This window comes from Neorhizobium galegae (assembly GCF_017877135.1).
Lineage (GTDB): Bacteria > Pseudomonadota > Alphaproteobacteria > Rhizobiales > Rhizobiaceae > Neorhizobium > Neorhizobium galegae_A.
In genome coordinates this window covers 1-57,671 of sequence record NZ_JAGIPH010000010.1, presented here as the reverse complement: position 1 = coordinate 57,671, position 57,671 = coordinate 1, and the positions used below count along the sequence as shown (strand labels likewise).

The 57,671-nt window shown below is 60.7% G+C and carries 44 protein-coding genes and 6 pseudogenes (1 of these 50 running past the window's edge); 21 read left to right on the top strand and 29 right to left on the bottom strand.

Annotation, left to right across the window (positions count from 1 at the left end; all coding sequences use genetic code 11):
- Nucleotides 1–914: the 5' portion of a TRAP transporter substrate-binding protein gene (locus J2858_RS21680; protein ID WP_210106955.1), read on the bottom strand. The gene continues 97 nt to the left of window position 1, outside the view; the window shows 914 of its 1,011 coding nt (coding positions 1–914); the start codon lies at nucleotides 912–914; the stop codon falls past the left edge of the window.
- 192 nt (nucleotides 915–1,106) lie between these two features.
- Nucleotides 1,107–2,174 (bottom strand): LLM class flavin-dependent oxidoreductase, encoded by a 1,068-nt coding sequence (locus J2858_RS21675; protein ID WP_210106954.1) that lies wholly within the window; start codon nucleotides 2,172–2,174, stop codon nucleotides 1,107–1,109.
- A 282-nt stretch (nucleotides 2,175–2,456) separates the two neighbouring features.
- On the opposite strand from J2858_RS21675, the gene J2858_RS21670 reads away from it, so the two are divergent.
- From J2858_RS21670 to J2858_RS21645, 6 genes are all read left to right on the top strand, one after another.
- Complete coding sequence (locus tag J2858_RS21670) at nucleotides 2,457–3,578, top strand: sugar ABC transporter substrate-binding protein (RefSeq protein ID WP_210106953.1); 1,122 nt, start codon at nucleotides 2,457–2,459, stop codon at nucleotides 3,576–3,578.
- 5 nt (nucleotides 3,579–3,583) lie between these two features.
- Nucleotides 3,584–5,158, top strand: coding sequence for a sugar ABC transporter ATP-binding protein (locus J2858_RS21665; RefSeq protein ID WP_210106952.1), 1,575 nt, complete (start codon nucleotides 3,584–3,586; stop codon nucleotides 5,156–5,158).
- Nucleotides 5,159–5,165: 7 nt separating this feature from the next.
- Nucleotides 5,166–6,140, top strand: a complete 975-nt coding sequence (locus J2858_RS21660; RefSeq protein ID WP_210106951.1) for an ABC transporter permease — start codon at nucleotides 5,166–5,168, stop codon at nucleotides 6,138–6,140.
- Nucleotides 6,141–6,148: 8 nt separating this feature from the next.
- On the top strand, nucleotides 6,149–7,072 hold the full coding sequence (locus J2858_RS21655; protein ID WP_210106950.1) for an NAD-dependent epimerase/dehydratase family protein: 924 nt from the start codon (nucleotides 6,149–6,151) through the stop codon (nucleotides 7,070–7,072).
- Between the two features lie 10 nt (nucleotides 7,073–7,082).
- Entirely contained in the window at nucleotides 7,083–7,814 is a 732-nt protein-coding gene (locus J2858_RS21650; protein ID WP_210106949.1) for an SDR family NAD(P)-dependent oxidoreductase, read from the top strand.
- A 273-nt stretch (nucleotides 7,815–8,087) separates the two neighbouring features.
- A complete protein-coding gene (locus J2858_RS21645) occupies nucleotides 8,088–9,116 on the top strand; it encodes a LacI family DNA-binding transcriptional regulator (RefSeq protein WP_210106948.1) in 1,029 nt (342 codons plus the stop codon).
- Nucleotides 9,117–9,193: 77 nt separating this feature from the next.
- Here J2858_RS21645 and J2858_RS21640 read toward each other — a convergent pair whose 3' ends face one another.
- The 5 genes from J2858_RS21640 to J2858_RS21620 all read right to left on the bottom strand — a co-directional run bounded on the left by J2858_RS21640 (nucleotide 9,194) and on the right by J2858_RS21620 (nucleotide 16,191).
- A complete protein-coding gene (locus tag J2858_RS21640) occupies nucleotides 9,194–10,126 on the bottom strand; it encodes a 3-hydroxyacyl-CoA dehydrogenase (RefSeq protein ID WP_210106947.1) in 933 nt (310 codons plus the stop codon).
- A 19-nt stretch (nucleotides 10,127–10,145) separates the two neighbouring features.
- Nucleotides 10,146–10,910 carry an SDR family NAD(P)-dependent oxidoreductase gene (locus tag J2858_RS21635; protein WP_210106946.1) on the bottom strand — a complete coding sequence of 255 codons (765 nt, stop codon included), beginning with the start codon at nucleotides 10,908–10,910 and terminating at the stop codon, nucleotides 10,146–10,148.
- 4 nt (nucleotides 10,911–10,914) lie between these two features.
- A complete protein-coding gene (gene hisD / locus J2858_RS21630; protein WP_210106945.1) occupies nucleotides 10,915–12,225 on the bottom strand; it encodes a histidinol dehydrogenase in 1,311 nt (436 codons plus the stop codon).
- 143 nt (nucleotides 12,226–12,368) lie between these two features.
- Nucleotides 12,369–14,135 (bottom strand): hydantoinase B/oxoprolinase family protein, encoded by a 1,767-nt coding sequence (locus J2858_RS21625; RefSeq protein WP_210106944.1) that lies wholly within the window; start codon nucleotides 14,133–14,135, stop codon nucleotides 12,369–12,371.
- A 1-nt stretch (nucleotide 14,136) separates the two neighbouring features.
- Nucleotides 14,137–16,191, bottom strand: coding sequence for a hydantoinase/oxoprolinase family protein (locus J2858_RS21620; protein WP_210106943.1), 2,055 nt, complete (start codon nucleotides 16,189–16,191; stop codon nucleotides 14,137–14,139).
- 599 nt (nucleotides 16,192–16,790) lie between these two features.
- Between J2858_RS21620 and J2858_RS21615 the strand changes: the two are divergent.
- Nucleotides 16,791–17,369 (top strand): annotated as a pseudogene (locus J2858_RS21615) (cysteine hydrolase family protein).
- A 44-nt stretch (nucleotides 17,370–17,413) separates the two neighbouring features.
- On the opposite strand, the gene J2858_RS21610 reads toward J2858_RS21615, so the two are convergent.
- The gene (locus J2858_RS21610) at nucleotides 17,414–20,800 is read right to left on the bottom strand and encodes a DEAD/DEAH box helicase (RefSeq protein ID WP_245366986.1); all 3,387 of its coding nucleotides are present in this window, start codon (nucleotides 20,798–20,800) and stop codon (nucleotides 17,414–17,416) included.
- 252 nt (nucleotides 20,801–21,052) lie between these two features.
- Complete coding sequence (locus J2858_RS21605) at nucleotides 21,053–21,949, bottom strand: LysR family transcriptional regulator (RefSeq protein WP_210106942.1); 897 nt, start codon at nucleotides 21,947–21,949, stop codon at nucleotides 21,053–21,055.
- 106 nt (nucleotides 21,950–22,055) lie between these two features.
- Between J2858_RS21605 and J2858_RS21600 the strand changes: the two genes are divergently transcribed.
- The 5 genes from J2858_RS21600 to J2858_RS21580 all read left to right on the top strand — a co-directional run bounded on the left by J2858_RS21600 (nucleotide 22,056) and on the right by J2858_RS21580 (nucleotide 26,946).
- Entirely contained in the window at nucleotides 22,056–23,138 is a 1,083-nt protein-coding gene (locus J2858_RS21600; protein ID WP_210106941.1) for a 4-oxalomesaconate tautomerase, read from the top strand.
- 44 nt (nucleotides 23,139–23,182) lie between these two features.
- A complete protein-coding gene (locus J2858_RS21595) occupies nucleotides 23,183–24,184 on the top strand; it encodes an ABC transporter substrate-binding protein (protein ID WP_210106940.1) in 1,002 nt (333 codons plus the stop codon).
- 63 nt (nucleotides 24,185–24,247) lie between these two features.
- On the top strand, nucleotides 24,248–25,015 hold the full coding sequence (locus tag J2858_RS21590; RefSeq protein WP_432443391.1) for an ABC transporter ATP-binding protein: 768 nt from the start codon (nucleotides 24,248–24,250) through the stop codon (nucleotides 25,013–25,015).
- Complete coding sequence (locus J2858_RS21585) at nucleotides 25,002–25,778, top strand: ABC transporter permease (protein ID WP_210106938.1); 777 nt, start codon at nucleotides 25,002–25,004, stop codon at nucleotides 25,776–25,778. The genes J2858_RS21590 and J2858_RS21585 overlap by 14 nt, the downstream gene beginning before the upstream one ends.
- Nucleotides 25,779–25,995: 217 nt before the next feature.
- Complete coding sequence (locus J2858_RS21580; protein WP_210106937.1) at nucleotides 25,996–26,946, top strand: LysR family transcriptional regulator; 951 nt, start codon at nucleotides 25,996–25,998, stop codon at nucleotides 26,944–26,946.
- Nucleotides 26,947–26,970: 24 nt separating this feature from the next.
- Here J2858_RS21580 and J2858_RS21575 read toward each other — a convergent pair whose 3' ends face one another.
- The 9 genes from J2858_RS21575 to J2858_RS21535 all read right to left on the bottom strand — a co-directional run bounded on the left by J2858_RS21575 (nucleotide 26,971) and on the right by J2858_RS21535 (nucleotide 38,315).
- The gene (locus J2858_RS21575) at nucleotides 26,971–28,050 is read right to left on the bottom strand and encodes a serine hydrolase domain-containing protein (RefSeq protein WP_210106936.1); all 1,080 of its coding nucleotides are present in this window, start codon (nucleotides 28,048–28,050) and stop codon (nucleotides 26,971–26,973) included.
- 39 nt (nucleotides 28,051–28,089) lie between these two features.
- Nucleotides 28,090–29,079, bottom strand: a complete 990-nt coding sequence (locus J2858_RS21570; RefSeq protein WP_210106935.1) for an ABC transporter ATP-binding protein — start codon at nucleotides 29,077–29,079, stop codon at nucleotides 28,090–28,092.
- Nucleotides 29,076–30,050 (bottom strand): ABC transporter ATP-binding protein, encoded by a 975-nt coding sequence (locus J2858_RS21565; RefSeq protein WP_210106934.1) that lies wholly within the window; start codon nucleotides 30,048–30,050, stop codon nucleotides 29,076–29,078. Before J2858_RS21565 ends, J2858_RS21570 begins: the two co-directional genes overlap by 4 nt.
- Nucleotides 30,047–30,946 carry an ABC transporter permease gene (locus J2858_RS21560; protein WP_210106933.1) on the bottom strand — a complete coding sequence of 300 codons (900 nt, stop codon included), beginning with the start codon at nucleotides 30,944–30,946 and terminating at the stop codon, nucleotides 30,047–30,049. Before J2858_RS21560 ends, J2858_RS21565 begins: the two co-directional genes overlap by 4 nt.
- A gap of 1 nt (nucleotide 30,947) precedes the next feature.
- Nucleotides 30,948–31,919, bottom strand: coding sequence for an ABC transporter permease (locus tag J2858_RS21555; RefSeq protein WP_210106932.1), 972 nt, complete (start codon nucleotides 31,917–31,919; stop codon nucleotides 30,948–30,950).
- Between the two features lie 164 nt (nucleotides 31,920–32,083).
- A complete protein-coding gene (locus J2858_RS21550; RefSeq protein WP_210106931.1) occupies nucleotides 32,084–33,646 on the bottom strand; it encodes an ABC transporter substrate-binding protein in 1,563 nt (520 codons plus the stop codon).
- A gap of 399 nt (nucleotides 33,647–34,045) precedes the next feature.
- The gene (locus J2858_RS21545; protein WP_210106930.1) at nucleotides 34,046–35,173 is read right to left on the bottom strand and encodes a serine hydrolase domain-containing protein; all 1,128 of its coding nucleotides are present in this window, start codon (nucleotides 35,171–35,173) and stop codon (nucleotides 34,046–34,048) included.
- Nucleotides 35,174–35,216: 43 nt separating this feature from the next.
- Nucleotides 35,217–36,866, bottom strand: coding sequence for a tannase/feruloyl esterase family alpha/beta hydrolase (locus tag J2858_RS21540; RefSeq protein ID WP_210106929.1), 1,650 nt, complete (start codon nucleotides 36,864–36,866; stop codon nucleotides 35,217–35,219).
- Between the two features lie 549 nt (nucleotides 36,867–37,415).
- A complete protein-coding gene (locus J2858_RS21535; protein WP_210106928.1) occupies nucleotides 37,416–38,315 on the bottom strand; it encodes a LysR family transcriptional regulator in 900 nt (299 codons plus the stop codon).
- A 90-nt stretch (nucleotides 38,316–38,405) separates the two neighbouring features.
- On the opposite strand from J2858_RS21535, the gene J2858_RS21530 reads away from it, so the two are divergent.
- A complete protein-coding gene (locus J2858_RS21530) occupies nucleotides 38,406–39,167 on the top strand; it encodes an SDR family NAD(P)-dependent oxidoreductase (protein WP_210106927.1) in 762 nt (253 codons plus the stop codon).
- Nucleotides 39,168–39,964: 797 nt separating this feature from the next.
- On the opposite strand, the pseudogene J2858_RS24175 reads toward J2858_RS21530, so the two are convergent.
- Nucleotides 39,965–40,258: pseudogene (locus tag J2858_RS24175) on the bottom strand (hypothetical protein); the annotation flags it as partial.
- Between the two features lie 384 nt (nucleotides 40,259–40,642).
- On the opposite strand from J2858_RS24175, the gene J2858_RS21525 reads away from it, so the two are divergent.
- The gene (locus tag J2858_RS21525; protein ID WP_210106926.1) at nucleotides 40,643–41,233 is read left to right on the top strand and encodes a molybdopterin cofactor-binding domain-containing protein; all 591 of its coding nucleotides are present in this window, start codon (nucleotides 40,643–40,645) and stop codon (nucleotides 41,231–41,233) included.
- Between the two features lie 733 nt (nucleotides 41,234–41,966).
- Here the strand turns inward: J2858_RS21525 and J2858_RS24165 are convergent.
- The 8 genes and pseudogenes from J2858_RS24165 to J2858_RS21485 all read right to left on the bottom strand — a co-directional run.
- Nucleotides 41,967–42,194 (bottom strand): annotated as a pseudogene (locus tag J2858_RS24165) (IS6 family transposase); the annotation flags it as partial.
- Nucleotides 42,195–42,322: 128 nt separating this feature from the next.
- Entirely contained in the window at nucleotides 42,323–44,047 is a 1,725-nt protein-coding gene (locus tag J2858_RS21520; RefSeq protein WP_210106925.1) for an ABC transporter substrate-binding protein, read from the bottom strand.
- Between the two features lie 84 nt (nucleotides 44,048–44,131).
- The gene (locus J2858_RS21515; protein WP_210106924.1) at nucleotides 44,132–44,413 is read right to left on the bottom strand and encodes a DUF2160 domain-containing protein; all 282 of its coding nucleotides are present in this window, start codon (nucleotides 44,411–44,413) and stop codon (nucleotides 44,132–44,134) included.
- Between the two features lie 12 nt (nucleotides 44,414–44,425).
- On the bottom strand, nucleotides 44,426–45,238 hold the full coding sequence (locus J2858_RS21510) for a carbohydrate ABC transporter permease (protein ID WP_210106923.1): 813 nt from the start codon (nucleotides 45,236–45,238) through the stop codon (nucleotides 44,426–44,428).
- Between the two features lie 3 nt (nucleotides 45,239–45,241).
- Nucleotides 45,242–46,129 (bottom strand): carbohydrate ABC transporter permease, encoded by an 888-nt coding sequence (locus J2858_RS21505; protein ID WP_210106922.1) that lies wholly within the window; start codon nucleotides 46,127–46,129, stop codon nucleotides 45,242–45,244.
- Nucleotides 46,130–46,132: 3 nt separating this feature from the next.
- Nucleotides 46,133–47,215 (bottom strand): ABC transporter ATP-binding protein, encoded by a 1,083-nt coding sequence (locus J2858_RS21500; RefSeq protein WP_210106921.1) that lies wholly within the window; start codon nucleotides 47,213–47,215, stop codon nucleotides 46,133–46,135.
- Complete coding sequence (locus tag J2858_RS21495; RefSeq protein ID WP_210106920.1) at nucleotides 47,216–48,286, bottom strand: ABC transporter ATP-binding protein; 1,071 nt, start codon at nucleotides 48,284–48,286, stop codon at nucleotides 47,216–47,218.
- A 524-nt stretch (nucleotides 48,287–48,810) separates the two neighbouring features.
- Nucleotides 48,811–49,572 (bottom strand): GntR family transcriptional regulator, encoded by a 762-nt coding sequence (locus J2858_RS21485; RefSeq protein WP_210106918.1) that lies wholly within the window; start codon nucleotides 49,570–49,572, stop codon nucleotides 48,811–48,813.
- Nucleotides 49,573–49,754: 182 nt separating this feature from the next.
- Here J2858_RS21485 and J2858_RS21480 point away from each other — a divergent pair, with 182 nt between their 5' ends.
- From J2858_RS21480 to J2858_RS21455, 6 genes are all read left to right on the top strand, one after another.
- Complete coding sequence (locus J2858_RS21480) at nucleotides 49,755–51,335, top strand: ABC transporter substrate-binding protein (protein WP_210106917.1); 1,581 nt, start codon at nucleotides 49,755–49,757, stop codon at nucleotides 51,333–51,335.
- Nucleotides 51,336–51,339: 4 nt separating this feature from the next.
- Complete coding sequence (locus tag J2858_RS21475) at nucleotides 51,340–52,350, top strand: ABC transporter ATP-binding protein (RefSeq protein WP_210106916.1); 1,011 nt, start codon at nucleotides 51,340–51,342, stop codon at nucleotides 52,348–52,350.
- Nucleotides 52,347–53,363, top strand: coding sequence for an ABC transporter ATP-binding protein (locus J2858_RS21470; protein WP_210106915.1), 1,017 nt, complete (start codon nucleotides 52,347–52,349; stop codon nucleotides 53,361–53,363). The genes J2858_RS21475 and J2858_RS21470 overlap by 4 nt, the downstream gene beginning before the upstream one ends.
- 1 nt (nucleotide 53,364) lies before the next feature.
- Entirely contained in the window at nucleotides 53,365–54,300 is a 936-nt protein-coding gene (locus J2858_RS21465) for an ABC transporter permease (RefSeq protein WP_210106914.1), read from the top strand.
- 131 nt (nucleotides 54,301–54,431) lie between these two features.
- Complete coding sequence (locus tag J2858_RS21460) at nucleotides 54,432–55,247, top strand: ABC transporter permease (protein ID WP_432443390.1); 816 nt, start codon at nucleotides 54,432–54,434, stop codon at nucleotides 55,245–55,247.
- A 48-nt stretch (nucleotides 55,248–55,295) separates the two neighbouring features.
- Nucleotides 55,296–56,114 carry a sugar phosphate isomerase/epimerase family protein gene (locus J2858_RS21455; RefSeq protein ID WP_210106913.1) on the top strand — a complete coding sequence of 273 codons (819 nt, stop codon included), beginning with the start codon at nucleotides 55,296–55,298 and terminating at the stop codon, nucleotides 56,112–56,114.
- A 148-nt stretch (nucleotides 56,115–56,262) separates the two neighbouring features.
- Here the strand turns inward: J2858_RS21455 and J2858_RS21450 are convergent.
- Nucleotides 56,263–56,571, bottom strand: a pseudogene (locus J2858_RS21450) (tyrosine-type recombinase/integrase); the annotation flags it as partial.
- Nucleotides 56,572–56,613: 42 nt separating this feature from the next.
- A pseudogene (locus tag J2858_RS24160) lies at nucleotides 56,614–56,811 on the bottom strand (IS30 family transposase); the annotation flags it as partial.
- Between the two features lie 58 nt (nucleotides 56,812–56,869).
- Here J2858_RS24160 and J2858_RS21445 point away from each other — a divergent pair.
- Nucleotides 56,870–57,581: pseudogene (locus J2858_RS21445) on the top strand (IS3 family transposase); the annotation flags it as partial.
- Between the last annotated feature and the right edge of the window lie 90 nt (nucleotides 57,582–57,671).

Sequence of the window (57,671 nt, the reverse complement as noted above, 5' to 3'; positions counted from 1 at the left end):
CGGAACTTGGCTCTCTGGTCGTCGGTGAGTTCGGTGAATTCGACCTGATGGGTAAGAATCTGCTTCAGATTGTCGGCATCCATCTGGGCGGCAAGGCGACGCTGCTCGGCGGTTGCCAGTCTTGCGGCTTCGCGAACGGCTGCCTGGTCGGCCGGCGACATGCGCTCCAGCGCCGACTTGCTGACGGCAAAGACGATGACGTCGAAGAAATGACCGGTGTTGGTCATGAATTTCTGCTTGGCATCATAGAGCTGAAAGCTGTTGATGACGGCATAGGGATTTTCCTGGCCGTCGGCGACGCCCTGGCTCAGAGCCGAATACATCTCGCTGGCATCGATGGATGTCGGGCTTGCACCGAGCAACTGGAACGTCGCGATATGGACGGGATTGTTCTGCAGGCGAATCTTGAGGCCGGCGAGATCCTTCGGTTCCTTGATGGCGTGTTTGCTGTTGGTGATGTTGCGGAAACCGAGCTCCATGACGCCGAGGACGGAGAGGCCCTTGGCATCGAACAGGGCGGTGATCTTCTGCCCGACAGGGCCATCGATGACCTTGAAGGCGGTCTCCCGATCGGGAAACAGGAACGGCAGATTGGTGACGCCGATCTGCGGCACTTGTGCGTTGAAGAAGGCGGAAGAGACGTAGACGCCGAAATTGATGCCGCTCTGGGCCTGGTTGATCATTTCGGACGCCTGCCCGAGTTCGCTGTTGGCGAAGATCTTGACAGCGTAACGTCCCTCGGTCCGCTTCTCGACCTCCGGTCCGAAGACGTCACGAAGGGCAATGGTCGAGGAGTGCTTGTCGCCGAACCCGGAGCCAAGGCGCAACGTGGCCGCCTGCAGAGCGGATGCCGAGAGCGCCGTCGCCAGCGCCGCCGCAAGCACTGCCCTCGCTACCTTAAGACTAATTTTCATGCTGCTTTCCCTTTTTGTTGAATGCGACTTCATCTTTTGATTGAAGACGCAGGTTCCCCATATTCTTTTGATAGTTTCCGCTATTTGACAGGCTGGCGCAGGCGCTTTGCATGCCTATGCAAAAAATAATCTGCCATAGTGCTGCTGTCTTTTTCCGGTCCACCGCTTCCCCATGGGCGATCGGTTAAAGACCTATGCCGCGCGCTGGCGGGACTTCATCAATGGCATGACATTGGCGATGAAATCCGGCACGTCCGACGCGAAGTCTGGGAAGGCGAGGCAGACGCCGGTTATGCCATTGACCGCCAGCGCATCCAGATGGGCTGCCACCTTCTCATAGGAGCCAACGATATAGGGCACCGACATGAAGGTCGCGGGTTCCGGATCGAGGTGCAGATAGTCGATGCGGTTCTTGTCCATTCCCGACACGCGCATCCATTCCTTGATCGCCACCTCGTCGCGGTTCTCCAGGTAGAAGGCTTTCTCGGCCTGCGCCTCGGCATCCGTTGGAGCGGCGATGACGTTGAGGAGCGTGAGCGAGTGCACGCTGCGGCCATGAGGCTCAGCCAGCTTCGAAATCTTGGCAGCGACCTGACCCAGCTGTTCCGCGCTGTCGTTCATCCGCCCGATAAAGGAATAGTCGGCCTCCTTGGCCACGAAGGCGAGCGCCCCTTCCGACTGCCCGGCACAGACGATTTCCGGCATCTGCCGTGGCTTCGGAAAGGACCTGCAGTCTTCCAGCTGGAAGTGTTTCCCCTTGAACGTGACGCTTTCTTCCGACCACAGCCGCTTCAGGATGTGCAGGAACTCGTCGGCATATTCATAGCGGTTCAGATAGTAATCGTCGTCGCTCCACAGACCCATCTGGGCATATTCGAACTTGTTCCAGCCGGCGACGATGTTCACGACGAAGCGCCCGGCGCTGACGTCACTCACGGTCGCCGCCATCTTGGCGACCACCGCCGGGTTCATTGTTCGCACTGCGACGGAACCGATGAGCTTGATCCGGCTGGTGACCGCAGCAATGGCGGCCATCAGGGTGAAGGATTCCAGCGCGCCATCCCAGTGACCGGATTCGCCGCCGTAACCGCGCCACTTCACCTGGGACAGCAGGAATTCCATACCGGCCGCCTCGGCGGCGAGGCTGACATCACGATTTAACTCCCAGGTGGCTTCGCTCTGCGGCGGCGTGCCCTTGGCAATGATGAGGCTGCCGGTCGTACTGGGCATGAAAAGGCCGAGCTGCAGGTAATTGCCCATAACGATCCTCCAGGAAAAGAATACGTATTCATGGTTTCTCGATTGGCCCTGTCTGTCAACCCGTACCAGCTCCCCATGCGATAAATTTCGAGGGCAGTACATCGCAATCGAGGGTGGTTTTGTTGCCAGCCTATTGTTTTCGTTGGGATTAGCGGCGCAATTCGGGAACTTGACGAATCGTAAACAGCCCATTGACAAATTCACGAAGCGGCAGAAAGATGAAATGAATACGCATGCGAAAACGCAGCTACTCACATCCATAAGCATTGAAGGGGAACGTCGATGCGCGCATTTTTCAAGTCCAGCACCATCCTAGCTGCTGCCTCCTGGGCAGCGTTTATCGGCGGGCAGGCGCATGCCGACCAGGCTTCTGAGGGCCTCGCCCGCGCCACCGAAATCGTTGAGCAGCATCGCAAGGCACCGCAATACAAGCCCGCCGGCGAGGCTTTCGACATTCAGGCCGTCGCCAAGGGCAAGAAGATGCTCTCCATCCCGAACACCAGTTCCAATCAGTTCTTGAAGGGTATCATCGCCCGCGAGATTGCGGTCGGTAAGGAAATCGGCCTTGAGGTTCGCGAATGGGAAAACCAGGGGCAGCCGTCCCAGTGGGTGCAGGGCATCGAATATGCCATCCAGAACAAGTTCGATATCGTTGACCTGATTTCCGGCGTGAACCCCGCCGTGGTCGAGCCGCAGCTGCAGGCCGCCAAGGATGCCGGCGTCAAGGTGTTTACCTCGCACTTCTACGATCCGTCGCAGCCGGCCAACAAGCTGCTGGAAGGCGACCTGCCGGTCAGCTTCTATGGACAGGGCTGGCTGCTCGGCAACTGGATGATCTACAAGACCGGTGGCAACGCCCATGCGATCGTGGTGAAATCCGACGAAGTGCCGCCGACCGCCCCGCTGGTGCAGGGCATTCGGGACGCGCTGCAGAAGAACTGCCCGAAATGCACGATCCAGCAGGAAATCAATGTCGGCATCACCGAATGGGGCACCAAGATCCAGCCCTCCGTGCAGTCGGCGCTGATCTCCAAGCCCACCGCAAACTACGTTATTCCGATCTATGACAGCATGAGTCAGTTCGTGGTTCCGGCCGTGGAACTGACCGGCAAGAGCGACACGGTGAAGATCGCCACGTCGAACGGCACGCCGTTCGTGCTCGATTTCATCCGCGACGGCAAGGTCGAGATGGACATCGGCGAAAGCCTCGACTGGATTGCCCGCTCGACCATCGACGGATACATGCGCAAGCTCGCCGGTCTGCCGATGCCCAAGGATATCGGCGTTCCCTACTACATCTTCGACCAGTCCAACGTGAAGACCGCCGGCGTCCCGGCCGAGCCCAACAAAGGCTACGGCGAGGACTATGTGAAGGGCTTCCGCGAAACCTGGATGGTGAAGTAAGCGGCATGATCGGCTACGTCCCTCCCGGGCGTGGCGACCCTGCAGCGTCGGCGGTTCCGGCGCTGCAGGTCTCGCAGATCGCCAAGACGTTCGGCGGAGCCCGGGCGCTGAAAGGAATAGACTTCACGGTATCGGCCGGGGAGGTTCATGGTCTGCTCGGTCAGAACGGGTCGGGCAAATCCACCTTCGTAAAGATCATGTCCGGTTTTCATGCGCCGGACCCGGGCGGCTCCATTTCGGTCTACGGCCGGCAGCTGGACCTTCCGATGAAGGCGGGCGCCTTCCGCGATTACCGGATGGCCTTCGTGCACCAGCATCTCGGGCTTGTCCCGTCCCTGTCGGTACTCGAAAACCTGAGAGTCGCGTCGATCACGGCGCGCAAAAGCAGGATCGACTGGCGCGCCGAGCGGGTTGCCGCCCAGCAGGCCCTGGATCGCTTCGGCATCCAGCTCGACCTTGACGCACGCACCGGAGCCATATCCCAGATCGAGCGCGCGCTGCTGGCGATCGTCCGGGCGTCGGATGACCTGCGCGCAACCGGCAGCGACCATGGCGGCGGCATTCTCATTCTGGATGAGCCGACGCCCTTCCTGCCGCGCGAGGGGGTCGACCGCCTGTTCGAACTCGTGCGCCGCGTGGCGGCCCAGGGAGACAGCGTCATCTTCATCTCCCACGATATCGATGAAGTCCGTGAAATCACCGATCGGGCGACGATACTGCGCGACGGGCTCGTCTCGGGTTCGCTCGTGACCCGCGAGGCCTCCCATGACGATTTCGTCGAAGGCATCATCGGACGGCGCATCACCCGCACGACTTCCACCCGTCCGGACGTAACCTCCCTTGAGCCGCGTGCGATTGTCACGAACATCTCCGAACCGGGCATTTCCGTCGAGGAGATCACGGTGGCGAAAGGCGAAATTCTCGGCCTTTCGGGCCTGATCGGCTCCGGCTACGAGAAGGTGCCCTATATCGTGTTTGGCGCCACCGCGACCAGTTCGGGCACGCTGGTCCTCGACGATGAAAAGATCGACCTTGCGACCAGCACACCGAAGCGATCGGTGAAGCGCAATATTGCTCTCCTGCCTGCCGACCGGCCGAAGGCAAGCGGTATTGCCAGCCTCAGTGTCGCGGAGAACATGCTGATCCTCGACCTTAAGAAATTCATGGGGCGCTTCGGCCTGAAGCGGGCAGAGATTGCCCGGCGGGCCACCGAACTTGCCCATGAATACGAGGTGCGGCCGAACGATGTCAGCCTGAAGCTGGGCTCGCTTAGCGGCGGCAATGCCCAGAAGGTGCTGCTCGCGAAGTGGCTGATCCGCGAACCGAAGCTGCTGATGCTCGACGAGCCGACGCAAGGCGTCGATGTCGGAACGCGCCAACAGGTGTTCCAGGTCATCCGCAAGGCGGCGTCCGAGGGGGCCGCGGTAATCTGCGCCAGCTCGGATTTCGAACAGCTTGCCGACCTGTGCACGCGCGTCCTTGTCTTCGCCCGCGGGCGTGTGGTGCGCGAACTCGTCGGTGACGACATCACCAAAGATCATATTGCGGAGGCTTGCTATGGCCACTCACAGCACAACTGAGGCTGACATGCCACTCTGGAACAAGCAGAAGCTGGGACGTCGCATCGAGCGCTTCGCACTGGTCGGCGTATGGCTTCTCACCATTGCCTTCTTCAGCTTCGCGCTCCCCGGCATCTTTCTCAGCTGGACGAATTTCTCGATCCTCTTCGCCACCCAGGCGCCCGGCGCCGTGCTGGCGCTTGCGCTGATCATTCCGCTGACGGCCGGGGATTACGACCTGTCGGTCGGCGCCAATCTCACGCTTTCGGCCGTCACGATCGGCGTCCTGAATGCCGTCTACCAGATTCCGATCGGCTTCGTGATCCCGATCGCCTTGCTTGCCGGTGTCCTGGTCGGATTGGTGAATTCGTTCTTCATCGTCTACGTCCGCATCCCCTCGCTGGTGGTCACGCTCGGTACGACCTCGATCATCACCGGCCTCGTGCAGTGGATGACGAACTCCTCGACGATCGGCGGCATCTCGCCGATCCTGATCAATCTCGTCTCGCGCGGGCGCCTGTTCGGCATTTCCTATGCCTTCTATTACGTGATCCTGCTGGCGATCATCATCTGGCTCATTTTCGAGTTCACGCCGCTCGGTCGCCGCATCCTTTTCGTCGGACGCAGCCGTGAGGTTGCCCGCCTCTCCGGCATCGACGTCGGGCGTGTCCGCGTCGGCTGCCTGATTTCGTCGGGCTTCCTCGCCGCGCTTGGCGGCGTGGTCTATGCCGGCCTTTTGGGCGCGGCCGATCCGTTCTCTGGCCTGAACTACCTGTTGCCGGCCTTCGCTGCCGCCTATCTGGGCGCGACGTCGATCATTCCGGGACGGTTCAATCCCTGGGGCGCGGTTATTGCGGTCTACTTCCTCGCCACCGGCATCACGGGCCTTACCATGCTTGGCATTCCGCTCTGGGTGACATCCGTCTTCAATGGCGCCGCCCTGGTTCTGGCCGTCACCGTGTCGCAGTTTGCCCGCGGACGCGAAGAAACCGATATCGGCTGAGGAAACCCATGGCTCCAAAGAGTAAAGCCGTCTTCGTGACGGGAGCGACAGGTTTCATCGGCCGTCGCGTAGTTGCCGCGCTGCTGAAGGCCGGCCGGAAGGTCATTGCAACGGATGTCGTCTCGCCGCGGGGCAGCGACTTGGGTTGCCCGTTTTACGTGGCGGATGTCCGCGATATCACGCGCCACGCTCCTGTGGTGGCGGAAGGCTGCGAGAGCATTGTGCATTGCGGCGGTATCTCCGGACCGATGCTGCTGCAGGACAATGCCGCTGAAGTCATCGACATCAATGTGCGGGGAACCGCGCAGCTGCTCTCGCTGGCCTCCGATCTCAAGCTGCGCCGGTTCGTCAGTCTGTCCTCGGTATCCGCCTATGGCGATACCCCGGAATTCGAACTGGTGGACGAAAACGTGCGCCTTTCGGCCTCAACCTTCTACGGCACCAGCAAGGCGGCCTCTGATCTGGTGCTGCAAAGCTTCGTACGCGAACGTGGGCTCAGCGCCATCGCTTTGAGGATCGGCTGGGTCTACGGTCCCGGCCGCGTCACCGATGCAATCATCCAGCCGCTGGTGCGGTCTGCCAAAGGCGAGCCGTTGCAATTGGAAGCGGGCGCGCAGCAGCGCCTGCAGTTCGTGCATGTCGATGACGTCGTCTCGGCGATTCATGCGGCGCTCGATGCGGTGGCCCCAACCGTCGCCGCCTACAATATCAACGGCAGCGAAACCGTCACGGTCGGCGATATTTTTGATCTCGTCGCACGCCAGTTGCCGACGATCCGGGCGCAGATCGGCCCGGGCCTCCTGCCTGGTGCCGACCAGCAGGGAAAGATGCTGTTGAACGCCGCCGCCCGCGATCTCGGCTGGAAACCTGAAATATCCTTCCCAGAAGGGCTTCGCGCTTATGTTTCCTGGCTTCAGGAAAACCCTTACTGAGGTGTCGCCGATGAACATTTTTGCAGGTCGTACAATCATGGTCACCGGCGCCGGAAGCGGATTGGGCCTTGCGACCGCAAACGCATTGGCAGCACGCGGGGCCACGGTGATCGGCGTTGATCTATCCTTTTCCGATGCGCTCGATCCCCGTGTTGCCCGTCACTCCGGCGACGTCCGGGATGGCAGCCGCCTTGTGGCCATCAGGGATGAGGTCAGCCGCGCCGGGCTGCGGTTCGACGGACTGGCCACCTTCGCCGGCATCGAGTTGATTGGCCGCATCGATGCAGTCGAGAGCCATGACTGGGAAAGGGTGCTGGCGATCAACGTCATCGGCACCGCCAATGCCGTGAAAGCCCTGCTGCCCGATCTGCAGCAGGCCGAAGGTGCCTCCGTCGTGCTCTGCTCCTCGCAGCTTTCGCTCTCCGGCGGTCGTGGCTGCATTGCCTATGCGACCTCCAAGGGCGCGATCAATTCCATGTGCCGCAGCCTTGCCATCGATCATGCGGGCGATGGGATCCGGGTCAATGCCGTGGCGCCCGGTGCGATAGAGACGCCGATGATGGAGCGCGCCTTTGCCTCCGCAAGCAGTGCGGAGCGGGAAAAATCACGGCTGCGGCATGCGATGGAACGGTTCGGACGTCCGGATGAGGTTGCCGATGTCGTCTGCTTCCTCCTGAGCGACGCGGCTCGCTTCGTGACCGGCACGGTCTTGCCGGTCGACGGCGGCTGGACAGCCGCCTGAGGCCGTTCGGCCCCGCCGTCACCGGCCGAACGTGACCGAATCTGCCGGTTGCTCGGGTTTCACCAATCCGGTCGCGCTGCGTGCTTCCATCGGCGAGAACGGCATCGCCTGCATAAACATTCAGCCATCGGCAGGGTCTACCGGGATTATGCCTGTAACAAGAGTGTCAGCACGCCGCGATATGCTGCTGTGGAGGACGGTTGCCGGGAAAATTGCAGTTCCTTTAATATTAGGATAGCAACAGGGTCTGAATACGAATGCGGGGACAACGCAATGGCGGAAGAGACGATCCGGGCGACATCTTTTGATGTCGCAGCACTGGCTGGTGTTTCCCAGTCGGCGGTGTCTCGCGCCTTTACACCGGGATCCAGCATCCGCGAGAGCACCCGACTGAAGATCATCGAGGCCGCGCGCAAGCTGAATTACGTTCCCAATTCGATTGCCAGCAGCCTGACGAAGAACCGTTCGAAGATCGTCGCGGTCATCCTGGGGACGCTGGCGAACCCCTTTTACGTGCGCACGCTGCATACCTTCAGCCAGGAACTCCAGAAGCGCGGGCGCCAGACGCTGACCTTCACGCTTTCGGAGGACATGCACACCGATGAAGCGATCATGCGGGTTCTGCAGTATCAGGTCGAGGCGGTGATCCTGACATCCGCGCAGCTGTCCACGCGCATGATCAACCTGTGCCACGATCGTGGCATTCCCGTCGTGCTGTTCAACCGCTACGTTCCCCATAGCGGCGTCTATGGCGTGCGTTGTGACAATGTCGCCGGCGGGCGGATGATCGCCGAGGTCTTGCTCCAGGCGGGCGCCAAGTCCTTCATGATGGTGACCGGCGATCCGAACGGCTCCACCAGTCAGGACCGCGTGCGCGGCTTCCTCGAACGGTTGCTGGAAGCGGGCATCCGGCGGGACGCCATCGTTGAATGCCCCGGCGGCTCGAGCTACGAAGGCGGCATGGCCGCCATCGACGCACATATGGCAACCGGAAAGCCGATGCCCGACGCCGTGTTCGGCATCGCCGATATCATGGCGATGGGGGCGATCGATGCGCTGCGCGGCCATCACGGCCTGCGCGTGCCCGAAGATGTCATGGTCGCAGGCTTTGACGGCATTCCGGAAGCGGGTCGCGAACCCTACAAGCTCACCACGGTGCAGCAGCCGCTTGCCGAAATGGTGCAGGAAACCTTGAGCCTCCTGCATCTCGATGAACCGCGCCGGCCCCACGAACTCGGCCGCGACTTGCCGCTGGCCGGTCAACTGGTCTGGCGATCCACGGTTCCGGAAGCTGCGTCCTGATTGAGGCCGGGCTGCAGCGTGGCGGCGGAACCCGGCTCAACATAAGAACTTGACGCCGAGCCGAGCGGCCGAGGGATTCAGGATTCCAGCTTTTTCTGGCTTGCCACCAGTGCCATCAGCCTTTCGTCACGCCAGGCGCGGCGTGCATCGATCTGATCCTGCGGCAGCCTTGCGCGGCGCTCCTCCGTTGCTCGACGCACGGCATCGTCGCTCCAGGGACCGGCCGGACGGCGGCCGCCTGCCAGTTCCACATACATGGGACCAAGCCGGCGCGCGTAATCGTCGATGCCCGCGGGCGCGTTCAGATCGATGGTTTCGAACGGTCCCATGAAGGACCAGCGCAGCCCCAGCCCATGCTTGATCGTCTTGTCGATGTCCTCTGCCGTCGCATAGCCCTGATCGAACAGCGACCACGCCTCGTCCAGCAGGGCACCCTGCAGGCGGTTCAGGATGAAGCCGGGAATTTCGCGGGTGACGACGACCGGCGCCTGCCCGACCGACTGCATCAGGTCGCGCGTCTTTTCCACGGTCGCAGGCGCGGTCCAGGGCGCCGGGCAGATCTCCACCACCGGGACGAGATGCGGCGGATTGACCGGATGGGCGACCACAAAGCGCTCGCGGTTGCGGCAGTCCTCGGTGAAGGACGAGGCCGGCAGTCCGGAGGTGGAACTGCCCACCACGGCGGTCTGCGCGAGGTGGCGGTCGATTTCAGCGGACACCTCCCGCTTCAGGTCCACGCGCTCGATCACCGATTCCTGAACATAGTCCGCGCCGGTGACGGCATCGGCCAGACTGGCGCAGACCGTGATGCGATGCATGATGTCATCGACGCCGGATACGAGACCATACGCCGCCATCGCCTCCAGCGCCGCCTTCAGATGATCCGGCAGGCGCGAGCGAATGGCCTCGCTGGTGTCGAACACTTTGACCTGATGACCGCTTCGCGCAAAGACGATGGCCCAGCCCGCGCCGACAAGCCCGGCTCCGACGATTGCTATATGTCCGCTCATTGTCATTTCACCTCCCATATCAGTCCGCAGTCCAGCCACCGTCCACCATCAACGCCGAGCCGGTGATCATTGCGGCCGCATCCGATGCGAGAAAGACGACGGGACCCATGATGTCCTCGACCTCACCGATACGGCCGAGCTTGATCTTTTCCTCGATCCACGCCACCCTGTCCGGATTGGAGAAGGTCTGCTCCGTCAGTGGTGTGCGGATGAATGTCGGGCAGATTGTATTGACCCGGATGCCATGCTTGCCCCACTCGATCGCCATGGATTTGGTAAAACCCTCCACGGCATGCTTCGTCGCGCTGTAGACGGCCCGGTCAATGCCACCGACATGGGCCATCTGCGAGGAGATATTGATCAGCGATCCCGGCCTTTCCGCCGCAACCAGGCTGCGCGCCACCGCGCGGGTGAGGAAGTAGGCGCCGCGCAGATTGAGGCCGACAACGGCATCGAAGTCCTCAGGCGTGGTATCGAGGGCAGGGCCGTGCCGTGCAAGCCCTGCGCTGTTGACCAGGATGTCGAACGGCACATGGCTGGCGATCGTGGTCTCGATGGCCTCGACGTCCTTTACATCAAAGACCAGCGCCTCGCCCGAAAGGCCGGCACGGGTCAGAGTGTCGACCGTCGCTGAAAGCCTGTCGGCGGAGCGGGCTGCGAGCGCCACATGCGCGCCCGCTTGCGCAAGCGCGACCGCCGCAGCCAGGCCTATGCCGGAAGAGGCGCCGGCCACCAGCGCGCGCTTGCCATCCAGCCGGAAGGAGGGCGGGCGGGGAAGCTCCATCGCCTTACTCTGCCGCCTCACCATAGGGAATGTTGCGGCCGCCATAGCGGCGGACACGGACATTGGCCTGTTCGGCATGACCGACAAAGCCTTCGAGGATGCAAAGTCGCGAGCAATATTCGCCGATGCTGGCGGCGGCCTCGTCGGTGAGCACCTTCTGGTAGGAATGCGTCTTGAGATACTTTCCGACCCACAGCCCGCCGGTATAGCGTCCGGCCTTCTTGGTGGGCAGGGTATGGTTGGTGCCGATCACCTTGTCGCCATTGGCCACATTCGTCCGCGGCCCGAGGAAGAGCGCCCCGTAGGAATGCATCTTCTCCAGGAACCAGTCGTCCCGGTCGGTCATGACCTGGACATGTTCGGACGCGATGTCATTGGCGACATCCAGCATTTCCTCATAGGTATAGCAGACGATGACCTCGCCGTAATCCGCCCAGCTTTTCGATGCCGTGTCGGCCGTGGGCAGGATGGTCAGCAGCCGGTCTATTTCGGCAAGCGTCTCGGTAGCGAGCTTGCGCGAATTGGTGATAAGGACGGCCGGAGAATTATATCCGTGTTCGGCCTGCCCCAGCAGGTCCGTCGCGCACATTTCCGCATCGACGGTTTCGTCGGCAATCACCATCGTCTCCGTCGGGCCGGCGAAAAGGTCGATGCCGACGCGACCGTAGAGCTGCCGCTTGGCTTCGGCGACGAAGGCATTGCCCGGGCCGACCAGCATGTGAACGGGCTTGATGGTCTCGGTCCCGATTGCCATGGCACCGATTGCCTGGATGCCGCCCAGCACATAGATCTCGTGCGCGCCGCCGAGATGCATGGCGGCAATCACGGCCGGGTTTGGCTCTCCCTTGAAGGCCGGGGTTGCCGCCGCAATACGCGGCACGCCCGCGACGGACGCCGTCGCGACCGACATATGGGCCGATGCCACCATCGGGAACTTTCCGCCGGGAATGTAGCAACCGACCGACTGCACCGGGATGTTCTTATGTCCCAGAATAACGCCCGGCAGCGTCTCGACCTCTATATCGAGCATTGAATCGCGCTGAGCCTGCGCAAAGTTGCGCACCTGCGCCTGGGCGAACTTGATGTCCTCCATGTCGCGGGGCGAGACCTTGTTCATCAGGGCCTCGATCTCGCTCTTGGACAGCCTGAAGGACGGCGGAGCGTATTTGTCGAATTTTTCCGAGAGTTCGCGGACCGCGGCGTCGCCCCGCGCCTCGATATCCTTCAGGATTTCCTCCACGACGCTGCGCACCTTGTGGTCGTCCTCGGACCGCTGGGCTTCGGGCTTTCCGCGCTTCAAATAGTCAACGGCCATGACTGGGCTCTCTCCGGGCTGCGATGATTTTATGCTGTGGGGGGCGGGCAGGCAGAAGGCGGGCCTCAGCCCGGCTTCCACGCCCGTTCCTGGGAAGGTCCCCATCGAAGTCCGTCGAAGGGGACCCTGTTTGCGCTTTCCTGTTATTCCGCGGCTTCGGGCAAGTATCCGAAGTTGAAGGGCTTCGGTTCACCCCTGTCGCGCTTCATGTCGGCGCGCAGCGCTGCGGTTGCGGTTTCATCCACGGTGCCGGCGGCACTCAAGACGACGCCATAGTCATTGCGCGCCTTTTCTGCCGAGACGAGGTCGTAGCGGACATCGCGCGCCACACTTTCCGGCGGACGATCCAGCGGATCGCCCCACCCGCCGGACCCAGCGGTATTGAACACGATCACATCGCCTTCATTGACCGCAAGATTGTCGATCTTGGAGGGAATGCGCTCGGGCGTCTCGCTGCCCTTGCGCAGCAGCCATTTGCTGGAGGTGCCGCCGAACAGGCCGCCATTGATGCCCCAAGGCGGCACCACCTCGCGGTCGTCGTGGATGGAAACCTTGCCGGATTCCAGGAGGCGATAGGTCTTGGCAATGCCGGCGCCGCCACGGTTGAGGCCTGCACCGCCGGAATCCCGGATCGGCCGATAGCTCTCGACGAGAACCGGATAATAGTTCTCGATGTATTCGATCGGCGTTGCCGAAAAGAGCGGCCACCAGGCATGCCCGTCAAGACCATCGCCGCGAGGACGTCCCGGCACGCCGCCGAACAGAAGCTCCATCAACTGGAAGTACTTGTTGTCCTTGTCATGGCCCGTGAAGATGAAGTGCGGGCTGGTGCCGTAACCGGCGGCCATGGAGAGATGCGGCGCACGCTGCCCGAGAGCGCCGGCCTGGCAATCGAAGAACCGCGTATGGGTGTTGAGGCGGTTCGAAAGGGCTGCCGGGAAGCGCGGATTGAGCAGGCTTCCCTCCGGAAGCACCACCTCGAACAGATCGTAGAACCCCTCGTTGAACAGGATCGACGGGTCGAAGGCCATGATCATGTACACGCCGAAGAACAGCTTGCAGAGACCTTCGTGGATATGGAAATTGATCGGACCTTCCGCCTGGTCGTCCGTTCCCGTCCAGTCGAAGACGGCCTTGTCGCTCTTCCGGTAGATCGAAAGCGTCATTTTAAACGGCCCGTTGCCGACGCCATCGTCATCGACATAGTCGGTGAAGGACACCGGCTCTTCCGAAATATACTTGTCGATCAACACCTTCATGGCTTCGCGGGTCCGATCGAGCAGCATGTCGCATGCCGACATGTAGGTCTCGCGGCCGAAGCGGTCGCACAGCTCGCGCACGCGGGTGGCGGCCGTGCGGCAGCCGGCGATCAGCGCCATGAGGTCGGCCCGGTTCATGTCGGGCGTGCGGGTGTTGTTGAGCATGATGCTCAGCACGCCCTCGTTCAGCTTGCCCTTGTCGTAGATGCGCACCGGCGGAATGCGCAGGCCTTCCTCCCAGATGGTGCGCGCGTCGAACGGCATGGAGCCCGGCACCTTGCCGCCGACATCGACCATATGGCCGAAGATCGACGAAAAGCCCACGAGGACGCCCTCGTGGAAGATCGGCATCATCACGCACCAGTCATTGTTGTGCGAAATCGAGCCCTTGCAGGCATAGGGGTCGTTCCAGACGAAGACGTCGCCTTCGTTCAGGTCGCCTTCGAACTGCTCCACGATCGCCGGGATATAGGAGCCGAACTGGCCGACGACCATGCGGCCCCGGGCGTCGCAGATCATCGGGAATTCGTCGTGCTGCTCGCGAATGACGGGCGACAGCGCAATGCGCACGACGACTCCGTCCATCTCGAAGCGGGCGTTCTTCAGAGCGTTCTCGATGATATCGAGGGTGATGGGATCAACTTTGCTCATCTCAGTTTCCCTTCGCGTTCGGCCAGATCAGGAGGTTGCCGTGCGGGTCGACCTCGGCATAGTGGTCGGGCAGCAGCACGGTCGTCGTATCGTATTGACGGATGATCGCCGGCCCCGGGATTTTTTCGCCCATGGTCAGCTTGGAGCGATCATAGTTCGGCGTGTCGATCCACTGGCCCTTGAAATAGCTGGGCCGTGTCTCGATCAGCGCCCCGCCATCCGCACTGGCAGCGGCCGGCGCGGTTTCCTCGACCGGAAGTGTCGCCCCGGTCGCCACGACGCGAAGCGCGACCAGTTCAACCGGGACATGGAAGCGAACGCCATAGAGCCGTTCATGCGTTTCATGGAATTTATCGAAGACCGGCTTGAGGGCGCCCTTGCTGGCAAGAGTGTCGCCGTCGATATCGATGGTGACTTCGAAACCCTGCTGTTCGTAACGCAGGTCAACCGAGAAGGTCAGCTTGCGATCGGACGCCGGCACATGCTCTTCGTCAAGCCAGGCCTTGGCCTTGCCCTCCAGCTGTTCGAAGCGCGACCAGACGTCATTGGCATCGAGTTCGCGGGTCGAGCGGATGAAGGTCTGCACGAATTCATTCTTGAACTCGGATTCGAGGAAGCCGAGGGCCGAAAGAACCCCAGGGTTGCCGGGAATGACCACCGGATAGCATCCGAGCAGTTCAGCCATGGCATTGGCATGCAGGGGGCCTGCGCCGCCGAAGCCGAGGATGCCGAAATCGCGGGGATCGAGCCCGCGCTGAACGGTGATGACGCGCAGCGCCCCCAGCATCACCTCGTTGGCGATATCGATGATGCCCTGGGCGGCATCTTCGGGGGAAAGGCCGATCCTGTCGCCGATCTTCGCGACCGATGCACGCGCGCCTTCGACGTCGAGCTTCATGTCCCCGCCGAGCAGCACCGGCGGCAGATAGCCGAGAACGACATTGGCGTCGCTGACCGTCGGTTCCGTGCCGCCACGGCTGTAAGCGACCGGACCCGGGCGGGCGCCGGCGCTGCGCGGTCCGACCCGCAGCGATTTGGTCAGTTCGGAGACTTCGGCGATCGATCCGCCGCCTGCACCGACCGAGCGGACGTCGAGCGTCGGGACCTTGGCCGGGAACGAGCCGACCTCTGTCGAGCGGGAAATCGTCGGCTGGCCATCGAGGATCACGGCAACGTCGGTCGACGTGCCACCCATGTCGAAGGCCAGCAGCTTGCGGATGCCGGAGCGGCGCGACACCATCACGGTCGAGGTGACGCCGCCTGCCGGACCGGAGAGTACGGTATGGACTGGCCGATCGGAGGCCGCCTGGGCACTCATCAGGCCGCCATCGGATCGAACGATGTGAAGGCGTGCAGTGACGCCGATATCCTTCAGGCGCGCCTCGATCTGCGACAGATAGCGCTTCATGATCGGGCGCACGTAGTCGTTCATCACCGTGGTGATGGCACGGTCATATTCGCGGAACTCGGGCAGGATATCGGACGATACCGAAACGGGAATATCGGGATAGCGCTCGCGCACGATGGCGGCAAGGATTCGCTCATGTTCCGCGTTTGCATACGAATGCATAAGAGAGATCGTGAGTGCCTCGATGCCCGACGAGCAGAGGTCATCGATGAGAGCTGTGGCCTTCTCGCGATCGAGCGGCCGAACCACTTCGCCCTGGGCATTCATCCGCTCTGGAATGCCGCGCGTGTCGGCAAGCGAGGCCAGCGGATCGGGCTTGTCCATGACGATCCAGCCGAACAGCGGACCCGGCGTCCAGGACTTTGCCAGATGCAGCGTGTATTCGAAGCCCTCGGTGACCAGCAGGCCAACACGGGCGCCTTTTCCTTCGAGAACAGCGTTGGTTGCGACGGTGGTGCCGTGGAGGATGAGCGAAAGGTCGGCGGGAGAAATGCCCGCCTTCTCGCAGATCAGCTTCACGCCGGCGGCAACACCGATCGACTGGTCCTCGGGCGTGGAGGGCGTCTTGGCCTGATAGGTGCGGCGGGTGGCATCATCGTGAAGAAGAAGATCCGTAAAGGTTCCTCCGACATCGACTCCCAGTCTCATGATTTACCCCTTCTTGTTGATGGCATGCGAAGCGAGACAAAATGAATGCGCATGCAAGGAGACTATAAGAGGGCATCGGACGAAGGCGCAAGAATTTTTATCGGCGATGGCGCCGATTTTCTTTTGAGCATTTCCCGGGGGGCAGGTGGCCTCGTGCACCAAACAGTCAGGATTTTTGCCGGACGACGTTCTGTCTAAGATCGGGACGCAAAAGCAGAAGGCGCTGATGAGCGCGTGAAGATCCACGGCGTCCGCATCGTGCCGAACAGGCTTGTCCGCCTGCTGCGCCCCAAAGCAGATTTCGGCTGAAACTCCTGCAGGTTCCCTATCGCCTGTTGTTTCCGGTCATCCTCGAACAGGCTCGACCTGTTCGTTCCTTAGAAAAGCAGGGGCCCTACGCCATCACTCCGTTGCCCTGTCACTCTCCGCCTCGAGGGCCCGGGAGCGCGTCCTGACATTCTACCATGGCAGCGACCACAAGCGCCGTCTGCCGGTCACGCCGTTCGACCAGGCATGAGGGTGCTGTGCGCAGGCGGTTCTGCCATCTCCCTGCGGGAACCTCGACGGGGTCGTACGATGGGGTGGTCATGGAATTCAGGATGGCCGACGACAATTGGATCCACCTTTGCATCGACATGCAGCGCATGTTTGCCGAGCAAATGCCCTGGCATGTGCCGTGGATGCAGCAGGTGGCGCCTCAAATCCAGGAGGTCGTGGGGCGCCATGCACGGCGGACGATCTTTACGCGCTTTGTGCCGCCGAGGCAGGCTGCGGACATTTCCGGCACGTGGCGTCACTACTATGAAAAATGGGACGGGATGACGCTCGACCGGCTCGGGCCGGAGATGGTTGATCTCGTCCCGTCCCTGAAGGCGAATGTGCCGCCCGCAAGGATCCTGGACAAGATGACCTATTTTCCTTGGACCACAGGCGACCTTCATCTCCTTCTGGCAGGGGAGTGAGTGGATACACTCGTCCTGTTCGGAGGAGAAGCCGATGTCTGCGTTCTCGCCGCTGCACTTGGTGCCATCGACCTGGGTTACCGGGTCGTCCTCCTCAAGGACGCCGTTTGCAGCGGCGCCGACCAGACCCATGACGCTTCTCTGGAGGTGCTGGCTGATCGATTTTCGGTGCAGGTCAAGTTCCTGCAGACGGAGCAGTTGCTGCGGGCAGTGTAAGCGTTGTGTTTCAGTTCTGGACTTGGCGCCACCTTCACGCTGCGTCAGTCCTGCCTTTCGTTTCCGGCCCCTTTTCTGACACCGCGTTTCGACATTTTCTGTGCGCTTACGACCATCTTCTCGAAGAATTCGAGCGGCTCGTCACCCGCTGCTCGGCTGGCTTCGAACAGCAGGCGGTTCTTTTCCAAAACCGCACCTTCTGCTTTTGCAAAGGCCGCCCAGGAGCGGAGAGGCGCTTTTTCCCGAAACGTGACAGCTATCGCTTTTGGCCCGGCCTCCAGTTTGGCGATGCCGAGCCGTGCGGCAGCAAGCTGCAGGCGGGTTCTTCTGAGGAGCAGTTTTACGTCCTGCGGCGGCTCGCCGAAGCGGTCTTCGAATTCCTCTTCCAGATCCTCCAGCGATTTCGGTGCAGAAGCTCGGCCCAGTCTGGCGTATAGATGAAGCCGAACCGCCGGATCGGACACATAGTGTGCCGGTATCCCGCCTGAAATTCCAAAGTTCAGGACTGTCCGCTCCTTCATATCCTGCATCGGCTTGCCCTGAACCGGCTTGCGGAGCTTTGCGACCGCCTCCGCCAGCAGCGTCTGATAAAGACCAATGCCGATGGCCTTGATGTGTCCGGCCTGATCCTCGCCGGCAAGGTCGCCTCCGCCGCGTAGGTCAAAATCACGCATGCTGATTGACAGGCCTGAGCCGAGCCGATCGTTTTCGACGAGCATCGATAGCCGCAGCCGCGCTTCCTCGGACAGTTCCGTGTTCTCGTCCGTCATGAAGGTTGCCGCGCCTTGCGTGCCTGAGCGCCCGACCCGCCCGCGCAATTGATGAAGCTGCGCCAGTCCAAACAGGTCCGCGTGCCAGACGAAAATGGTGTTCGCCCGGGGAACGTCGAGGCCGTTTTCGATGATGTTGGTGGCCAGCAGGATATCGCCGTCGCCCGCCGCGAAAGACACCACCGCTTCATCCATGGCTGCTGCCGGCATCTTTCCATGCGCAACCCGGATCGTCAGCTCCGGAACGATCTTGCGCAGTCGCGCCTCGACCGCCGCGATGTCCTCGATGCGCGGCACGACGACAAAGCTCTGTCCGCCACGCCTGAACTCGCGCATCAGCGCGATGCGGACGGAAGCGCTGTCGAAAGTCGAAAGCGTGGTGCGGACCGGCAGGCGCCGACGCGGCGGTGTCGTCAGCAGACTGACCTCCTGGATCCCGACCATCGCTGATTGCAGTGTCCGGGGGATGGGCGTCGCCGACATGGCAAGCACATGCAGAGAGGGGGCAAGCTTGGTCATCGCCTGCTTTTGTCGCAGTCCGAAGCGGTGTTCTTCATCGACGATGAGAAGGGCAAGGCGGGCAAAACGCACATCTTTGGCCAGAATCGCCTGGGTGGCGACGACGATGCCAAGGCTGCCTTCGGCCAGTTCTGCCTTGACCTGCTTTGCCTCGGAAGCCGTGACGAGCCGCGACAGCATGCCGACCGAAACACCGGAGCCCGCAAAACGTTGCTCGAAGGTCGCAAAGTGCTGACGGGCGAGAACGGTGGTCGGCGCGATCATGACGACCTGCCCTCCGGCAAGGGCAACGGCCGCTGCCGCCCGCAAGGCGATCTCGGTTTTGCCGAAGCCGACATCTCCGCAGATGAGACGGTTCATCGGGCGGCCGGACGAAAGATCCGAGAGCACGGCATCGATGGCTTCGGTCTGGTCTGCCGTTTCCGCATAGGGGAAACGTCGCGTAAATGCGGTATATGCCGCTCGCGGCGGCGCGAAGGTGTCCGCGCGCGATGCCTCTCTCTGCCTGGCAATCTTTCCCAGATGCCGGGCTGTCGATCGAATATCCTGGGCAATTTTCTCGCGCTTTTTCTCCCAGGCCTCGGTGTGCAGCCGATCCAGCGTGACGGTCTGTGCCTCGGATCCATAGCGCCACAATTTGCCGAAATCTTCCATCGGCACGAGAAGCGACCCGCCGTCGCGATAGTCGAGGCGCGCCGCGTCGTGAGGCACGCCGTTTATGTCGAGGCTCTGCAGGTCTTTCAGAACGCCGACACCGTGCTCTTCGTGAACCACGACATCGCCGATCTGCAGCTCCGGCTCCGCCAAGAGCAGACGCGCACTATTCGTCCGGCTGGTTTGCTGGGCCGCAACGACGACAATGTTGTTCCTCTTGTCGACAAAGCCCTGCTCCAGCGCGCATGGCAGTTTGAGGAGGCTCCCGACCTCGGCCGAGATCGCTGCCTCCCAGGTGTCGATGGGCTGGGCGGTCGTGCCGGCTGCCTTTGCAAGCCGTCGAGACAGGGCTTCCAAGCTTTTGCCCGTCCCGGTGAGAACGATTTTTTGCCCTTGCTTCACGCGCTCCTGAACCAGTCTCGCCAGGGGCTTGCCAAGAGCGGAGGCCAAGCCTTCCATGGGCTGACTGTCCTCCTGTTCGAGGTCGAGGCCGTTTGCCTTCATGCCCTCAGCATATCGATCCCATTCCACACGGCTCAAGTAGAGCGACCGCGCGGAGCCGGTGTCGGTCTCACCGAGACGCGTACGGGCTTGCCGCGCATCGTCGATGATGTCGAGATAACGCTCAACGCGTGTTTCAGCGCCCGGGGCCAGATGTATGATCGCATCGCCCAAGACCTCCATGACGCTCGGCATGTGCTCATAGAGGCGGCACAGGATATGTTCCATCGTCCCGGACGTCGGGGCAGCTACGTCCAGTTCGGCATTCGTTGAGATGGCTTCCGTGGCCGGACCCAGACTGACCCGCTCCAGAAAGCTCTCCGTGCGCTGGGAGACGCGGTCGAAGCCCCGCAGCTCCTCGACCTCATCCTTCTCCGAGACGACAATCCGCATCGGGCCCGGCGCCCCCGCAGGGTAGATGTCTATCACGCCATCCCGCACCACCACCTCGCCGGGATCGTCTGCCACACCTTCCTCGATGTAACCGGTCTGCCGGACGAATTGCGAGAAAGCCGTGCGGTCAAACCGCTGGCCCGCCGCCAGATCGAACGTGCTGTCCTCGATGACCGCTGCCGGCGGAACACGTTGCAGCATCGCTTCGAGGGAGGTGACCAGGAGTTTAGGCGGGCCGCCGGGTTCCCTCCAGATGCGCAACGCATCCATGCGTCGGCCCATGCAATGCGGAGACGGTGGCACCCGGTCATAAGGGAGACAGTCCCAGGGCGGCAGGGCAAGGAACGGGATATCCGGAAACAGGGCACGGACCGCCGCTGCGATTTCGTCAGCGGCACTTTCGCTCAGCGCCACATAACATGTCGGCTGTCGCGCTTCTTTCAATGCTGCAGCCAACCGGGACGCAAGCAAACCGGCGGAGTATCTCGCCTTCTTTACCTTGAGGCCTTCAGAACGAGGCGCCGAAGCCCCTCCACCTTCGTCATTTATTTTACGCACATCAAGCCGCCGATTACCGCCGGGAAATGCCGGCATGCAAAAACGACCTCGCCAGCGTTGTGTTCCCTTGCCCCGGTGGCAACTGGTTGGAGCAGACCACGGCTTGGAGCCTTGAACTGCCGGCACTGCATAAAATCAAACTGCTGTTTTTCCTTACCTTAAGGAAACAGCGCTCGTCCCACTGTGTCACCTCCGTTCGGCAGCCGGATAACAGCACGCGGTGTCAGTGAGTCTCGCAAACCAGTCCTTCGGGAATCAAGCAGCACCTATCCATTTGCCTGTTCTTGACTACGGTGTTTTCCAGGTCTTCAGCAGCATCTCCACGAACTTTTCCGCCGCAGGAGACAAGACGCTGCTTCGCCTCTGCACGATGCCGATGGTTCGCGATACCACCGGGTTTACGATCGGCCGGGTGACGAGGAAAGGATGATCGTCTTGAGGTGTCGCCAGACGCGGCAAGACGGAAATCCCCAGTCCCGCCTCCACGAGGCCAAGCGACGTGTTGAGATGGGTCACCTCATAGAACCAGTTCAATTTTAAATTGTGTCGCGCAAGCGCTCCATCGAGCAGCGTTCTGTTGCCGCTGGAGCGGTCGACAACAACCAGCGGGTAGGGCTCCAACTGATCCCATTGGATGGTTTCGAATGCCGCCAGCGAATGGTCCTTGCGCATCGCCAGCACGAACGGATCATCTATCAGCGGCTCGAACGCCAGATCCGGATCTGAATTTCCCATCAGGTTGATGCCGAATTCGACTTCGCCTCGTGCCACCGCCTGCAGGCCTTCGTTCGCAGTCAAGTCTCTGATCCGCAACCGAATATGCGGATACTGCTTGCTAAAGGTTTTGATCACCGTCGGCAGGAAGTAAAACGCTGCGGTCGGAACGCAGGCCATGGTGATGAGCCCCCGTCGCTGTGCTCCGTCCTTCATCGCAAAAAGCGATCCGTCGAACTCCTCCAGCATCCGCCGGACAAGCGGCATGACCTCCTGCCCCATGGCCGTTGGAGCAACATGGCGGGTGGTGCGCTCCAGAAGAGGCGCCCCGATGGCCTGTTCCAGTTTCTGGATACGGCGCGTGAGCGCCGGTTGTGAGATGTGCAGCGCATCAGCGGCCCTGTGGAAGCTTTCCAGCTCAACCACAGCCTGAAATGCGCGCAAATCCAGAATTTCGCAATTGATGCTCATTTCGCAATAAACCCTCCGAACATTGCATTTAACAGAGTATCCGTCTTTCCCCATATTGCAACAACAAGCGACATTAATCCGCAGCATGCAAGACTGAGGCGAGGCCATGAACGATTTGCTCAAGATACCCTGTGTACTGATGCGAGGCGGAACGTCGCGCGGGCCGTTCTTTCTCGCCTCCGATCTTCCCCATGAGCGAGCCGCGCGGGATGCTGCCCTTCTCTCCATCATGGGTTCCGGACACCCGCTGCAGATCGACGGGATTGGGGGTGGCAATCCCGTCACGTCAAAGGTCGCGATTATCGGTCCTTCCACGATCAAGGGCGCCGATGTCGACTATCTCTTTGCCCAGGTCCGTACGGACCGGCAGTATGTGGACTATTCGCCCAATTGCGGAAATATGCTGGCAGCCGTCGGTCCGTTCGCCATCGAGGCCGGACTTCTTTCGGCGACGGGCGAGGATACGCTTGTGCGCATCCATAACGTCAACACCGGCAAGCTGATCGAGGCGAAGGTGCCGACGCGGGGTCGTGAGGTCATCTATCTCGGCGATGCTTCGATTGACGGCGTGCCGGGACTTGCAGCGCCCATCGCCTTGACGTTCATGGATGCCGCCGGTGCGAAAACCGGCAAGTTGCTGCCCACCGGCAAGGCTGTCGACACGATCGACGGGGTGGCGGTGACGGCCATTGATTGCGCCATTCCGATGGTGCTGATGCGCGCAGCCGATCTCGGCGTGACGGGTTACGAGGAACCGCAGGTGCTGACAGCCAATCGCGAACTCATCGAGCGCATGAGCCGCATACGCATCGAAGCCGGCAGGATGATGCGCATGGGTGACGTGGCTGACATGGTTATTCCCAAGCCGGTACTGATTGCGCCGGCGCGCAAGGGCGGCACTCTTTCGGTTCGCTACTTCATGCCGAATGATTGTCATCCGGCTCTCGCAACGACCGGTGCGGTTGGCATTGCAACCGCAGCCGTCACCGAAGGATCCATTGCCCATGATCTGGCAGGTGGTCTTTCCGTGCCGGCGATGGTGCGTATCGAACATCCGGCCGGCCGGCTCGACGTGCAACTGGAAATGCGAAACGGAGCGGTGACAGCCGGGCTGGTGAGAACGGCGCGAAGACTTTTTGAAGGCTTTGCCTTCGCCAAGCCAATGGCTGCGATTGAACACGCGGCCTGAAGACGTCCATATCGACGCATAACATCAACAGGGAGGAGACCCTCATGCGTAAATACTTGCTCGCAACAGCGGCATTCTGTGCCTTGGCAGCATCTGCCAATGCTGAATCCATCCGAATGAGCGTAGGCTCCTACAATCTCAATAATCTTCCGTTTCCGGTTGCCGACAGCCTTGGTTTCTACAAGGATGAGGGGCTTGACGTGACGACCGAGAACTTCGCCCAGGGCGGTTCCAAGGTGCTTCAGGCCCTTGTTGCCGGTTCGACAGACGTCGCCGTCGGCTTCTACGATCATACGATCCAGATGCAGTCGCAGAACAAGCACGTTGTCGGCTTCGTCCAGCTCGCCCGCAATTCCGGCCTTGTTCTCGCCGGCAAGAACGACACCGATTTCGACCCGGCCAAACCTGAAACGATCAAGGGCAAAAAGGTCGGCATCACGTCGCCCGGGTCCTCGTCCGATTTCTTCATTCGCTACTACCTGAAGCAGCACAAGCTCAGCGACGACGACATCTCCATCATCGGTGTCGGTTCGGGCGCTGCGGCGGTGGCCGCCCTGCAGCAGGGCAAGATCGACTTGCTCGTCAACTACGATCCCGCTGCGACGATCGTCGTGGAGCGTGGCCTGGGCAAGATCCTCATCGATGCCCGCAGCGATCAGGGTGCCAAGGACGTCTATGGCGGCATCTACCCGACCTCCGTGCTCTACGCGACGCAGGATTACATCAATGCCAATCCCGAACTGATCCAGAAGGTCACCAATGCGACGGTTCGGGCGCTGCACTGGATGAAACAGCATTCGGCCGAGGAAATCGTCGACAAGCTCCCCGAGGATTTCGTGTCCGGCGACAAGCAGACCTACATCAAGGCCGTTGAGGCGGCCAAGGCCATCTTCTCCGAAGATGGCAAGTTCGAGCAGGCTGACCTCGAAACGCCGCTCGCCGTTCTGAAGAGCTTCAACGAAGCCGTCGCCAAGGCCACGATCGATCTCAACACAACCTACACCAACAAGTTCGTCGAGGCGGCTGCTTCGAAGAGCGGAAACTGAGGGCCCGCCATGTCTTCGCCAGTCAGAAAGCTAGAGGCCGTGACAGAACTGAAACCCAAGCCGATGGTGGCGATCGACGACGTCACCATGGCGTTTGGTTCGTTCGTGGCCGTCCAGAACGTCAACCTGAAAGTCGGTGACGGAGAGTTCCTCTCGATCGTCGGCCCGACGGGGTGCGGGAAATCCACCATCCTCAACGCCATTGCCGGGTTGCTGAAGCCTGCTGAGGGCAAGGTGTCGATCGATGGCATCGCGGTCCAGGGGGTGCAGAACAATATCGGCTATCTCTTCCAGCAGGATGCGCTTCTGCCGTGGAAAACCGCGTTCCAGAACGTCGAGCTCGGCCTTATGTTTCGCGGTGTCCCGGAAGAGGAACGCCGCGCCAAGGTCTTCGCCTGGCTTGAGAAGGTCGGCCTGAAGGGCTTCGGCGACCGTTTCCCGCACCAACTGTCGGGTGGGCAGCGCAAGCGCGTCCAGATGGCGCAGGCGCTGATCACGGGCCCGAAGGTCATCCTGATGGATGAACCCTTCTCGGCGCTTGATATTCATACCCGCCACCTGATGCAGAACGAGTTGCTGCGTCTGTGGCAGGAAGATCGCCGCGCGGTGGTCATGATTACCCACGATCTGGAAGAGGCGATTGCGCTTGGAGACCGTGTCGTCGTTCTCGCTGCCGGCCCGAAGAGCCGTGTCATCGAAAGCTTCCCCGTCGATCTCGAACGGCCTCGCAACGTCGCCGAAATCAAACTCGATCCGAAATTCATGACGCTCTACCGCGATATCTGGGCGTCTCTGCGTGGCGAAGTGGAGAAAAGCTATGCAAGCCGTTAATATTCGCATCATCCAGATCGTGCTCCTGGTCGTGCTTCTGGGCGGATGGCAGCTTGGTGTCACCTCCGGTGCCATCGACCGGTTCTTCTTCCCGGCTCCCTATGACATCGTCAAACAGGTGATCGCCTGGGTCTCCGACACCGGCTTTTACAAGCATGTCGGCATCACGCTCAGCGAAACGGTGCTTGGCTATATCATCGGCACGGGTCTCGGCGTCGGCGCCGGCGTCTGGCTGGGTCTCAGCCCCTTTGTCGCCCGCGTGCTTGACCCGTTCATCAAGGCCGTAAACGCCATTCCGCGTGTCGTTCTGGCCCCCATCTTCGTTCTCTGGCTCGGTCTGGGTCTGTGGTCCAAGGTGGCACTCGCCGTCACGCTCGTCTTCTTCGTCACCTTCTTCAACGCCATGCAGGGCGTGCGCGAAGTGAACCCGGTCGTGCTGTCGAATACCCGCATCCTGGGCGCCAGGCGCTCGGATCTGCTGCGTCACGTCTACTTTCCGGCGGCGGCAACCTGGATCCTGTCGTCGCTGCGCACATCCGTCGGTTTTGCTGTCGTCGGCGCAATCATCGGGGAATATCTCGGTGCATCCGCCGGCCTCGGCTACCTGATTGCCCGCTCGGAAGGCAATTTCGATGCGGTCGGCGTCTTCGCCGGCATCATTATCCTGGCCGTGTTCGTTCTCATCATCGACCTCATCCTCGACTTTGCAGAAAAGAGGCTGATCACGTGGCGGCCGAATGCGGGCGAAGAGCGGCCTGCGTAAGCCTTCTTGCCCAGAAAAACCAAAACAAAGGATCGGCCCCGTCGGGCCGGTCCTTTTCGTTGATCGATGGTCACCCTGGCGCGTCACATGGGATGATCTAATGCGCGGCTTTGAGAGCCCGGCGACTGTCTGAAGCGACGGGATGTCCTCTATTCTCGGTTGGCGCAGTCCATGCCATTGTATTTATGCACGCTCTGAAGACTGAGGCTGGTTTCGCATGCAGCGATTTTCGTTGGGATCCATCGATCTTAATCTCCTGAAGGTCATCTATGCCCTCGTGATCAAGGGCAACATGACGGCGGCCGGCGAGTATATCGGCCTCTCCCAGCCCGCAATGAGCCATGCACTCAAGCGCGTGCGGGCGATCATGGGAGATGAGCTGTTCAAGAAGACGTCCGGCGGTTTTGTGATGACGCGCTTTTGCACGGAGATATTTCCCGCCGTGCGGCGCATCATCGAGGACACGGAGTCCGTGATGCTGTCGCGCTTCGATTTTGAACCCGCGACCTCCAATCGCGCATTCAGAATCGGTATGAATGATTATTTTTCAGTCGTCCTGATGCCCCGCCTTCTCGAGCGTGTGCGTTCAAGGGCGCCGCACTGTGTGCTCGAGGTCATTCACATGCCGCGCACGGGCGGCACTCAAAACAGAAATTTCCTTCCGGTCGTTCAGGAACATCTCGACGAGGGCGCCATCGATGTGGCCGTCATGACGGCCGACACGTTTCCGGCCCGCTATCGATGCACGTCCCTCTTCACGGAGAGGCGGGTCTGCATCATGTCGGCCACCAATCCAGCCGCAAAGAAGCCGCTGACACTCGATGCGCTGTTATCGCTCGGACATGTCAAGGTCACCTCCGCCCCCAGTCGCCGGGGCTGGATCGATGAGCGGCTGGATGCCATGGGCCTTCAGCGCCGGGTTGTCGCGGTTGTCCCGCATTTTTCCGCCGCGGTCGCGATCATCGCCCGCAGCGATCTCGTAGCCATCATGCCGGAAAGCGTCGCCAGGCTGTTTGAACACTCGCATGAACTCTTGCTGCTGGACTCTCCGTTTGCGGAGGAAAAACAATCAACCAGCATGATCTGGCTTGCCGAAAAGGAACGCGATCCGGCAAGTCAATGGCTGAGAGAACAGATCTCGGCCTGCTTTACCGCGGACGCGACCTGATCGGGCGCCGTCCCGCGGTCTCGATCATCGGGCGGCCATCTTCGCGCGGATGAAACGATCGGTCACGGCGAGGAAATCTTCCATGGTGACTGCAGGCAGTTCTTCCTTGAAGCTGCCGTCGTTGCGCGCGATTGCGAGGTCGTCCGGGATCGCCCTTCTGTTCACGAACACCATGTCGAGCGCCGGCAGGCATAGGATGAACTGCCCGAAATGACCGGCGGCAATGCAGGCGCCACGCCATTCCGGTGTTTCATCACGAACGACAGGGATCCACCAGAGATAGCTGTAACCGGCGATCCGGGACTTCTTGCTCTCGTTCATCTTCTCCGCAGAAACGCGGATCTTCGTGCTTTCAGCCACCCATTCGGCCGGGACGACCTGGCTTTGATCCCAACGACCATTGCGGACCATTGCAAGCCCCAGTCGCGCCATATCGCGGCCGGACAGGAAGAAGTGGTAGGCGAGGTACCGTGACGCTCCGTCGTAACCCATCATCCGCTGACGGGCCGGATCAAAGTCCTGCATCTGCATCGGGACCGCGAAATCCTCCTCGAAGGCCTTGAAGACACTGCGGCCGGTCAACTGCTCGAACGCAGCCCCAAGCACGTTGAAGTCCCAGTTGTTGTAATGGAAATAGGCGCCGGGTTTCTTCGAGCCACGCTCGGGAATGTTCTTGGTGTTGCTACCGGGGCTTCCCGGCTGGTGGTACACGCCCGAGCTGCTGATCAGAAGATCGCGCAGCGTTGCCGTCTTTTCGATCGGCAGCAGGCCGTGATCCTCATCGATGCCGAGGTCCGCCATGGTCAGGTCGAGGTCGATCTTTCCTCCGGCAACGGCTTTGCCCATCAGCATCGACAGGATGCTCTTGCGGGTCGAGGCGAGATAGCTCACCTCGCTGATATCGCCATAGCTGTAGAGGATCTCGCCTCCGGCAACGGCCGTGAAGGACGTGGTCGGCAGTGCCTCCAGCGCCGCATCGACCTTTGCACGTATGTCGGCTGAAAGGCCGTGTTCCTGCGGATTGGCCACCTGCTTCCATGCTTCTGCCGGAAATGTTTGGCCAGGATCGGTCCCAAGATGTTCCAGAGGGGCTGAAACAGACATAGTTCTTCCTTTACGGTTATAGATTGTGATTTCCGGATGTCAGTCGTTCAGGTGGCAGGCGCTCTTGTGGCGCGAACCGACCGTACGAAGCTCGGGCCGCTCGATCCGGCAACGGTCCATCGCCAACGGACAGCGGGGGTGGAAGTGACAACCGGACGGTGGTGAAAGCGGGCTCGGTATTTCGCCCTCGATGGCCGAAAAGCTCCGCTGCACCGGGTCAAGGCTCGGTCTCTCCTGGAGGAGCGCGCGGGTATAGGGGTGATTGGGATGCGAAAACAGCTCTTCGACCGTCGCCTCTTCCACGACACGACCGAGATACATCACCACGACGCGGTCGGAGATATGTTCGACCACGGACAGGTCGTGGCTGATGAAGATGTATGTGAGGTCGAGCTGTTTTCTCAGGTCGAGAAACAGATTGAGGATCTGGGCCTGGATCGACACATCAAGGGCCGCGACCGACTCGTCGCAGATCAGCATGTCCGGCTGAACCGCAAGCGCACGCGCGATGCCGATACGCTGGCGCTGCCCGCCGCTGAACTGGTGCGGAAAGCGGGACGCCATGGAAGGATCAAGGCCGGCACGCGCCATCTGCTGACTGACATAATCATCCAGTTCCCGCGCCGTCGTCAGTCCATGATGAAGGGGAGCAGCACCTATGATCTCGCGCACACGCTGCCGGGGGTTCAGAGAGGAGGAAGGGTCCTGGAAGATCATCTGGACCTTTAGCCGCGCCGCCTCGGCGTCTTCCCCGGGCAGGTCCTGAAGACGCTTGTCGCGGAAGAGCACCGTTCCCTCGGACGCCTGCAGCAGGCCTGCCACCACCCGCCCGAGCGTCGATTTTCCGCAGCCGGACTCACCGACGATCCCGACGACTTCGCCTTCCGCGACAGTCAGGCTGACGTCATCCAAGGCACGGACGACGGGATTGGGCGCCTTTAGGCCCATGAATTCGGCGCCGCGTTCCACCAGTCCGCATTTGCGGCTGAAGCGTTTGCTGACGCTGCGAACTTCCAGTCGGTTGCTCATGATGACGCTCCCTCCATGACAGGGTGAAAACAGCGAAGAAGCCGACCTTCGACAGGCTCAAGTTGCGGGGGGCTCAGACAGAGCTGCGTTGCCGACGCGCAGCGGGGATGGAAGGCGCATCCTTTCGGCATGTTGGCGACGGAGGGTGTCGTTCCCGAGATCTGTTTCAACCTGGAGCCGCGCTGGTTGTGGGCAGGAAGGCTCGCGATCAGCCCGTTGGTATAGGGGTGCATGGGACGGCGCAGCAGGTCGGCCGTCTTGCCCTGCTCGGCGATGCGGCCGGCATACATGACCGACACCTTTTCGGCGAGGCCGGCCACGACCGAAAGATCATGGGTAATCCAGATCAGCGCGGTTCCCTTGTCGCGGGCAAGCTTTTGCACGATCGAGAGGATCTGCGCCTGGATGGTGACATCGAGAGCCGTGGTCGGTTCATCGGCAATGATCAGGTCCGGCGACATCAGCAGGGCAATGGCGATGGCCACTCTCTGCCGCATTCCCCCGGAGAACTGATGCGGATAGGCGCTCAGCCTTTCCTCGGGGCTGGGGATGCCGACCATGCCCAATGCGTCGCGCGCCCTCTCGCGGGCTGCCTGCTTGCTGATCTTTTCATGGGCATGCACGACCTCCATCATCTGCGTATCGATACGCAGGACGGGATTGAGCGTCGACATGGGATCCTGGAAAATCATGGCGATGCGGTTGCCGCGGACCGACCGGATTTCCCTCTCGGAAAGGTTCCGCAAATCCTTGCCCTTGAAGAGAACCTGTCCGCCGGTGACCTGGGCGGGCTTGTCGATCAAGCCCATGATCGACAGACCGGTAACGGATTTTCCGGATCCCGATTCGCCGACGAGCCCCATCACCTCTCCAGCTGCGAGCTCGAGATTGATGTCGTCGATCAGCGTGACGCGACCTTCCGACGTAACGACTTCGGTCTTCAGACTTCTGATTTCGAGCATAGCGGTCATTTCGGTGCAGCCTTCGGATCGAGCAACTGACGCAGGCGGTCGCCGACGAGGTTGATCGCAAAGATGGTGACGAGAAGCGCGATCCCGGGGAACAATGCGATCCAGTAGGTCCCCGACAACATGAATTCATAGCCGCTGGAAATGAGGAGGCCGAGCGACGGTTCGGTCACGGGGACGCCGAGGCCGAGGAAGCTGAGCGTCGCCTCAAGCGTGATCGCGCGCGCCACCTGCATGGTCAGCAGAACCACCAGCGGAGAAAGACAGTTTGGAAGAAGTTGGCGAAACAGAATATTCCGATGCGGCAAGCGCAGTGACCGTGCCGCTTCCACATATTCACGGCGAAGTTCCGTCAATGCGGCGCCGCGGGCGGTTCGGGCATAGGTGGCCCATTCCACGAGCACGATCGCGAACACCACGTTGCCGACGCTTTTTCCCAGCAGAGCGAGAATGAGAAGCGCCGAAAGGATGGTGGGAAAGGACAGCTGGAGATCGACGATGCGCATCATCGCCGTTTCGACCTTGCCGCCGACATAGGCGGCAGTCAGGCCGAAGGCGGTGCCGATGACAAAGGCGATAGCCGCCGATCCGAGGCCAACGATCAGGCTGATCCTGAGGCCATGAAGGATTGCGGAGAGCATGTCGCGACCCTGATTGTCCGAGCCGAACAGGAAGGTGAAGCCGGCCGAGGCTTCCGATCCCGGCGGCATGCGGCCATCCATGATGTCCAGCTGCATCAGGTCATAAGGGTTTTGAGGCGATAGCACGAGTGCGAAGAACGCCAACAGGACGATCAGGGTAATCAGGACGAGCCCAATGAGCGCAAGCGGCGAGCGTGAAAACTGTCGCAGGAATTGCAGCCCAGGGCGGAATTTGGCGGAACGCGGAATTGCCGGCACGTCACTCTCCCTGAAGTCGGATACGTGGATCGAGCAGCCGGTAGATGACGTCGACGACGAGGTTGATGATGACGAACATGATGACCACGAGCATGAGGTAGGCCACGATCACGGGGCGATCGAGCGCGCCGATGCTGTCGATGATGATCTTTCCGACGCCCGGCCAGGCAAAGATGGTTTCGGTGACGACGGAAAATGCGATTGTCTGGCCGATATCGAGGCCGACGACGGTGACGACGGGGATCATGACGTTTTTCAGAACATGGACGCTGAGAATGCGCCGTGGCGACAGGCCCTTGGCCTTGGCAAACCGGACATATTCGCTGGACATGGCTTCGCGGACACCAGCTTCGGTGAGACGCGTCACCATGGAAATGTTGAACAGCGAAAGGCCGATGGCCGGCAGCACCATGTGCCTCAGCCCGTCAAGCGTCACGAACGACCAGGGAATGCCGAACAGCGTTTGGGTTGCTCCACGACCGGAACTGGGCAGCCAGCCGAGTTGAACGCTGAAGATCATGATGAGCAGAATGGCGATCCAGAAGATTGGCAGGCTGAAGCCGAAGATCGACCCGATCATGATCACGCGGGAAAAGGCGCTTTCCGGCTTCCATCCGGCCATGAGGCCGAGGGGAACGCCGAAGACGAGCGAAAGGAGAACTGCGGCAAGGGCAAGCTCCAGGGTCGCCGGCAAGCGCGAGAGGATCAGCTCGACGGCCGGCTCCTTGTAAACGTAGCTGATGCCGAGATTGCCCTGGAGGACACCTTTGAGGAACAGAAAGAACTGTTCGTAAAGCGGGCGATCAAGGCCGAGATCGGCGATCAGCCGCAGGCGGTCTTCGTGCGTCGCTTCCGCCGGAAGCAGGGTTTCAATCGGGCTGCCGATCAGGTGAAGACCGACAAACACGATCACGGCCATGGCCAAAGCAACCAGGATTGCTTGCAGCAGGCGCTGGATGATCCATAGGGTCATGATACCCTCAAACAATGATGATGTGGGGCGACCCGCACATTCCACGGTGCGGGATGTCAGATAGACCGCATTTCGGCTTTTCGCATCCTTTTCGAAAGCCGCCGCTCATCTGCGCGCGAGATGTCAGTGACGGATCGGCAAACTTGCGATCCGTCACGTCAGGCTTATTCAGCGATGTCCTTGACGAGCGTACGCTCATCGATCCGCGGGGCGTAAGACAGGCCCTTGCGCGCGACCCATGCATTGCTCTGCTGATAAAGCGGTATGATGGCGCCGTCATTCACCGCAACCTTGACCGCTTCGACAAGTGCTGCTTCGCGCGCCTTGTCGTCGTAAATCGTCATTGCCTTTGCAACGAGATCATCCAGGGCCGGATTGGAATATCCGCTATCGTTTGCGGCACCCAGCCCTCGCTGCGGATCGACGGTGCCAAGCACGTTGACCAGCATGGAGCTTGCGTCATAGGTGGCGTTGCCGAGGCCCAAGAGCTTCATGGCGAAGTCCGATTTGCGCGACGAAAACGTGGTCCATGGAAGAGATTCCACATTCGTCTTCACACCGATGCGCGTCCACATCTGCGCAACTGCCTGCACGACGGCCGGCGCGTTGGGATAGCGGTCATTGGGCACGTGAACCGTCAGCTGGAATCCGTTCGGGAAGCCGGCGTCGGCGAGCAATTTCTTGGCGGCTGCCGCGTCCGGCTTGGGGGGCTGGATGTCATCGGTGTAGGAGAAGGCGCCTTTCGGCAGCCACTGGCCGGATGCCGTCGCCGTGCCTTCCATGATCTTGTCGACGATCCCTTCGCGGTTTATCGCCACGGACAAGGCCGTGCGGACCCGCGGATCGGCAAGCGGGTTTGTCTCCAGCGCGTCTCCATTCGGCCCCCTCACATTGGCCTTCCAGGTTTCGCCGGACGTCGTCGGCGCCAGATAGATCACGCGCAAGCCGGGCGTGGAGACGAAGGAGAGAGTGGCCGTCGACTTGAAGCGCGCGATATCGGTCGCCGCAGGCGCGTCGATAATGTCGACATCGCCCGCCAGAATGGCCGTTGTGCGCGCGCTGGCGCTGGAAATCATGCGGTAGGTCGCATGCTCCCAGACGACTTTCTTGCCCCACCAGTCGGGATTGCGCTCCAGTCCGACTTCGATGCCCTGCTTGAATGTCGAGAACCGGAAGGCGCCGGTGCCGATCGCCGCCTTGCCAGAATTATAGTCGGCGGTGTCTGCACCTTCACCGGCGTGCCGTGATACAATCGCTATATTGGCAAGATCACCCGGAAGGGTCGGCGCCGGTGACTTGGTGTCGATGATAACCGAAAGATCTCCGTCGGCTTTGACGCTCGCGACATTTCTGATGAAGCCGCCGAATCCGCCCGGGCTGTTGGGGACCTTCCCGGCTCGACCAAGCGTGAAAACCACGTCATCGGCGGTGAAGGGCTTTCCGTCGTGCCACTTCACACCGTCGCGAAGGGTAAAGCGCCACTTCGTATCGGAAACCGCTTCCCACTTCGTCGCCAGACCCTCAACCAGTTGCCCTTCGGCGGTTCGCTCGGTCAAACGGTCGAAAATCTGCATCGCGATGCTGTTGTTGGGGGATGCGTTGTAAAAATGCGGATCGACCGATGTGACGGTGCCGCTCAGCCCGATCGTGATGTCCTTGGCCGCTGCCGGGCCACTCAAAACGCTCGCACAACTTGCAAAGCCCAACCAGAAAGCTAGATTTTTCATATTGTTCCCTTTTATTGGCGCCCGCTGGAGCGCTTTTCTCGCGGTAGATTGGGATACATCTATTTCCAGGTGTTTTGATTTATCAAATGAATGTTTTTCTGGCGATCATTCGCCTGACGAATATCGCTGGGGACGATCTCAACGATGGGCGACCAATTCCTGCCGGATGCGAACTTGGACGTTGATCCTTCTGCTGCACGACAAGTTACTGATCGCACCCACACGCTGGTCGTGATCCGCGACATCCGGCGACGGCATATCCCCGGACTTTCATGGCGTATTCGCCGGGGAGCGCGCGCGCTGGATGGCGGACAAGCCGCCATCGCGCTGCTCTCAAAGAGGGCGGAGCGCCTGCGAATACGACCGAGGCCTTCGCGCGCGCTCCAGGGGTTCTGTCGCTCAGCTCAGCGCGGCAGCCGCCATGTCCGCGATCTGCAGAAACTCCGCGACATTGACCTTTGTCGGTTCGTAGGTGGTTTTGCCGAGATTGCGCGCGACCGCGAATTCGTCGGTCACGGCGCGGCGGTGGACGATCACGGTGTCGATCGCCGGCATGCACAGAACGAACTGGCCGAAATTGCCGTTCATGAAGTAGGAGCCTTCGAACGCGGGGGCCGTCGACGTCGGGATCCACCACAAATAGCCATAACCGAGACCTTCCTTGCTCTTGGTCCGTTCCGGGGTGACATGCATTTTCGTGCTCTCACTTACCCAGGATTCGGGCAGGATCGTCTTGCCGCCCCATTTCCCCTTCTGGAGCATCAACTGGCCGAGCTTGGCCATGTCGCGCGCCGAAAGGAAGAGGTGATAGGCCAGATAACGCGACTGGTTTTCGTAACCCATCATCCGTTGCCGGCCGAGATCGTAATCCTCAAAGCCCAGTGGCTCCGCCAGATCGGTCTGCAATGCTTCGAATATCTTGCGGCCGGTGCGCTTCTCGAAGATCGCGCCCAACACATTGAAGTCCCAGTTGTTGTAGAGAAATGTCGAGCCCGGAGGGGTTTTGCCTCGCCCCGGCGTGTTCTCATTTCCTCCGGGGCTTCCGGCCGGATGATAGACGCCGGAACTGGAAACCAGCAGATCCTTGACCTTTGCGGTCTTTTCGAGTGGAAGGAGGCCACCGTCTTCCTCGATGCCGATCTCGCCGATCGTCATGTCGAGATCGATCTTGCCTTCGCCGACATATTTGCCGAACAGCATCGAAAGCACGCTCTTGCGCGCGGAGGCGAGATAACTGACATCCGAGATGTTGCCATAGCGATAGACGATCTCGTCCTTATGGACGATTGCCATCGAAGTCGTTGCCATCGGGTAGAGCTTCTCTTCCATCTTCGCGAGTTTGTCTGCCGACCAGCCGGACGCCGAGATATCCTTGGCGAATGCCCAAGGCTGGCCCAGGGATGGGGCAGGGCAAGTGGCATCGGCTGCGGCAGAGGCGCGAGGTGCAAGAAGGCTCGCCATTGCCGCTGGAGCCGCTGCGGAAACGCCAAGCATGGAGCGGCGCGATAGGGTGAAGTTTTGGGTCATAATGTTCTTTCCTGAAATGAGAGTCTCTGTCGCCGTAAGGGCGTCAATCGCTGGCGCAGATAAAGCTGGAGGCTTGGGACATGTCGCCTGTGCCTTTGTACTTCGGCCAGGAGGGGTATTCGCAAAGAGGCCGTGTGCGCCCACGCGTGTCGGATTTGGTGGCATCCATGACGACCGGATTGACGGGGGGAACGCCATTTTCCACCCAGTTGTCGAGAGCGGTCAGATTGTCCCAGGTGGGCGAGAAACGTCCGCCGCCGTGGGCGAGGCCCGGCACAAGGTAGAAGCGGACGAAGGCGGCCGCTTTCTCACGACCCATCTTCGCCACGATGGCTTCGTAAAGTTTGGCGTTACCGTAGGGGCTCACGCTCGGGTCGTCGGTGCCCTGCAGCCAGATGATCTTGCCACCCTTGTCGGCAAAGGTTGACCAGTCTGTCTGGGTCGCGCCAATGATGCCGGACAGTTCGACGATGCGGTCCTTGAACTTGCCGGGATCGCGAATGTCGAAGGACAGGAGGTCCAGCGGCTGGTCACGCGCGACGAAGTTCTGAAGGAATTCGAACGCGCGGCTGGAATGATGAGCGTTCGGCCCCGAGACCGGTGGATTGCGCATCTGCGGCTCCGATCCGAGCTGCATCAGGATGCCTTCGAGGCTGTTATAGCCGGGGTAGCTATCAATTCCGTTCGCCAGCTGGTACGGCAAGGTATACCCGTCGTGGTAGATCTTGAGGGTCCGGTCGATCTGGGCTTTCGTGAGGCAGTTTTCCAGATTGCCGCTCTCGCCAGCCGTGCAGGCGAGCTTTTCAACCAGTGCGGCCGATTGCTTGCGGCAGCCGGATGCGTTGCTGATCAGACCGTCCGTGGCGCCGTCCAGCGCATCGCAGCTTGCAATCGCCTCTTTCGCAATCGTCTCGACCAGCTTCGGAGGGATCCACCCCGCCGACGTGTCGTCGTAGACAGCACGGGCAAGTCCTGCGCCCCAGAGCCTCAGACCCACGAAGTTGGCGGTGGGATAGTTCGTCAAGATGCCATCATAGGCATCCGGCCATCGGGATGCCGCCGTCAGACCTTCCCGGCCGCCTGTGGAGCCGCCCTGATAGTAAACTCTCTTGATGGGTCTGGCGTAATGCCGTTCGACCAGCGCCTTTGCGACATCAAGGGTCTTCCTGATGTGCATGTATCCATAGTTCAGCAGGGCTTCGTCGTTTTTTCCGAATGAGGCATCATCCGCATTCGGCGCCTTGTGGCCAGAATCGCTTCCGAAGGTGACATAGCCTTGCCCGAGCGGCGTCGGAACCACATCGAGACCGAGCGTCGTCTTCTCGGTCGTCGGCGGAATGCTGCCATTATATCCGCCACCGCCATATTGCAGCAGCTTCCCGTTCCAGCTGCTCGGCAAGTTGACCTGCCACAATATCTTGGGCGCTTGAGGATCGACGGGCAACGTTTCGCCCATGACTTTGCAAAAACCGCTTTGCGGACTCGCCGGGTCGCCAGATGCAACGAACGCAGCGGATGTCACCTTGGCGCCTGATGTGGGCAAGGTGATCGCACTTGCAGATAATGTGAATGAATTCAACGCTATGCACTGCGTGCCGGCGTCGCCCGCCTGCGCGGATGCAGGTGATGTTGAAGCGTACAAAACACTCAACGCCACCGCCAGCGGCGATAGCGCTCTTGCATAAATTCTCACGATTTTCCTCCTCGCCTAACCGGCGTCGTCACCAGTTGCGATGTCCTCTCCCGAACATCCCGACTGACGCTAAGCGCGCCAGGCACCGAGGTGAAATGCAAATATCAGATCTATTATTGCAATATTCACATGAGTCCGACTCGCTTCAACTTCTTGGCGAGCGATGGCCGCCTTCCAAGCAGGAGGGACATTTGACGCAAGCGATGAGCAGCCGGGGGAAGAGCTGCTCGACACGCGCGATGCATGGAGCTCGATACCAACCCTTTATGCATGTCGTATCGTCCGCGCTGGCAGGCTGGCCGCGCATCCCTTGCCAAAAATGTCGCCTCTTATTCATTGCCCGGCCGTGGGCGCGCTGGAAAAAGGCGCAGACTGGGCGGCGACAGCCTAAGCGGTTGGTGCCCGGATTGCGGCGGTGAAGATGCGTAGCGACTGCGAGAATCCGCGCCGTTAAGAAATGCTCGATGCCGCTGCCGCGATTTATCCCACCAATCCATCTGCCACCATTTTTGCGATGCTCGGGCTCTCTCCGCTTCGAGGATCTTCAGCCTACCAGCGGTTCTCCTGCACGTAAGTGACAAATGCCTTGAGGGGGGCAGGAACGTACTCCCGCCCGTGATAATACAGAAAGGGACCTGAGAAGCTCTGCCAAAACGGTTCCAATATCGGCACCAGCAAGCCGCTGTCAAAAGCCGGTTTCAGCCAATCCTCGAACAGATGGATGATGCCGCACCCTTCAATAGCGGTGGAAACCGCAAGGTCGATCGCGTTTATGTCCACAGATATCGGACCTGTCGGCTCAATCCTCACCACAGAGCCCGCCCGTTCGAATTCCCACGCGGCAGACGCGCCGCTGCTCAGCCGGCCATGCAGGCACGCATGATCGAGTAGATCTTCAGGTTGTTCCGGACGCCCATGCCGCGCCAAATAAGCAGGTGATGCGGCAGTGGCAAACCGCTGCCTTGCAGGCCCGATCGGTATAGCGATCATGTTCTTCGTCAGCCGCTCGTCGTAGCGGATGCCGGCATCACATCCCTCGGCAACTATGTCGACAAACTCATGTTGCGCCACGACTTCCACCCGGATGTTGGGATAGGCAGCCACGAAGCCGGGCAAAATTCTCGGCAGCACCAGACGGGCTACATTGACCGGTACGTTGAGGCGTAGTTTGCCGGCAGGCTCGCGACGGTACTTGTTCGCACGCTCTAAAGCCGCCTCGATGTCTGCCATGGCCGATTGTAGATGCTCCAGCAAATGCGCGCCCGCTTCGGTCGTGACAACGCTGCGGGTGGTACGATGGAACAGCCGGACCCCGAGCTGGCTTTCTAGCCGCTTCACGGCACCGCTGAGGCTGGATGCGCTGATGCCGGTTGCGGTCGAAGCCTCGCGGAATCCTCCTGCTGTCGCCACGGCGACGAAGGCGCGGGCAGCCGCAAAGTCAGTAGGCATTGTTCAAAATTCCGTACATCATGTGAGCGGATTACTCTATTTTTGAATCGATATGAAGCACGTATGTTTTCCGGGGAAAGGAGATCGATCATGAATGATACTCAGCGGATTGCCATTATCACCGGGGGCAGCAGAGGAATGGGTCGCGACACAGCGATGCGTCTGGCCCAAAAAGGGGTTGCTTCGATCATCACCTACAACAGCCGGAAAGACGAAGCTGAAAAGGTCGTCGCAGCCGTTCGTGAGGCCGGCGGGACGGCGGAGGCATTGCAATTGGACGTCGGCCGGGCCGGCACATTTGATGGGTTCGTCATCCAGGTTCGCAATACACTGGCTTCGCTTGGCGCCAGTAGCTTTGATTATCTCGTCAATAACGCAGGAACCTCATCAACAGCGACGCTGCAGAGTGGGACAGAAGAGGAGTTGGACGCACAGTTCGCAGTCCACTTCAAAGGTCCTTTCCTGCTGACGCAGAAGCTGCTGCCGCTGATGAACGACGGCGGTCGCATCGTCAATATTTCTTCCGGGCTTGCGAGATTCTCGTTCCCAGGGCGTACGATCTATGGACCCATGAAGGCGGCCGTTGAGGCACTGACCCGATATATGGCTCTGGAACTCGGGGAACGTCGTATCGCGGCGAACGTTGTCGCGCCCGGTGCTATAGCCACCGACTTCAGTGGTGGTGTCTTGCGCGACAACCCGGAGGTGGCGAAAGCATTAGCGTCCCATACTGCCCTGGGTCGTGTCGGCGGACCCGAAGATGTCGGTCCCGTGATCGCCGGCCTTCTCTCTGACGATTTCGGCTGGGTCAACGGCCAACGGATCGAGGTCGCCGGTGGAATTTATATCTGAATAACTCCTTCCCCTGAGCCATGCAGAGCATGGCTCAGGGGACAAAAGCTCCCCGTGGCATTGGCCACGGCACCTTACCAGGCGCGGCATGTTACGGCAGCTTCGAGACGAATGCCCCAGGCTTCTATAGCCCGCATGGGCTCGGAAGCGGTGATGAAGATTGCGCGCTCAACGGAAGCTATGTCTTCCGAGCTTCCAAGACTGGAGGGTGCGATCGCCCTCCCATATCGGCTAGTCTCGGGGAAGTAGCTGGCTGTACAGCGATGTTCGGCAAGAGCAAAACGACGGGGGGCGCCGGTTCACTGCCACTCAAGAGTTCGATCTGCCCGGCACTTGCCCAGGCATTTTCTCTGCTCAGCGCATCGGAGATGACCCCGATGACAGGACGCGCGACAGGGCTCCTTGATCAACGAGGTCTTTTACCATTGCGCTCGCGACGCTGACGATCCCAATAACATGAACTGCGAGGTTTATTTGCGAGGCGAGTTCGTGAACGACAGTCACATCAGAGGACGTGATCTGACCCTGTCGTCGGCGCATACCGGCGTCCAGCAATGATTGATCCGGTGATCTGGCTACCGCAGACGATCGTTCAGTGGTTCAGCAAGTCACTCGGGCTCTCGGGCGGCGGCCGGCCAGCCCGATAGGCAGGCGCTGCAAATAGAACTGCTGTCGAGTGAGGTGCGATCTGCACACCATGTCCTTCTCAAGGTGGTCGCCGAAGCGCAGGCCAGCGTCATAGGCCTACTTGAGGATATCTACCAGGCGCACGGATCGTCTTGAAATCCCGCTGCTCATCAGCTCCTTAAATTTACATATCCGTGGCGGCTAAGCGGACGCTTCCAAACCTGGTTCAGGATCTTGGCTGCGAGCGCGGCTTTGTCTTGCGGCAAGAAGCGACCGTAGTGCTGCTGTACCACATCCGGCGTATCCTGAATGGGGTGGCCCGCCTGCTCATTTGATACTTTCCGCTTGAGGATATGAGGGGCGAGGATATCTCACGGGCTATGTGGTCTATGCGGTAGCAAACCTTTGATGGCCCCAACTCCCGTCCAGGGATTGTAAATTCCGTATCGCTGAATAACCGTTCGCCGATCCTGTCAATCGGCACGCAAACTTGGGTCTGACTCATTCTCGATGATGTTTTGGATCCTACTGGCCTTGTTCTTGAAGGAGTATCAGCGCCATGCGAGCCTATTGTCAGCCTTCCGATTTAATGCCCGTCGAGTTGAACGTGGAGGCAGTGCATCACAGACCCGCTGTGATCGTCGTCACCGCACATGGTCAGGCCCGAGGTTGCAGGTGTCCCGAATACGGCGTTACCTCCCGTCGTGTTCAGTCGAACCTCCTCCGATAAGGATAAAACGGTCGTCTCTTTCAAGGCCAATGCATTCATCCGCGTCGACGGGCGTGGCAAAGTCATTATCACGATGCCGTCTGTCGAAATGGGCCAGGGAATCTAGACCGCCTTCGCGATGATCCTCGCTGACGAGCTCGATGTTCCAATCGGCGATGTGAGGGTCGAGCATTCGGGAGTGTCGGCAGAATATGCGAACCCCGTCTTTACTTTCCAGGCGACCAGGGGGTCCACTTCCGTGCGCGCCTGGTATATGCCGCTACGGCAAGCGGGAGCCGCGGCACGGCAAATGATGATTTCGTCGGCAGCCCGGCTGTGGAAGAGCGATCCATCGGACTGCTTCACAGAGAGCGGTGCGGTAGTACATCGGCCGTCCAATCGCAAACTGGCTTACGGCCAGCTCGTAGAGACGGCTTCGACAGAAGACCTGGCGACCGCCGCTGAGAGGGCGGGCTGGGGAGAGCGGCTTGGCTCGGGCAAGGGCGTCTCCGTAATCGAGGGCTTCGGGTCGTACCTCGCACAAGTCGTCGACGTATCGATCGGTGGCGACGGCAAGCTGAAGGCAGAGCGCGTGTTCTGCGCCGTCGACTGCGGCATAGCGATCAATCCTGATACCATCGCCGCCCAGATCGAAGGGGGCGTGATTTTCGGGCTGTCGGCCGCCCTTTGGACAAATCACCTTCAAAGCTGGCCGAGTGGCGCAGGGTAACTTCGATACTTATCGCGTGCTGCGCCATCGGGCAACTCCCGATATTGAGGTTCATCTAGTCCCGAGTTCGGAACCACCCGGTGGTATGGGCGAACCCAGTACGGCGGCGATCGCTCCGGCCCCGACCAATGCCATCTTCGCAGCTACGGGCCAGTGATTGCGCAGACTGCCGATCGCATCTTAGTTCAACATCTTAATAGGTCCTAAACTTGGTTGTCGCTGTCCCCGCAACGGGTGAGCTCGGTTCAACGAACGTGCTCGCATCCGGTCTTCTTTGCCTTTTCTCGCTTATTCTGGTAACTATCGGTATCGCTCTTGCCGTAGGAGGGGCGTACCTGCTATTCCTTGGGGCAGTGGTACTATCTTGCCGCTGGCGCGATGCTGTCCGCTTCCTCTTTTCTTTTTTGGTTCGGAAACGTTGTATCAATCGGCATCTTCGGTGCTGGAACCCCTAAGCGAGGAATTCGGCACTGAAATCTCCCTCGCGATTTCACTCCGGATTAGGGGAGGGGCCAACTAAATCCTGATGCCTTGGTCAGATTCACGCGGAAGCGATTCCGGCGGCGCTGATATTTGCGTGTCATCTCCGCTGCAGCATGACCGAGCTGCTTTTTGGAGGTAACGCTCGTCTACCTCAGCGGAGGAGGCTAAGCCCGCGCGAAGGGAATGCCCTGAGAATTTGAGAACGCGCTCGATCTCGCTGAAATCGCCACGAACGCCTGCGGCCATTGCATTTGTCACCAAGCCGACCGGACGAGCGTAGACGGGATCTCGTTGGCGATGGTTCGCCCGAATTTCGCCACCCAAAGCCGGACCGTCCGAAGCGAGACGATGATCCCACGGGCAGCCAGCAGGTCCTCCACCATTCCCAGACGGAGAGGGAAACGGAAATAGAGCTGCACGTGAGCAATGACCTCAGCGGGAAAGCGATGCGACGGTGGAGGGGATCTCGATCTGCCATGCCCACTGATCGCACAGCGGGCCTCACATTCCGTTAGGTTTATGTTGCCGATGTGATCCCCCTCTTGTCGAGGCAGCCTCCGAGCCGCCCGGCAAGGGGCGGCTCGGGCCTTTTTGGGGGGCAGAGCGTTATTTCTTCTGCCAGCTCTTGACCAGTTCGTCGTAATTAACAGTGACCGGCTTTTCCTTCTCGTTGGCGATCTTCAGCTGCGGAGCAAGGTGACCCTTGGCCACGGCATCCTTGTTCCAGTAAGCAAGATCGTGCTCTTCGGCGAGTTTCGGGCCGATATCGCCCTGCACGCCCGCACGTTCCAGACGCTGCAGCACCTTTTCCTGTTCGGCGCACAGCGAATCCATAGCTGCCTGCGCGGTCTTCGCACCGGAGGATGCATCACCGATCGCCTGCCACCACAGCTGGGCGAGCTTCGGATAATCGGGGACATTGGTGCCGGTCGGCGACCACTGCAGACGCGCCGGCGAGCGGTAGAACTCGACCAGACCGCCGAGTTTCGGCGCACGTTCGGTGAACGACTTGTGATCAAGGGTGGACTGGCGAATGAAGGTCAGGCCGACATGGCTCTTCTTGACATCCACGGTCTTCGACGTGACGAACTGGGCATAAAGCCAAGCCGCCTTGGCGCGGTCCTCCGGCGTGGACTTCATCAGCGTCCAGGAACCGGCGTCCTGATAACCGAGCTTCATTCCGTCCTTCCAGTAAACGCCATGCGGGCTTGGAGCAAAACGCCACTTGGGAGTGCCGTCCTCGTTAACGACGGGCAGGCCCGGCTTCACGAAATCCGCGGTAAAGGCGGTGTATGTGAACATCTGCTGGGCGATTTCGCCCTGGGACGGCACTGGCCCGGATTCCGAGAAGGTCATGCCCTGGGCAGCCGGAGGCGCGTATTTCTTCATCCAGTCGAGATACTTTTCTATGGAGTAGACCGCAGCCGGGCCATTGGTGTCGCCACCGCGCGCGACGCAAGAGCCAACAGGGCGTGACTTTTCATCAACCTTGATACCCCATTCATCGACCGGCAGGCCGTTCGGAATGCCCTTGTCGCCGTTGCCGGCCATGGAAAGCCAGGCATCGGTGAAGCGCCAGCCAAGCGAGGGGTCCTTCTTGCCGTAGTCCATGTGTCCATAGACCTTTTTGCCACCGATCTCGCGGCCGGTGAAGAACTCGGCGATATCCTCATAGGCCGACCAGTTGACCGGCACGCCGAGATCATAGCCGTATTTTGCCTTGAAATCGGCCTTGTTCTTCGCGTCGTTGAACCAGTCGTAGCGGAAGAAATAAAGGTTGGCGAATTGCTGAGTTGGCAGCTGGTAGAGCTTTCCGTCCGGCGCGGTGGTGAAGGACTTGCCGATGAAGTCGTTGATATCGAGGTTCGGATTGGTGACCGCCTTGCCTTCGTTCGCCATCCATTCCGTCAGGTTGCGGACCTGCTTGTAACGCCAATGGGTTCCGATAAGGTCGGAGTCATTGACGTAAGCGTCATAGATATTCTCCTTGGACTGCATCTGCGTCTGCAGCTTTTCGACGACGTCGCCTTCGCCGATCAGATCATGCGTGATCTTGATGCCGGTGATCGCGGTGAAGGCGGGTGCCAGCACCTTGGATTCGTATTCATGGGTGGTAATCGTTTCCGAGACCACCTTGATGTCCATGCCGGCAAAGGGTTTTGCCGCATCGATGAACCACTGCATTTCCTTCTCCTGGGCGGCACGATCGAGGACGGACATGTCCTTGATCTCCTTGTCCAGGAAGGACTTGGCGGCGTTCATGTCGGCAAATGCCGCGCCGCTGGTTGCCAGCAGCAAGGCTGCGGTCGTGGTCAAAAGTTGCTTTCGCATAGTCATCCTCCCGAAGTTTGCGAATGCAGTTTCCGTCCAATCCGGAACAGGCAGCCTCCCGCCGCCTGCACCGGCAATCCGGCCCTAGACGAAGCGGAATACGCCGATGGCGTAGACCACGGACAGGGCAAGAGCCCACCATAGGTTCGGCCCCCCAAGGCCGAGCCAGGCAAGATGAATGAAGGCAGATCCCAGCAGCGAGATGAACAGGCGGTCGCCACGCGTCGTCTCAAAGCGCAGGATACCCACGCGCGGGCTGCCGCCCGGCCTAACAAATTCCCAAACGCCCATGGCGGCGATCAGGCAGAAGATTACGATGAAGAAGAGCGCCGTCGGCAGCGTCCAGGCCATCCAGGAAAAGTCCATCGGAACCTCCTCTCACACGCGACCGAGGGCAAAGCCCTTGGCGATGTAGTTGCGGACGAAATAGATGACGAGGGCGCCGGGGATGATGGTCAGCACGCCGGCTGCCGCCAGCACGCCCCAGTCCATACCGGAGGCGGAGACCGTGCGCGTCATTGTCGCTGCGATCGGCTTGGCATCTGTCGTCGTCAGCGTCCGCGCGATCAGCAGTTCCACCCACGAGAACATGAAGCAGAAGAAGGCCGCCACCCCGATGCCGGAGGCGATCAGCGGCATGAAGATCTTCACGAAGAACTTCGGAAATGAATAGCCGTCGATATAGGCGGTCTCGTCGATTTCCTTCGGCACCCCGGACATGAAGCCTTCCAGGATCCACACCGCCAGCGGCACGTTGAACAGGCAATGGGCAATGGCCACCGCAATATGCGTGTCGATCAGGCCGAAGGCGGAGTAGAGCTGGAAGAAGGGCAGGGCGAACACGGCCGGCGGTGCCATGCGGTTGGTCAGCAGCCAGAAGAACAGATGGCTGTCGCCCAGAAACCGATAGCGCGAAAAGGCGTAGGCTGCGGGGAGGGCCGCCAGCACGGATATCACCGTGTTCATCGCCACATAGGTGATGGAGTTGATATAGCCACCATACCAGGACGGATCGGAAAAAATGACGCTGTAATTGCGCAGCGTCGGTTGTGTCGGCCAGAGCGAAAACGCCCCGACGATCTCGCTGTTTTCCTTGAAGCTCATGTTGACGAGCCAGTAGATCGGCAACAGCAGGAAGACGATATAAAGTGTCAGGATCAGGCCGGAGCGAAGCGAGCGGGTCTCATGCATGGCTCATTCTCCCTTCGGCACGCCGGTATCGGCAGCGTCGCTCTGGGTCATCACGGTGTAAAAGACCCAGGAAAGCAAAAGGATGATCAGGAAGTAGATGATCGACATGGCCGCAGCAGGCCCGAGGTCGAACTGGCCGACCGCCATCTTCACCAGATCGATGGAGAGGAAGGTCGTGGCATTGCCCGGCCCGCCGCCCGTCACCACGAAGGGCTCGGTATAGATCATGAAACTGTCCATGAAGCGCAGCAGGACGGCAATCAACAGAACCCGCTTCATCTTCGGCAGTTGGATGTATCGAAAGACCGAGAAGCGTGACGCGCCATCGATGCGGGCAGCCTGGTAATAGGCATCGGGAATGGAGACGAGACCGGCATAGCACAGCAACACGACGAGGCTCGTCCAGTGCCAGACGTCCATCACGATGATGGTAATCCAGGCATGGGTAGCATTCTGAACGTAGTTGTAATCAATGCCCATGGCTGCCAGCGTGTGGCCGAGCAGGCCGATATCGACGCGCCCGAATACCTGCCAGATTGTGCCGACCACATTCCACGGAATGAGCAGCGGCAGTGCCATCAGCACCAGGCACACCGGCACGCCAAGGCCCTTTTTCGGCATGTTGAGCGCGATGAAGATACCGAGCGGAATCTCGATTGCCAGGATAATCATCGAGAAGACGAGGTTGCGCCAGAGGGCGGCCCAGAAGCGATCCGAATGGAGCGTCTGCGTAAACCAATCGGTGCCTGCCCAGAAGAATTCGTTATTTCCGAAGGTATCCTGAACCGAATAGTTCACCACGGTCATCAGCGGTATAACTGCGGAAAACGCCACGAGCAGCAGCACCGGCAGCACGAGAAACCAGGCCTTGTTGTTCCAGGTCTTGTCCATGGGTCACGCCCTCCCGCTCATGGCGTAATCCACCCGCCAGCTATCGGCATAGATATGGATCGCGGCGGGGTCGAAACGCAGCATTGCGTCGGCCGGTATTTCCTGATCTTCCCGCAGCACCAGCGAAATCGGCTGACCCGAGAACGAAGCTCGGACAATCTTCTGCCGGCCAATATCCTCCACCTTGCGAATGGTAACGGGCAGCCCCTCGCGAGCGAGCGACAGGAATTCAGGGCGGATGCCGAGTTCTGTTTTCATGGCGCCCGCAAGCACCGGCATACCCGACAGGGCGATGCGCATGTCGCCAATGACGGCTTCCGAACCGTCCAGGCCTGCGGCCAAAACATTCATCCCCGGAGAGCCGATGAAATAGCCCACAAAGGTGTGCTTGGGCCTGTCGAACAATTCCGCCGGCGTGCCGATCTGAACGATCTGGCCATCATACATCACCACCACCTTGTCGGCAAAAGTCAGCGCCTCCGTCTGATCATGCGTGACATAGACCATGGTGAAACCGAATTGACGGTGAAGCTGCTTCAGCTGCGTGCGCAGCACCCACTTCATATGCGGATCGATGACGGTGAGTGGTTCGTCGAACAGGATCGCATTGACATCGGACCGCACGAGGCCGCGGCCGAGCGAGATCTTCTGCTTCTGGTCGGCTGTGAGGCCGCGGGCCTTGCGGTTCGCCCAGCTCTCCAGATCGATCATTTTGAGGATCGCACGCACGCGGGCATCGATTTCCGCATCTGGCACATGGCGATTTCTGAGCGGAAAGGCGAGGTTGTCATGGACGGTCATCGTGTCGTAGACGACCGGGAACTGGAAGACCTGCGCGATGTTGCGCGCTTCCGTCGGAAGGTTGGTGACATCCGTTTCGCCGAACAGGATGCGGCCCTCCGAGGGCTGCAGAAGGCCGGAGATGATGTTGAGAAGCGTGGTCTTGCCGCAACCGGAAGGGCCGAGCAGGGCGTAAGCGCCGCCGTCCTCGAAATCGTGATGAACCTCCTTCAGGGCATAGACCGGGTTTGCGAGCCCCTTCGGGCCATAGGCGTGGCGAAGATGATCGAGTGAAATGCGTGCCATTCACGCCTCCCTGCCGACGGTGCGGCCTGCAGCGTCGAAGGCCATCAAATGCCGTCTGTCGAGATAGACGGTAACCTGCTGATCTGCCTCCACCTCATGAATGCCATGAGCGAGCATGACCCAGCGGGCCTCGCCGATGTCGAGATGAACAAAACTTTCCGATCCCGAAATTTCCGAAATCATCGAGCGGACTTTAAGAGCGCTTGCGTCTGCGCGGTCGCCATCAGGAGACAGGTGGTGCGGCTGGAAGGCGAGCGTCACAGGCCCCTGCGGCACATTGGCAAGATGAGAGGGAACGGTAATGCTCTGACCGCTCATGATGAGGAAATCCTCACCCCGGCGCTCCGCCTCCACCGTGTTGAGCGGGGGATCGGCGAAGGTTCTTGCCGTCTTCAGATCTTGCGGGCGACGATAGACCTCAATCGTCGGGCCGAACTGGGTAATGCGGCCTTCCGACAGGGTCGCCGTATTCCCGCCGAGCAGCAGGGCTTCGGACGGTTCGGTTGTTGCATAAACGAAGATGGCGCCGGACTCGGCAAAGATCTTCGGGAGCTCCTCGCGCAGTTCCTCACGCAGCTTGTAATCGAGATTGGCCAAGGGTTCATCCAGCAGCACGAGGCTTGCCTGCTTGACGATCGCGCGGGCAAGCGCGGTGCGCTGCTGCTGCCCGCCTGAAAGGTTGAGCGGCGTCCGCTCCAGATAAGGTGTGAGCTTCAAAAGGTCGGCCGCCCGACGCACCTGCCGGTCGACCTCCTGATTGTTCAACTTCCGAATGCGCAACGGAGAGGCGATATTCTCGTATACGGTGAGCGCCGGATAATTGATGAATTGCTGATAGACCATGGCGACGGAGCGGTCCTGCACCCGAACGCCGGTCACATCCTTGCCGTCGAAATACAATTGGCCGGACGTGGGCTTGTCCAGACCTGCCATCAACCGCATCAGAGACGTCTTGCCTGACAGCGTCGGCCCCAGCAGCACATTCAGCGAACCGCGCTGCAGCGTCAATGTCGTCGGGTGGATATGCGTATCCCCCGCGACAACCTTCGAAAGACTGCGTAATTCCAACATATGCGTCAGGCCTCCCAACCCGGCGACATACCGCTTTCAATTTAGATAACCGCCTGGCACTTACCGAATGGGGGTGCCGGGCAAAATTCGCTTCTCCAGATCCCTTGCCCATCCAGAGCTTGAGGCACCCTAACCGCCTGCGAGTAACCGTTCAGCGTCCCGGCACAGATGCACGCTCATTACCCCTCCGTGCGATAGTTCTGTGTAGACGCGAAACTAATAGCATGAGAAGCGAAATTTAAACGAATGTCAAACGAATGTTGACTTCCCCGACAGTCGCCGGGCCGGCGCACTGGTTGATCGGCGGCGACATTGCCGGGTGGTGGTCGATCATTCGTCATCTACAGACATCCCAATCGCATCGAGCGGTGCTTCAACCGAATGAAGTACGTCCGCCGCTTGGGCATCCGCTACGACCGCAGGACCATTCACTGCGAGGGATTCGTCAACCTCGCAGCCCCGACAACCTGGTGACGCTGAATGTCGATTGGTCCTCAAGCGACACGAGCCCAGTTGCGCTCTGTTTATCCCTGCTCGCCACTTCGAAAAGACAGCCGGATGCGCTGGCTGTTCATGACGGCCTTCTGGCATTCGAGCAGAACGCCGTTGTCGATCCCCCCCGCCGAGTGCACCAGCAGCACCGGTGCATTGGCGGGGCTCTGCAACAGGCTTGCCTCGCGCTCCGTCGGCAGCCGCGCTTCGACGGTGGTCGAGACACGTCGCAATTGCCCGAGACCCTCGCGGCGCGCGACCAGCGTCAGCGAGTTGGCCTCTTTCAGCTTTCGCTCGAGATCCTCGATCAGATCCGCACGAATGTGGCGAACCGTCAGGATGAACGGCACGTCGTCGCCCAGGATCAGATCGGTGGCCCGCAGGAGCGGGTGGCCGGGTTCAACCTTCAGGATGCGGGCAATCTCTTCGTCGGCTTTCGTGTACTCGCTGTCCAGAAGCTTCACGGCGGAGCGCACGCCCTGCCGGTCCAGCACGTCGCGAAAGCGCGAGGTGGCCTCCACCTCATAGGTCATTCCTCTTTGCATCACGAAGGAGCCGCGCCCGTTCACGCTGCGGATCAGGCCCTCCTGCGACAGCGCCAGATAGGCGCGCCGAACCGTGTTGCGGCTGACGCCATATTCCTCCGACAGATCGAATTCAGGCGGCACCTTGCCGCCGGCCTGCAATTCTCCCACCAGAATGGCCTTCTTCACGGCCTCATAGACTCTGAACCACTGCGGCTCCATCAATTGCCCCAACCCCTGAATTTCACTAGCTGTACCTACAGCTGTCATGCGCACTTCACAATGACCGCTTAAGAAATTCGCATGCGGCGGGGCACATGAAGCGTGTGCGTTTCCCGCCGGACAACGAACATCATCGTCTCTTTGTCGCCGACGCTTGAACACGCCGGACGCGGGTTGCCGCGTTCTTGCGGCTCGTCCCTTTTGCTTGCCATTTTCAGAAGGCCAAGAAAATGACTGGAATCACCCGTCGCCATCTTCTTTCCCTGTCGGCCGCATCCACGGCCGCCCTTGCCATGCCGCGATTTGCCGCCGCACAGTCCGGCGATCGCCCGGCTGTCACTGTTGCCGTGCAGCGCATCTCCAACTCCAACACGCTGGAGATGCTGACGGAACAGTCGAATGTCGGCACCCGCATCTATACAAGCTATGCCGAAACGCTGATCGGCAACAACTGGATCGGCGACATGGCGCTGCAGCCGCAGCTTGCCACGTCCTGGAAGCGCGTCGACGACATGACCGTGGACGTGGACCTGCGCGAAGGCGTCAAGTTCCACAATGGCGATGTGATGACCGCCGAAGACGTGGCCTTCTCCTATGGTCCGGAGCGGATGTGGGGTGGCAGCACGGTCGAGGTTCCGGATAACGTCAAGGTCGTGGCGCGGCAGGCCCTTCCGGCCTTCGAGCGCATCGAAGTGCTCGGGCCGCACAAGATCCGCATGCACAATTCCTCGATCGACCCGGTTCTGGAAGGCCGCCTCTCGGCAGCCATCGGCATGATCGTCAGCAAGCGGGCCTTCATGGAATCCAAGAGCTGGATGGACTGGGCACGCAAGCCGATCACGACGGGTCCCTATGTGATCACGGACTACAAGCCGGATTCCGTGCTGACACTTTCCGCTTTCGACGATCATTGGGAAGGCCGCCCGCCGCTGCGCCAGGTCCGCTTCGTTGAAACGCCGGAGACGGCATCGCGTATCAACCTGCTGCGCTCGGGCGGTGCGGATTTTGCCTGCGATATCCCCCCGGACCAGATTGCGACCGTTGAAGCCGACAAGCGCTTCAAGGTGGTCGGCGGACCGATCAACAACACGCGTTACACGGTCTTCAACAAGTCGCATCCGGTGCTCGCCAACCCGCTGATCCGCCAGGCGCTGACCCATTCCGTCGACCGCAACCTGATCGTCGAAGCGCTGTGGAGCGGGCGCACCGAGGTGCCGCGCGGCCTGCAGTGGTCCTTCTACGGCGATTTCTACATCACCGACCACGAGAACCCCGCCTATGATCCGGACAAGGCGCGCATGCTTCTGCGCAAGGCCGGCTATAACGGCGAGCCGATCCCTTACCGTGTGCTGAACGACTATTATACCGCCCAGACCGCGACTGCGCAGATCAACACGGAAAACTGGCGCGCCGTCGGCCTCAACATCAAGCTGCAGATGGTCGAAAACTGGGGCCAGATTCAGGAAGGCGGCCCGGAAACCCGTGGCATTCACGACTGGTCGGCCGCCGCCAGCCTGCCCGATCCTTACGTCCAGATGTCCGGCTCCTGGGGCCCGCTCGGCTCGCCCTGGAAGAGCAATCAGTGGCGCAACGAGGAATTCGGAAAGCTGTCGCAGGAACTCGGCAGCAGCACGGACAAGGCGCGCCGCATCGCCGTCTGGCGCCGCATGCTGCAGATCATCGAGATCGAAGATCCGGCCTATGTGGTCCTGCACCGCAACGCCTCCTTCACCGCCAAGCGTGCCGACATCAAGTGGACGCCCGCCCAGTCCTTCGTGATGGATTTCCGCCGTCATAACTGGAGCGCGTGAACTGATGGCCTTCATCGAGATCGAAAACCTATCGGTTGCGTTTGGACGATCGATGGCGCTTCGCGGCATCAACCTGTCCGTCGAGCGCGGCGAGGCGGTCGGGCTGGTTGGAGAATCCGGTTGCGGGAAATCGGTGACCTGGCTTGCAGCCCTTGGGCTCTTGCCGGCGTCTGCCACCGTGCGCGGCTCCGTCTGGCTGGATGGCAAGGACATCCTCGGCGCTCCGAAGGCACGGCTCGAGCCGGTGCGTGGCGGCCGGATTGCCATGATCTTCCAGGATCCGGCAGCAAGCCTCAATCCCGTCCACCGGATCGGGCGGCAGATCGGGGAGGCCCTGACGTTACATCGTCGCATGAAGGGCGAGCAGGCGAGGGCCGAGGTCATCCGCCTGATGGATCAGGTCGGCATTCCCGATGCGAAGAACCGGTTCAATGCCTACCCGCATGAACTTTCCGGAGGTCAGAACCAGCGTGTGATGATTGCCATGGCACTGGCCGGCGAACCGGAATTGCTGGTAGCCGACGAGCCGACCACGGCGCTCGATGTCACCATTCAGGCGCAGATCCTCGATCTGCTGACCACGCTTCGCCGCGACACCGGCATGGCGATGGTGCTGATCTCGCATGATCTCGGGGTCGTCTCGGAAACCTGCTCGCGCATTGCCGTCATGTATGCCGGCCGCATCGTGGAAGAGGCGCCGAGCGAGCGGATGTTCAGCCATCCGAGCCATCCCTACACCCGGGGCCTTCTTGGCTCGCTACCGCCGCTGACCGGCCCGCGGCAGAGGCTGGTCGCCATTCCCGGCAGCGTGCCGGAGGCGGCACGCATGCCGAAGGGATGCGCCTTTGCCCCGCGCTGCGGACTGTCCACCGAATTGTGCACCGACGTTGATCCGACGGCGCTGCCCATGGCCGACGAACACAACGCAGCCTGCATATTTGCCAAGCCCTACCAGGCTGATATTCACCTGGTGCGCGATCGGTCTGCCTTTATCCGCGAGAGGGCGATGCAATGACGGGCGGTACTGCCGACCTGTTGGACGCGTGCGATCTCGCCCGCAGCTACATGATACGCCGCGGGCTCTTGGGGCGCTCAACGGCTGTGCGCGCCGTGGACGGCGTGTCTCTCAAGCTCGCACGCGGCGAGACGCTGGGTCTCGTCGGCGAATCCGGCTGCGGCAAATCCACGACTGCGCGGCTGGTGCTCGGCATCGAACCGCCGGATGAAGGTGTCGTGCGCTTCGACGGTGCTGCCATGCCCAGAAGCGGCACTTCCGCCTGGGCCACTTTACGCCGCCGCATGCAGATGGTCTATCAGGATCCGCTCCAAGCGCTGGATAAGCGCTTGACCATAGGCACGCAGATCGCCGAGCCGCTTGATATTCACCGCATCGGAACGCCAGCCGAACGCGAGCAGCGGGTCGCCGCCGTGATGGCCGAGGTCGGTCTGCAGCCGCATCATGCCGGACGCCATCCGCAATCCCTGTCCGGCGGCCAGCGCCAGCGCGCCGTGATTGCCCGGGCGCTGGTGACCAATCCGGATCTTCTCGTCTGCGACGAGCCGATCAGTGCGCTCGACGTGTCGATCCAGGCGCTGGTGCTCAACCTTTTGATGGACCTGCAGGAACGCTCCGGCATGGGCATGCTGTTCGTCAGCCACGATCTGCGCGCCGTGCGCCAGATCAGCCACCGGGTCGCGGTGATGTATCTCGGCCGGATCGTGGAGGAGGGGGAGCCGGATGCGGTGCTGCACGAGCCGGCCCACCCCTATACGCAGGCACTTGTCTCGGCCATTCCGCACCCCGGCAAGACCGCAAGCCGCGTGATCCTGCAGGGCGATCCGCCCAATCCGGCCAATCGTCCGACGGGTTGCGCTTTCCATCCCCGCTGTCCGGTTGCGACCGCCACCTGCCGCACTGAGACGCCGGACCTGAAGCCGCGCGCCAGCGATGGACGCCGCGTCGCCTGCCATGTGGCGCATGGGGAAGCGTCCTCTGCCCGCGCGCCCGCTTCGCTGGAGACCTGCTGAGATGCTGCATTACGTTCTTTCCCGGCTGCTGCGTGCTGCCGTCAGCATCGTGATGGTCGTCACCTTCGTCTTCGTCGTGCTGCGCATGTCCGGCGACCCGGCAACGGTGATCATGGGAGCAGACGCACCGCCGGAAGCCATCGATGCCTTCCGCAAGGCCTGGGGGCTCGATCAGCCGGTGTGGATCCAGTATTTCGCCTTCTTCGAGGCCGTGTTCAGCGGCGAGCTCGGACGCTCGATGCGCGACGGGCGCGACGTCGTCGCCGTGGTGCTGGAGCGGGTGCCCTCGACGCTGTCGCTGACAGTTCCGGCCTTTCTCATCAATATCGCGGTCGGCATTCCGGCCGGCGTCCATGCGGCGCTGCATCGCAATTCGCTGATCGACCGCTGCGTGATGGTGATGGCGGTGACGGGCTTTGCGGTGCCGTCCTTCATCCTTGCCATGCTGCTGGTCCTGATCTTTTCCGTCAATCTCGGCTGGCTGCCGTCTGCCGGTCAGGACAGCTGGCTGAATGCCATCCTGCCGATTGCCACCATGGGCTTCGGCGGAGCGGCACTTCTGGCCCGCTTTACCCGCAGCGCCATGCTGGAAGTGCTCGGCCAGTCCTATATCCGCACGGCGAGCGCCAAGGGGCTGCCCTGGCCGGCAGTGGTCTGGCGTCATGCGCTACAGAATGCGGCGATCCCCACCATCACCATCATCGGCTTCATGCTGGGCGGCCTTGTGGCGGGCGCCGTCGTGGTGGAAAGCGTCTTCTCCTGGCCGGGTGTCGGGCGCCTGCTGGTGGTCTCCGTCGCCAATCGCGATCTCGCCGTGGTGCAGGCCATCGTGCTGATGATCGCGATGACCATGGTGGCCGCGAACATGGTGGTCGATGTGCTCTACGGTCTCGTCGATCCGCGCATGCAGGGCCAGGCGAGGGGCGCGCGCCGATGATGATGTCGTTCGCTCGTCTGCCGCATCATTCCTGAAGGAGCCCTCTGATGGTCGATACCACCTCTTCTTCCGCCACAACCGGCGGCTCGCTGATGGCTCGGTTTCTGTCGCGCTTTGGAAGCACGAACCGCATGCCGATCCTGATCGTGATCGCGATCCTGTGGCTCGTTCTGATGCTCGCGATTGCCCTATCCGCCGACCTGATCTCGCCCTACCGTTTCACGCAGATGGACCTGCGCAATCGGCTGAGCCTGCCGGTCTTCATGGGGGGCAGCTGGGCTCATGTGCTGGGCACTGATGAACTCGGCCGCGATGTGCTGTCGCGCCTCATCACCTCGATCCGCATGAGCCTGCTGATTGCTTTCGGCGCCACCATCATCGGCGCGGTGATCGGGGTGACGCTCGGCTTCGTCGCGGCGCATTTCCGCGGGCTCATCGAACAGGCCGTTCTGGCGCTGGTGGATTTTTCCGCCGCCATTCCCTTCCTGGTGCTGGCGCTCGCCGTGCTCGCCTTCTTCGGCAATTCACTGGTGCTGTTCGTCTGCCTGCTGGGCTTTCACGCTTGGGAACGCTATGCGCGCATCGCCCGTGGGCTTGCGATCAGCGGCAAGATGCATGGTTACGCGGCGGCCGTGCATCAGCTGGGGGCTTCGCCCTGGCGCCTCTATGGCCGGCATATCCTGCCCAATATCGCCTCCACCCTGATCGTCTCGATGACGCTCGCCTTCCCGGAGATCATCCTGCTGGAAAGCGGGCTTTCCTTCCTCGGGCTCGGCATCCAGCCGCCGGACACCTCGCTCGGCAACATGGTCGGCTTCGGACGCGAATATCTCTCGTCCGCGCCGTGGATCATGCTGGCGCCGGCCTTCGTCATCACCGTCACGGCGCTTTGCGTCTCACTCCTCGGCGACTGGCTGCGCGACCGGCTGGACCCGACCCTTTCCTGATTTCCCTCCCCAAGCAGCATGTTTGCTCGATAACATAAGGACTGACCCATGTCTGAACTGCCCATCCTCGGTGCCGCCATGACGTTGAAGGACGTTGAACTGAACCGCGACTGGCTTCTGGAAAAGCCGCGCGATCTCGAACTGCAGGATTTCGTTCCGGCCGAGGTTCTCTCCGGCGACTGGCAGCCGCTGGTGGACGGTGCGAAGCAGCTTCTCGACGGTCATCAGGGCCGGCTTGGCATGCACGGCCCCTTCATGGGCCTGAACGTCGCCTCTGCCGACCCGGATATCCGCGCCGTCGTGGCACGCCGCATGGAGCAGGCGCTCGACGTAGCCGCCGCGCTCGACATCACCCAGATCGTCATCCACAGCCCTTACACGACCTGGATGCACAACAATCTCGACAACTGGCCGGAGCAGCGCGAACGCGTGATGGAAGCGACGCACCAGACGCTCGATGCCGCCGTCAAGCGCGCCGAGAACCAGGGCTGCGTCTTCGTGCTGGAAAACATCGAGGACAAGGACCCCGCCGATCGTCGCCGTCTCGTTGAAGACTTCAACTCGCCGGCCTTCGCGCTGTCTATCGATACCGGCCACGCACATTACGCGCATGGTTCCACCGGTGCGGCCCCGGTCGATTACTTCGCCCATGATGCCGGCAACCTGCTGCAGCATGTCCATCTGCAGGATGCCGACGGTTTTGCTGACCGTCACTGGCCGCTCGGTCATGGCACCGTCAACTGGCGTGCGCTCTTTGCCCGCCTCTCGGTCATCACGTCGAACCCGCGCCTGATCATCGAGATCCGCGACAAGAGCCAGATCCAGGCCTCTGCCGCTCATCTCGAGATGCTGGGCCTTGCGCAGTAACCTACGCGCCAAGATGGGCGAGGGCCGGCCGGCGGTCGGATCTTCGCCTGTCTTTTGCGGCGGGTGAAGATCCGTGCAAACGGGTACCTCAGGTATGTGTCAAAGCTGCTTTTATGCAGCCGTATCAGATGTTTTCGGTCATCATTTCCTAAAGGAGCCTTGCGGCCCTGCCGCTGCGCCTGGTGGCGGTGTTATAATATTCCGAGGCCTGCTGGACCGAACGATGCCGTGACTGCTCCATCGCTTCAGGCAGAGGGATGCCGCGATTGGCGGCTTCAGTGAGGTAGCCTGAGCGCAGCCCATGTGCCGAGAACCCTCTGGGATCGAGGCCGGCCCTCTCGGCGCGCTGCTTGACGATGTCGTTGGTGGCTTTTGGATCCAGCGCCCGCTTGGCAACATTGGCCCAGCGATCGATTGCCCGGAACACGCTGCCGCCTTCAATCCGAGCCGCAATGAGTTGTCAGTTCATGCTGAAGTGCGACTTGCGGGCAAGGTGAAGCTAATCGGCATGCCTCAATTGAGCGAGTAGTTTCTTGCGCAAGACTTCTGCTGGGGTTCGACAGCCAAGGCAATTGCGCGGCGTGCTGTTGAGCCGGTTGCAGACTTCGACCAGATCGGTATCGCTGATGGATAGCGGATCGACTTCCCTCGAAAGTCATTTCCTGGCTCGATCGTTGGTGTTCTCGACCGCGCCTTTGAATAGCCCCTAGATTTATAGACGCCTTCTTTCCTAATTTTGAGGCAAGAAGAGCATCATGAGCAAATCGAATTTCAGCGAAGAATTTAAGCGCGACTCTGTGCGTCAGATCACGGAGCGAGGCTATCCGGTTGCGGAGGTTTCGCAACGCCTCGGCGTGAGCCAGCATTCCCTGTATGAATGGAAGAAGTTTGCGGCCTCGAATGCCAAGGGCAACGACGAGACCGAGGAGATCAGGCGGCTGAAAAAGGAATTGGCTCGCGTCACGGAGGAGCGCGACATCCTAAAAAAAGCAGCCGCGCATTTCGCCAGGGATGCAAAGTGATAGTTGAGCGTTCATTGCCCTGCATCGCCTGCAGTTTTCGGTGCGGACGATGTGCCGCCTTCTGCGGGTTCATCCCAGTGGATTTTACGCCTGGTTGAAGAGCCCGCTGAGCAGGCGAGCCAACGAGGACAAGCGACAGACCGATCTGCTCCTAAAGGCATGGGAAGAGAGCGGCAAGGTCTACGGTTATCGCAAGCTGCACGACGACCTTATCGACCAGGGAGAGATGTGCTGCCCGAACCGGATCGCGCGTCTGACCCGTCTCGCGGGGATCAAGGCGCAGATTGGCTACAAGCGCCGTCCCGGCATCTATGGCGGCAGGCCTGCCGTCGCTATCGACAATACGCTCGATCGGCAATTCGACGTGGCGGCTCCGGACAAGGCCTGGGTCACGGACATCACCTACATCCGAAGCTGCGAGGGCTTCGCTTACCTTGCGGTGATCTGACCCCTTCAAACTGGACCATTTTTGGCTAGAGTTTTCCGGTGCATTTTCCTGGCTGGGAAAGGAACGGAAGAGGATGAAGGCATCGCA

Excerpts from the sequence above, each read along its gene's own strand:
- J2858_RS21535 (WP_210106928.1), bottom strand. The coding sequence starts at position 38,315 with ATGCCTACTGACTTTGCGGCTGCCCGCGCCTTCGTCGCCGTGGCGACA.
- hisD (WP_210106945.1), bottom strand. The coding sequence starts at position 12,225 with ATGGCCGTTGACTATTTGAAGCGCGGAAAGCCCGAAGCCCAGCGGTCC.
- J2858_RS21460 (WP_432443390.1), top strand. The coding sequence starts at position 54,432 with ATGCCGATCCTGATCGTGATCGCGATCCTGTGGCTCGTTCTGATGCTC.
- J2858_RS21645 (WP_210106948.1), top strand. The coding sequence starts at position 8,088 with ATGGCGGAAGAGACGATCCGGGCGACATCTTTTGATGTCGCAGCACTG.
- J2858_RS21550 (WP_210106931.1), bottom strand. The coding sequence starts at position 33,646 with ATGAAAAATCTAGCTTTCTGGTTGGGCTTTGCAAGTTGTGCGAGCGTT.
- J2858_RS21515 (WP_210106924.1), bottom strand. The coding sequence starts at position 44,413 with ATGGACTTTTCCTGGATGGCCTGGACGCTGCCGACGGCGCTCTTCTTC.
- J2858_RS21495 (WP_210106920.1), bottom strand. The coding sequence starts at position 48,286 with ATGTTGGAATTACGCAGTCTTTCGAAGGTTGTCGCGGGGGATACGCAT.
- J2858_RS21545 (WP_210106930.1), bottom strand. The coding sequence starts at position 35,173 with ATGACCCAAAACTTCACCCTATCGCGCCGCTCCATGCTTGGCGTTTCC.
- J2858_RS21480 (WP_210106917.1), top strand. The coding sequence starts at position 49,755 with ATGACTGGAATCACCCGTCGCCATCTTCTTTCCCTGTCGGCCGCATCC.
- J2858_RS21520 (WP_210106925.1), bottom strand. The coding sequence starts at position 44,047 with ATGCGAAAGCAACTTTTGACCACGACCGCAGCCTTGCTGCTGGCAACC.
- J2858_RS21485 (WP_210106918.1), bottom strand. The coding sequence starts at position 49,572 with ATGACAGCTGTAGGTACAGCTAGTGAAATTCAGGGGTTGGGGCAATTG.
- J2858_RS21575 (WP_210106936.1), bottom strand. The coding sequence starts at position 28,050 with ATGTCTGTTTCAGCCCCTCTGGAACATCTTGGGACCGATCCTGGCCAA.
- J2858_RS21590 (WP_432443391.1), top strand. The coding sequence starts at position 24,248 with ATGGTGGCGATCGACGACGTCACCATGGCGTTTGGTTCGTTCGTGGCC.
- J2858_RS21610 (WP_245366986.1), bottom strand. The coding sequence starts at position 20,800 with ATGCCGGCATTTCCCGGCGGTAATCGGCGGCTTGATGTGCGTAAAATA.
- J2858_RS21555 (WP_210106932.1), bottom strand. The coding sequence starts at position 31,919 with ATGACCCTATGGATCATCCAGCGCCTGCTGCAAGCAATCCTGGTTGCT.
- J2858_RS21600 (WP_210106941.1), top strand. The coding sequence starts at position 22,056 with ATGAACGATTTGCTCAAGATACCCTGTGTACTGATGCGAGGCGGAACG.
- J2858_RS21675 (WP_210106954.1), bottom strand. The coding sequence starts at position 2,174 with ATGGGCAATTACCTGCAGCTCGGCCTTTTCATGCCCAGTACGACCGGC.
- J2858_RS21530 (WP_210106927.1), top strand. The coding sequence starts at position 38,406 with ATGAATGATACTCAGCGGATTGCCATTATCACCGGGGGCAGCAGAGGA.
- J2858_RS21455 (WP_210106913.1), top strand. The coding sequence starts at position 55,296 with ATGTCTGAACTGCCCATCCTCGGTGCCGCCATGACGTTGAAGGACGTT.
- J2858_RS21665 (WP_210106952.1), top strand. The coding sequence starts at position 3,584 with ATGATCGGCTACGTCCCTCCCGGGCGTGGCGACCCTGCAGCGTCGGCG.
- J2858_RS21620 (WP_210106943.1), bottom strand. The coding sequence starts at position 16,191 with ATGAGACTGGGAGTCGATGTCGGAGGAACCTTTACGGATCTTCTTCTT.
- J2858_RS21660 (WP_210106951.1), top strand. The coding sequence starts at position 5,166 with ATGCCACTCTGGAACAAGCAGAAGCTGGGACGTCGCATCGAGCGCTTC.
- J2858_RS21655 (WP_210106950.1), top strand. The coding sequence starts at position 6,149 with ATGGCTCCAAAGAGTAAAGCCGTCTTCGTGACGGGAGCGACAGGTTTC.
- J2858_RS21510 (WP_210106923.1), bottom strand. The coding sequence starts at position 45,238 with ATGCATGAGACCCGCTCGCTTCGCTCCGGCCTGATCCTGACACTTTAT.
- J2858_RS21650 (WP_210106949.1), top strand. The coding sequence starts at position 7,083 with ATGAACATTTTTGCAGGTCGTACAATCATGGTCACCGGCGCCGGAAGC.
- J2858_RS21635 (WP_210106946.1), bottom strand. The coding sequence starts at position 10,910 with ATGGAGCTTCCCCGCCCGCCCTCCTTCCGGCTGGATGGCAAGCGCGCG.
- J2858_RS21570 (WP_210106935.1), bottom strand. The coding sequence starts at position 29,079 with ATGAGCAACCGACTGGAAGTTCGCAGCGTCAGCAAACGCTTCAGCCGC.
- J2858_RS21470 (WP_210106915.1), top strand. The coding sequence starts at position 52,347 with ATGACGGGCGGTACTGCCGACCTGTTGGACGCGTGCGATCTCGCCCGC.
- J2858_RS21475 (WP_210106916.1), top strand. The coding sequence starts at position 51,340 with ATGGCCTTCATCGAGATCGAAAACCTATCGGTTGCGTTTGGACGATCG.
- J2858_RS21525 (WP_210106926.1), top strand. The coding sequence starts at position 40,643 with ATGATCCTCGCTGACGAGCTCGATGTTCCAATCGGCGATGTGAGGGTC.
- J2858_RS21625 (WP_210106944.1), bottom strand. The coding sequence starts at position 14,135 with ATGAGCAAAGTTGATCCCATCACCCTCGATATCATCGAGAACGCTCTG.
- J2858_RS21580 (WP_210106937.1), top strand. The coding sequence starts at position 25,996 with ATGCAGCGATTTTCGTTGGGATCCATCGATCTTAATCTCCTGAAGGTC.
- J2858_RS21585 (WP_210106938.1), top strand. The coding sequence starts at position 25,002 with ATGCAAGCCGTTAATATTCGCATCATCCAGATCGTGCTCCTGGTCGTG.
- J2858_RS21670 (WP_210106953.1), top strand. The coding sequence starts at position 2,457 with ATGCGCGCATTTTTCAAGTCCAGCACCATCCTAGCTGCTGCCTCCTGG.
- J2858_RS21565 (WP_210106934.1), bottom strand. The coding sequence starts at position 30,050 with ATGACCGCTATGCTCGAAATCAGAAGTCTGAAGACCGAAGTCGTTACG.
- J2858_RS21595 (WP_210106940.1), top strand. The coding sequence starts at position 23,183 with ATGCGTAAATACTTGCTCGCAACAGCGGCATTCTGTGCCTTGGCAGCA.
- J2858_RS21505 (WP_210106922.1), bottom strand. The coding sequence starts at position 46,129 with ATGGACAAGACCTGGAACAACAAGGCCTGGTTTCTCGTGCTGCCGGTG.
- J2858_RS21465 (WP_210106914.1), top strand. The coding sequence starts at position 53,365 with ATGCTGCATTACGTTCTTTCCCGGCTGCTGCGTGCTGCCGTCAGCATC.
- J2858_RS21605 (WP_210106942.1), bottom strand. The coding sequence starts at position 21,949 with ATGAGCATCAATTGCGAAATTCTGGATTTGCGCGCATTTCAGGCTGTG.
- J2858_RS21500 (WP_210106921.1), bottom strand. The coding sequence starts at position 47,215 with ATGGCACGCATTTCACTCGATCATCTTCGCCACGCCTATGGCCCGAAG.
- J2858_RS21640 (WP_210106947.1), bottom strand. The coding sequence starts at position 10,126 with ATGAGCGGACATATAGCAATCGTCGGAGCCGGGCTTGTCGGCGCGGGC.